The sequence below is a fragment of the Yeosuana marina genome (genome assembly GCF_011762485.1).
In the GTDB taxonomy this organism is placed as follows: domain Bacteria; phylum Bacteroidota; class Bacteroidia; order Flavobacteriales; family Flavobacteriaceae; genus Yeosuana; species Yeosuana marina.
On record NZ_JAAKGI010000005.1, the window covers coordinates 173,015 to 230,685 of the forward strand.

Sequence of the window (57,671 nt, forward strand, 5' to 3'; positions counted from 1 at the left end):
GTTATAGGATTAAAATTTAATTTTGGAGATTTACTAACCTGACATGCTATATCTATTGAAGGACAACCCGTATTAAAAACATAGTTATTATCCTCGCCCATTTTAATAACTCTAACTTTTGCGTCTTCCGAAGCTACCAAGTGGATATCTGCTAATTTTGTATTTGCATGACGTACTTTTTCATCAATATTCCCTGTAACTTCTCCCCCTTGAATATGAATTAGAGGGATATTTTGATAAGAAGCAGCAATAGAGGTAGCCAAAGTTTCAAAACGATCCGCAATGGTTACTACTGCGTCAGGTTTTAAATTATAGAATGTATTTGCTAATTCCATTACACCTAAACCTGTAGTTTTAGCCATAGAGGTTTTATTTTCGCCTTCTAAAACCATGAATACTTTTGCGTCTATTTTAAAACCATCATTCTCTATATAATCAACAGCATTCCCATATCTGTCCAACAAGGCAGAACCAGCCACAACCAGTTGCAGTTCCAATTTAGGATGGTTTTTTATTGCCGTTAAAGCCGTTTTTATCCTACTGTATGATGGTCTTGCTGTAATAACAACACATATTTTTCTTGAATTCATTTAATATCATCTATGTTTAAAAAATCCCACTGTTTCATGTTTTTTATAATTTGTTTACCAATAATAGTTTCGAAATGAGATGCAGGGATTCCTTTATTTGCTGGTTTTTTTGCTTCTAAATCGGAAAACTGGATAATATGTCCTGATTGTAAATCTTTATTGATTGCTAAAGATTTTTCAAAAATTGATTTAAGTTGAGCAAATTTTGAATTATCAGATTTATCAACTGGATGTCTTTGGGCTTTTTCGATATTTCGAACTGCCTCTGAAAGTATTTTAATGTCTTCAATGGTTAATGATGACGTAACATCTGGTCCGAAATCATTTCTACTAAAAACAGCATGAAACTCCAAAATCTCAGCACCTAATACTACTGCAGCAATTAAGGTTTCTATTTTTGCAGAATGATCTGAAAACCCAACTGAAACATGGTATCTTGATTTTAATTCCTGAATGACGTTTAAACCATATTGCTCTGGTTTAGTAGGATATGATGTAGTACACTGTAATATTGTAAATTCTAAATGTTTAGATTTTAGAAATTCTATCGTTTTATCCAACTCTTCAAAAGAACTCATCCCTGAAGATAAAATAATAGGTTTACCCGTTTGCGCTATTTTCTCTAATAATAAAAAGTTATTCACTTCTCCAGAACCTATTTTATAAGTCTTTATTCCTACTTGTTCTAACAAATCTACAGCCGCATTACTAAAAGGAGAGCTCAGAAACTCTAACCCTACATCATCACAATGTTGTTTTAAATCTATCCACTGTTCTAAAGAAAACTCCATACGTTTCCAATAATGAAAACGGGTTTTATCTTGTTTAGAGAATTTAATTCTGAAAGGTTCGTAAATACTACTTTCAGCTTCAGCGATATGGGTTTGAAATTTTATAGCGTCAATTCCAGTAGTAGCTAGCGCATCAATATAGCGATGGGCAGTAGCTAAACTTCCATTATGTGCTTGTGCAATTTCAGCTATTAGTTTAACGCTCATTATTTTATTTTTCTTGCAACGATACCGTAACTCATCCCTTTTGCTAATGGATTTCTATATTCAATATACGATTCTATTTTAGACTTAAACCAATCTTTCAAAGACCTGTTTTTTTTGTTTTTATATTGGGTATCTACAATAGCATATTCTAAAATCTCAAAATCACTTCGTTTTAAAAATTCGTAAACCACATGTTTCCAAGGTGTAAAAACGTGATTTTCTTGAATGTGCTTTTCTTGAAACGCATAAAGTGAACCTCTTAAAAACAAACTTAACGTATTTTTACTAGATTGTGGGTTAGGCGTCGTAAGAATTATAATTCCATTTTTATCTAAATGTTTTGTAATATTTTGAAGTCCTAATAAAGGGTTGTCTAAATGTTCTAAAACTTCTAAAAAAATAACTATTCCAGCATTTTCCACACCGCTTGGAGCTTCATCATTTAAATTCCATATGATAGTTTCATCTAATTTTTTAACATAATCAAATGGTTGCCATTTTCTACCTAAGGATTCAATTTTATCCTTCATATGCCCAAAACCGGCTCCAATATCACTCACAACTAAATTCGGAGATTTAGCATAATATCTATCTAGCATGGTGTTTGCGAAAATAGCACGGTTTCTATATGTTTCTATACTTTCCATTCAATCTATTTACTGACCTTTTATATAATTTTAATAATTCCATTTTATAATAAAAAAGTGGATCTTTAAGTATCTTAATATTAGAATCAATTTTTGTTGAATTAATATCAACATTCATATTATCCAATACGCTATTCATTCTATTTGTATGCTTTTCATTAACATTGTAACTTCTTGCATACCAAGTATGATAAGCAAATGGTTCACCATCATATAAAATAGTATTAGATATGTTATCATTAAGCATTTGTGCTTCTAAATATAAAAACTTGTTGCCTTTTCTTATAAGCCAAAGAAAAAAACAATAATACGGTTCATACAAACTTTTAACATCAAAAGGTTCTTTAAATATATTTTTATCAACTTGAAATTCATTTGGTAAAATATATTGATTTTTTTTTACCTCGCTTTTATTCCATTCTGATGATATTTCTTTGAAATTAATTATTGTAAAAAAAGTATTTACTACAATTGGATTATAATTTCGATGACTAATAATGCCTCCATCTCTAACGCCACAAACACTTATGTTCTCTTCTTCCATTTTATTAATAATAGAATAAACAACATTGGCGTTATTGAAAACAACATCTTCATCTGCTAAAATTAACCAATCAATGTCTTTATTAGAAAGTTTTTTAAAAATGTAATAAATACTATGAATACCATGCATTCCATTTCTTCCATCAATTGCATATTTTCTTATCCCAGCAGGAAAAAGATTTGAGGTTATAGCATATAGTTCAAAATTGATAACAGTAGTTAATATTGCTACATTAGCTTTATTCATTAGGTTTTTTATTTTTTACAATATAATTAGAAACCTCATTATTGTCACCCTTATAAATAAATATCATATTGTGATAAAAATGCATAGAGATAATATGTTTATCATAATATGTTTTTTGGTAATTATCAATAATAAATTCTTCATTGTTTAAAGAATCAATCAGCGATTTGAAAAACCCATAAATTGTAGTTTTATCATCAAAATTTGTAGAGTTGCCACCATAATCTTTCCAATATGATGTTTGCGTATCTTCGATTACATATATTCCTCCTTTTTTTAACCTTGGGAATAGATACTCAAACGTTTCTATTACATGTTTATTTATATGACTGCCATCGTCTATAATCAGGTCTACTTCTCCAATTTCTTTAATAACGTCATCTAAAAACTTAAAATCAACCTGACTTCCTTTAAAAATTTTAATTCTTTTTTCTTGAAGAAAAGATTTATCATGAATATCTAAAGAATATATTTTTGAAAATGGAAAATAAGATTTCCACATTCTTAACGAATTTCCTCCTGTATATGGGTCTTCGTATCCTCCAACTCCTATTTCTAAAATGTTGTTGTTTTTAAATTTAAAATTTTTAAAATGACTTTGATAATGGGGTGTATAGAAATGTTTCCCATATTTATCAGTTTTATGAATTAAGGCCATTCTAGATAAATTAAAGGGAAACCACATTGCTCTAAAATGTCTTAATTTATACTTTAATTTAAGTCGCTTTTGATAAGATAATTTATCTTTAAATACGTCTATAAAACTCATATTTAGTTTTCATTTGAAGGTTCCCAATATATAACCGTATCTGGCAAGTCTTTAAACTCCTTATATTGTAATTCGGTTAACGGTTTTCTTTTAAAAATTAATTTTGGAAGGTTTAGTATCAAATTAAAAGTCGCACCTATAATTGCAAAAAGCGCTTTATAATCGCCTTTAAATACTTTCAATTTTAGTTGCATCCAGAACGTATAGGCTAATTTTTTTGGAATTTCGCTTATTGGAAAAAACATGAAATACAAATACCACCCAGATCGCAAAGACCTTCTAAGCCGAATAGTATAATCATTATTATTTTTTCTATTTTTCACTTCAACTCTATGCTGTATTAGCACATTTGGCAAAAACCATACTTGCCAATTTTTTTGGAATAGGTGATAACTTGCAAACGCCTCTTCACCATAAAACACAAACCATTCTGGATAGTTTGGCATTTCTTTCCAAGCTTCCATTCTCCAAACATGTCCGCAACCGACGAAACTTTTAACTCGGTGTGGTTTTAAATCATGTACAGTATTTCGTAATTCATTTTTACCCCAAAATATTCTAAAAGAAATCACAGCACATTTTTTATTGGATTCAAAAAATGTTTCAATTATTTCAAATGGGTTTTGGGACAGTATATGAGCGTCATCATCCAAAGTAATAGCATAAGTTGCTTTTGTTAAGTTAAGCAATTCATTTCTACTTGCTATTAATCCTTTAGATTTTTGATGTTGTATTAAAATAATATTTGGGTAGTTATCCCTTAAAAATTTAGAAGTTCCATCACTAGAGCCATCATCACAAATAATACATTCGATATTATTTTTTTCAATAAAACATGCAAGTTTATTTAATGTTGTTTTTAAATCATTAAGCCTATTTTTTGTAGTGATTAATATAGAAAACTTAGTCATTATCAAAAACCTTTTCGAGTTGTTCTTTTAAATACTCTTTTCCTAAATAGTAATCTAAATCTGGTCTATTTAAACGTGACGTTTTGGCCTTATTTAACCATACGATATAAAGTTTTTCTAACAATCCAGAAATCGCTTTCACATTATCAATTTCTGCCCAATATTCATATTTCTCACCGAGTAAACGCTTCGTTTCACTATGATCTGGACCTAAATGTAATATTGGTTTATCTGCTGATATACAATGAGGAAACTTACCTGGTAAAAATGGACTAATCTCTGATTTTGCTTCTAAAATAACATTTACCGCCACATGTTTTTGCAACCAATAAACTTCTTTAAATGGAACATTCGTAAGTTTAATAAATAGCTCAGGTAAACTAACCGCATGTTTAATAATAGACTCTTTATGATAATCTGCATTACCTAATAACAAAAGCTGAGAGTCTTCTTTAGCTTCTGGTTTATTTTTAAGAAACAGTTCAAAGCCTTTTATTAGACCTTCTGGATTACGTTGTTTCATTAAGTTTCCTGCGTGTAAGATATTAAACTTAGCACTATCATAATAGTTTGGTTTTTCAAAGCTTATTAATTCTTCTTCAAAACTTTGATGTGGTATTATTATACCAGTTTTAAGAAAAACAGGAAAGTAAGTACCCATCCAATCTTTTAATAACTTGCTTGGAAATGCAGTGCATCTCGCATTCTTTGAAAGATTTTCAAAAAAAAGTTGTTTTTGCTTATGCCCTGGCTCGTTCCAATTATATGGTGGCGGATAACAACACATTGGGAAAGGATCATGTATATATGCCATCCATTTTTCATATAAAACCGGCAGTTTATTTACGGCATAATGAGGTCTGAAACTAGCTCCCTTACTTAATGTTAATACTAAATCAAATTTTAAAACATCTAGTTTTTTTAATTCTACCAAAATACTATTTACATCATTAAAGAAGGTGAAAGAAAACCCGAAAACAGGCTCTAAATAGGTTGCTAAATTTATTTTGAAATTACGTTGAATAACACGCTGCGTTCTACTTAAAAAATACAATATATTATACTTTCTTTCTTTTATTGAAATACACTCAACACCCTCAAATTGAATATTTTCTTGCGTAAAATGCAATACCGTAATGACATAACCAACAGCTGCTAAATTTTTAATTAATGCTACATTGGCTTTAGATCCGCTACTATCATTTACATTAATGGAATCAACAACTATTAGAATTTGTTTAGTCATTTATCAAAATATTATTTTGGATGAAATCAACTATTTTAATAGCTGCGATTCCATCACCATAAGGATTGGTCATTTTATCATTTACTTTATCCGCAGTTAATATTCTATTTGCTTCATGGATAATTTTATTGACGTTGATACCAACTAAAATCGAGCATCCAGATGTTACACCTTCTTCCCGTTCAGTAGTTTCTCGGGTAACTAAAACAGGTATATTTAAAGATGGTGCTTCCTCTTGAATCCCTCCTGAATCTGATATTATTAAAACAGCTTTATTCATTAACCAAATAAACGAAGGGTAATCTAATGGAGTTATTAAGTGAATATTATCTTTACCTGCTAACCTTTTATAAACTACGTTTTGGACATTTGGATTTAAATGAACTGGATAAACAATTTCAACATCATGTTTTTTTGAAATCTCTAGAATAGCCTCACATACGTTTTTAAAACCTGATCCAAAACTTTCTCTTCGGTGGCCCGTTACCAAAATAACTCTTTTATTAAAATTGATTGTTTCGTTTAAATTTTCAATAAAGGCATTCGAATATCCATTTTCAATTTTATTTATAGTAATATGTAGTGCGTCTATAACAGTATTACCAGTAACAATCACACTACTTTCATTTACACTTTCTTTTAAAAGATTATTTTTTGCTTTTTGAGTAGGAGCAAAATGAAAATCTGATATTCGCGCTGTTAGTTGTCTATTTAATTCTTCTGGAAAAGGTGATTGCTTATTGTAGGTTCTCAAACCTGCTTCTATATGAGCTACTTTGCAATGTCTATGAAAAGCAGCTAAAGCTACTAGTGTTGATGTTGTTGTGTCTCCATGTACCAATACCAAATCGAAATGTTCTTTTTCAAAAACCTTGTCCATTTCAACTAAAATCCTTGAACTTAAAGTATTCAAGCTTTGATTTGGCAACATAACATTTAAATCATAATCTGGTATTAAATCAAAAAAGTCTAAAACCTGTTGCAACATTTCTTTATGTTGTCCTGTTACACACAGTTTAAAAGGAATTTTCCTTTTATTTAACTCCATGCAAATAGGCGCCATTTTTATAGCTTCGGGTCGAGTTCCAAAACAAATAAGCAGATTCAAGGTTTGTGTTTTATAATTTTCATGTAAAATAACCAAATTGGATATAAATAATATTTTAGTTTGTAAAACAATTTCAATCTTGTGTTTGGGTTTGTTAAAATAAGAATGTTTTTTACTAATATATAATCTCTAAACGATATGGCTAAATTTACTAAGTATTTAAATAAATAAGGTGTTAACAGATTTTTATTATATAAATTCCTAACAACTAATTCTATAGCCTTTTTTTTTGAATTTACCCGTAATGGTGCATTTCTCCAGAATTCATCGGTGTTAGAATTTGGGTGTTTCCTATTAAAATACAGCACTTTATCTATTATGACACCTTTAAATTTGTCACTTAGAATGCGCTGGTAACATTCCCACTCCTCGGCGTACATCAAATCTTCATTAAACATATGGTCCTTAAAGCATTCCTTTTTCCACAAAACAGTACATGATGCAAAAGGAATTTTTTGTGTTATAACGTTTTCTAATAAATCGTCTTTGGCTTCTTCTAAATTACATTCGTTGCAACTATCTATTGAGTCATAATTAAAATTTCCTGAGAAAGCTTCTTTTTTAAAATTACAAAAAGATGAATTTTGAATGTATTTAAAAGCAGATAAACTAACTTCTAAACATAATGGATGTACCACATCGTCATCATCAAAAAAAATAATATAATCACCTATTGCTAAATCTAAACCATAATTTCTGCTGCCTGGCAAACCCTTTTTATAGTTTGGTAGTCGCTTGCAATATCTAAATCGATTATCTTCTTTTAAAATAGGCTCTAAAACTTCTTCAGTAGCATCGGTACTTTCATCGTCAATAATTAAACACTCCCAATGAATATAGGTTTGCGCTTGTATTGATTTTAAGGCTTCAACAATAAAATGTGCTCTATTGCAGGTTGCCATGATGATACTAACTATTGGTCTATCTTGGTTCATTTTAAAGGAAAACACTTTTTAAAATATAATTTATAGTTGTTTTTTTACTAAAAGAAGAATGGAACAACAATTGCCTTTCTTTTTTTAAAACCTCGATTAAACTTTTAAAATCACAATTATTTGTCATTAATTGATTTCTCAGCAGTAGTTGCAATCCAAAAATAACTTTAGTATCATCAAAACCTTTGGAATTAAATTTTAAAAGATCCTTTTTGATAACTTTTTTCTCATTTAAATATTTTGAAATATCTATTTTTTCACCTAAGAAACTATCTAATAATAGGTTAAGAGTATTGTTATTCCAAGAAAACTCATCTGCATTTTTTTTAAACATTGTAATAACTCCCTGTCTATGCTTTATTTTTTCTTCTCCATTATACTGAATATTAGAAGTCAAGCTATCTGTATGCAATCTATATTGGTATAAATTTTCTTCTAAATGATGAAAATTAAATTTAATACTTGCTCTTAACCAAAAATCATAATCTTCCAATAAAAAAAGCGATTCATCATAACCATTTAATTCTTGAAATACTTCTTTTTTGTATAAGAATGATGCGCCAATTTTATTTCCATACAAAATATGCTCTATTGGTCCTGTGGTATGTATTCGTTTTAAACTACCTTTTTCGTTTATAACATCATAATTAGAGTAAACAACATCAACTTGATTTTTAAGTAGTGAATCTATTAGTTTCTCTAAAAAATTAGGTTTTAAAATATTATCATCTGATGTCCATGTAATGAATTCTCCTTTAGCTTGTTTATGTCCAATATTTAGTGAAGAAGGTAATTTTTTGTTATCATTATTTGAAACAATAATTATTCTATCATCCTTTTTAGCAAATTTTTCTGCTATACTTAACGAGTTGTCATTAGAACAATCATTTACAATTATCAACTCAAAATTTGAATAAGATTGACTAAAAATACTAGCAATAACATCTTCTAAAAAAGCTTGTCCATTATGAACCGGTAAGATTATGGATATTAGATTACTATCTTTCAAAGCACTCAAAATTTAATTTTGTTTAGTATCCAATTTAAGAAACTTCTTTCTTTTATCTGTGCTTTGAAGAAATCAGTATGTAATTTTTTTAGTTCTGGAAATGAATTTTCAATATTTAAAAACAATGGTTTCTTTAAATGTTCAATATAAAAAATAGATTCTTTATTAAATCTTATTTTCAAATATGCATCTATTAATTTATAACTATTGATTACATTATTAACTTTTTCTTTATTATTAAAATTGCTGAGATTATTGTTCAAATCAGTCCATCTATAATAAGCTATTGCCTGAGGTGCAAAATAAATTTTATCTGTATTGGCAATTACTCTCATCATAAATTCGCAATCATCATTTATGGATAAGTACTCATTCCATAAACCACCGTTTTTTATTAAATCTGTTTTTATTAAATAGGCATTTATTGGGAAATAGCCTTTTGAAACAGCCAGGGCATCTAAAAAAAGTAAAGGGTTGTCAAAAAAATTATACACGGCTAAATTTTCAAAAACACTAGAGTCTTTTGAATTATATTTAAATCTTCCCCATTTACAAGTGGCAATTACATTTCCTTTGCAATTTTCTATTAAATTAATTTGTTCTGAGATTTTGTTAGACGAAATAATATCATCAGAGTCCAAAAATTGAATAAAATCCCCTGTGGCATTTTTTAAACCTATATTTCTACATGAACTTGCTCCTTTTATCTTATTTTCTGGTCTAATAATTAAATTAAATCGACTATCAACTTTTATAAAATCATTAATAACTTCAACGGAATTATCGGTAGAACAATCGTCAATAATAAAACATTCCCAATTTGCATAGTTTTGAGTTAAGATATTATTAAGAGTATCTTTAATTAAATGGGCACGGTTAAATGTTGGTATTATGATAGAAACTAAACTTTTCATTTCAATATCAAATTTTACATAAAAACATATCTCCCCTGTTAAATATTGTATAACTAAAGATAGATATAAAACAAAAAAACTTACTTTCAATAGTTATGTCCTTATTTAACAAAATAAATAAATTAAAATATTTTATAGATTCATTAAGTTTTTTATCTCTAACGAAATTTTTAAAATTATTTACAAAATAATCTTTCAAATAATTTAATGATTTCCCATCTAATAACTTTCTGTTATTTTCATATATTTTTTTTCTAGCAAGAATATAATTCCAAATTCTATTTTTTTCATCACTATTATATGTTATACTATTTTTGTGCTGCCTAATATAAACCAAGACTTCATCAGCTACATGATAATCTTTACAAGATAGTAAAACTCTGCAATGAAATTCCCATTCTTGAGCAGCTTGTAAATCTTCATCAAATAAATAACTTAGCGTTTTTAAAAAGCTTCTTTTCCAAAGTGGACTTTGTGTTAACCAAACAATCTTTTGAGTTAAATAATCGTAAAAAATAGTGTTAGAAAAAATTATATCACACCTTAATCCAATAATATTTTCAATAGTTTTTTCAAAAATAATAGTCTGACAGACAGAAAAATTAAAGTTACTTATTTCTAAAGCCTTTACTTGTACTAACAACTTATTTGAATGCATCAAATCATCACTATCAAACCAATTCACATACTTTCCTTTACTCTTCTCAAACCCATAATTCCTGCAAGCATTACCTCCTTTTGGCCTATCTTTTGGTCTGTGATGATACTGAAATCGTTTGTCTTTTTTACAATAGCATTGAATTATATCCTGGGTATTATCCATAGACCCATCGTCTACAATAATACACTCCCAATTTGTATAGGTTTGATTCATAATACTATCTAAAGTTTCACCAATCAAATGAGCACGATTATAGGTTGGTATAATGATGGACACCAAAGGGTTTTTGGTCATAATTTACATACTATTATACTGCTAATATAAGCAATTTGAATAAGATGTAAATAGCTATTTTTTAAATCTGATGGAAATGTTTTATGCTTAATACATGTCCATAAACAAATCAAAAACTAACTCGCCTTTTTACTATTTAAAAATTTCCAGACATCTTCTCTGTCCTGTCTAAAATAATCACAATATGCTTTAATACTAATATAGCGAGTTACAGGTAAGTTATATTCCTCCCTAATCTCTTTCATGATCTTTAGGGCAACTTTATCGCTCACCTCGTTCAATTGTTCTATATGTTCTCTATATAAATATAACCGCATAGCTTAATATCAGCGACTTACAAAGATAGCTCTAAATGTAACTGTTAAAAAACAGACTTATTAACATTTAAAAAAAGCTTTAAACAATTTTAAAACGCCTTTTCTTGTTCTAAATCAAATGTAAACAACCTTAGTTTTATACAAAAGGACACAACTTTTCCTAAATATTTTTAATAAAATAATCTATTTAAAATAGTCTTAGAGCCTCCTAAAATCCATAATACAAATTGTATTTGCCAAGCGAATCATCAATATAGATACCCTACACTTACCCTATAGATACTCTATACGAATCCTATTTCCACTAAACCCTCAACAAATCTACGGCATTAAAAAACATAAATACTTAAAAATTAATCGTTTACAGCTAAACCACAGAACTAAACGGAAAAAACAGACACCGAAAACCCTATTAAGATAAAAAAACATAACTATCAGGAAATCAATCCCTAAATCTGGAAGTCATCAAAAAAATAGCAAAAAATCATGACTAGTATTGTAGTGTTAATAAGAAGTGAAATTGATTCAGAGTAGAAACCTAATATTAAATCAGGGACCTACAAATCAATTGAACCTTAAAAATTTAAGTTTAACCAGTATGGCTAAAAACTAAAAGCCATACACAACACACAATTAAAATGGCCAAATACAAGTCATTATTTAACGTAGAAGGTACACTAGGTGAAGTGACCTTTTACAAAGGAGAAAACGGATATTTTATCCGTAGTAAAGGCGGCGTAAGCAAAAACCGCATTTTAAAAGACCCTGCATTTGCAAGAACCCGCGAAAATCTTTCTGAATTTGGAAGTACAGCAACCAGCGGAAAACAATTAAGAAAGGCTATTCACGGTATTTTGGCAGATGCCAAAGACAGTCGAACATCATCACGCTTAACGCAAGTTCTAAGCAAGGTAATAAACGAAGATCTTACCTCTGTACGTGGCCAACGTAATGTCGCTATTGGGCTAGCAACTGCTCAAGAAAAAAGCTTACTCAAAGGATTTAATTTTAATAAAAGAGCGAATCTTAATTCCGTATTAAAAGCCAGCTACACACTTGACACCGCAACAGGAGAAGTGAGTATTTCAAATTTCATTCCAAATCAACAGCTTGCCATACCAGAGAGTGCCACACATGTTAGCATGAGTTGTGCTTTTTTAAATTTAGATTTATCGAGTGATATGGCAGATTTACAAGTAAGCCCGGTAACAAACCTGCTGTTAAATAGTATTTCATCTACCATTAACTTAACGCCTCAAGAACCAGCTACAGGAACCGGACAAAGTTTTTATTTTTTAAAAGTGACATTTTTTCAAGATATTAACGAGATTCAATATCCACTCAATAACGGGGCATATAATGCTTTGCAACTGATTGAAATTCTTTAGAGCCATCTTTAAAAAGAGAAAACGGAGGCAATAGCTTCCGTTTTTTTGTTTTTGACTAAAAACCGAAATTTGTTATACTAACCTAAAATTTGTTGACATGAACTAGCTTCAGGGTCTAAAACAGTCTGTAAAGCACTGATATGCCTATCTAAAGTAAAATAGGTTTGAATACGATCCTTTCCTGATCGCCCTAAACGTTTTGCCATTTCTAAATCCTCCAAAACCTTTAACATGTTATTAGACATTTCATGAACATCATGTTCATCACACAATAAACCAGTTTCGTTATGAACAATCACATCAGGAATTCCGGCATGATTGGTTGATATTACCGGAAGCCCAGCAGCACTCGCTTCTAAAATAGACAAGGGAGTCCCTTCCATATCCCCGTCTTCCGCAGTGATTGAGTGTTGAACGAAAGTTAAAGATTCTTTTAATAAATCACAATAAACTTCCGGAGTAATTACGCCTAAAAACTTGACATACTCGCTAAGATTATAATGTTTAACCAAGTTTTTACAAGTACTCAACAAAGGCCCATCACCCGCCATTAATAAACGAGCCTCTGGATAAATTTTTACAACCTCTTTAAATGCGAGTATGGTATAATAAGGTGCTTTTTTATTAGTAAAACGTCCAACGGCTAAAAATTGCTTTTTTGAGAATTGAGGAATAATAGTTTCAAATATTTTTTGTGGGCCGTAAACGTTATAAACTAATTTGTCTTTGGGACAGCCTAAACCTATTAATGCAGTTTCCATAACTCTGGAAACTGCAATTATTTTATTTGCATACTCAAAAACCCCTTTATAAAAGTTGCATGATTTGATAACACTTTTAATACTCGCGTCATAACCATGAAAATGAACTGCCACTGGCAAGCCTGAATCGATCAAAACTTGCTTTAAATGATAAGCATGGGTTCCGTATTCAACTAAAATAGTGTCAATGCTATTAACTTTTAAACTATATAGCACTTGTTCTTGCCATAAATAGGAGCTTGGTTTCCCAAATAATTTAGCGAACACCCTTAAAATTTTATAGCGTAATAATGGCATCAATCGAGCATGATCTTCAAGTTGAATCTGGCTACCACTTCCAAAATAATAAAATACGTTCCCTTTTAAATAATTTTTATGCGCCTGAATAAAGGTTTCTGAATATGGGTTTTTGCTTGGAGAAAAGATGGCTATATTCATTTTTTATAATTCATTTTTTGGCAGTTCCATATAGTCCTGTAATCATTTGTCCTTCTTTGAAAGAAACTTGACTACTTTTGTCCTTTTTCATTAAATAATTAATAATAGGCTTTAACGCTACTGATAAATATTTTCGTTTCTTCTTAGACATTGGGCTTCGCCTTGCCCATAAACCCAACATTTGTGCCATAGAAGCATGCCAACCGCCAGTAGCTTTTATTTCAATTTCATTAAATCCAGCATTTTTTAAATGACGCTCCAAAGAAAAAGGCGTATATCGATATTCATCGTTTGGGACTTCATGTAAATTCCATAAAAAAGGCACTGTAAAAAAGAAAATACCTTCAGGTTTTAAAACTCTATAAACCTCCTTTAAAATAATTGCTGGTTCTGGACAATGCTCCAATACCTCGGTGCCAAGAGCACAATCAAAACTTTCATTTTCGAAAGGCATAGTTTCACCATCCCAAGTAAAATCAGGCTTTACAGATGCATCATATTCTAAGGCCATTTCTATATCAAGTCCAACATAGCTTTTAACCTTCGAGTGCTTTAATACATAATCTCTATACGGCATTTTTCCGCAGCCTATATCTAAAAGATCTCCTGTAAATCTATAAATGTTCTCCGTTATTGAATTCAAAATAGCTTTACGAATAACATATATATCTAAATTATTCCTTTTTAACTTAATATCTGTGAAATTATTCATTTGTGACTTATTGAATTTTCACTCCTATTCTACAGGTGTAATCTATTCTTTGCAAAAACAATTCTATTTTGTTTTCAGACAAATACTCATCAACTGCTTGTTTACAACCTTGCCAGTGTCCATAGTCATCAATTATAATGATACCCCCTTTAACAAGTCTTGGAAATAAATGTTCCATTTCATGCTTGGTAGATTCATACCAATCAGTATCTAATCTAAGTATTGCTATTCTTTCAGGGATTTTAACATTTGGAATGGTATCTTCAACTTTTCCTTTAATAAAATGGATTTTTTCGTTTGGATAGTTAATTTTTGAAATATTATTTTCAACTTCATTTAAAGTAGAAAAACATTCAATTCTGTTCCAAATTTCATCTTTATTAAAAAAAGCTTTTGTTGCAGATTCGCCTCTTACCGATTTATCTACTTCTGTAGGTTCACTCATGCCCTCAAAAGTATCATATAGATATATATCTCGTGTAAAATTTTTCAAGGATTCAAGTGATTTCAAAGCAGCCATCACACTTCCTCCTTTCCAAACACCACATTCAACAATATCACCTTCAATCCCATACTTTTCAATATGCTTTACGGCTCTAATCAAGCTAACTATTCGCTCAGGATTAGTCAACGTAAATTCAGCTACTTCATCTATAATCCGTTTCTCATCGATCTGTATATCCGAATAATTGATTACAGCACTGGACACCGGTTTTTTTTTATATTCTTTAAAAAATCTATTATAAATTATTTTTCTAATTTTTTTTATCATCTCTAAATTTCTTTCAAAACAGTCCAACTACTTTCTTCAATATATTTACAAGTCCCTTTATGCCAGTTATAGTCTTGTCGTTCTGTTTTCATCATTTGAATTTTAAAATTACATACTGAGTCTAAATAGTCAAATCTTTCTTTTGTTTTCGATTCAGATAAATAAGCACGAATGGTATAGTTACCCATGTATAATTTAGGGTCTTCAATTTTACATTTAAAAATATATTTACCAACGTCTCTTTTAATATTATTTTCTGAATCTATTATCCATAAATGAGTTATAGGAATGTCTGATTCGTCTAAAATTTGAAAAGATAATGCAAGATTTTCAACATCAAAAGGTAATTGAACATTAAAAACAAATTTAATTTCTTTACCAAACTCATGTATATTTCCTGGAAGACTTGTGTTTATTTCTATTTTAGTAATTTTCGGCTTATCAATCTCACCTTTATATTGATAATATGAACCTATAACATCAGTTTTTAAATATTCTTTAATACCTAGTTCTGGAGAACCTTCAAAGCTAATTTTTCCATTATTTAGAACAATAAGTCTTGTGGTTAAAGTGGCAATTGCATCCATATTATGACTCACAAACAAAACCGTTCGCCCCTCACCTCTGCTAATATCCTGCATCTTCCCAATGGCTTTTTTTTGAAACTCGGCATCTCCAACCGCCAATACCTCATCAATCACTAAAATTTCGGGTTCTAAAAAAGCTGCTACTGCAAAGGCTAATCGCACCGTCATCCCTGAACTATAACGCTTAACGGGGGTGTCTATATACCGTTCGCAACCCGAAAACTCTATAATCTCATCTATTTTAGACCTGATTTCTCTTTTGGTCATTCCTAAAATAGCGCCATTTAAATAGATGTTTTCACGCCCTGTCATTTCACCATGAAAACCGGTTCCTACCTCCAATAACGAAGCAATACGCCCTTTTGTTTTAATTTCACCTGTCGTTGGACTAGTAACTTTCGATAGTATTTTGAGCAACGTAGATTTTCCTGCGCCATTTTTACCAATTATACCCAACACTTCACCGCGTTGCACTTCAAAATTTATATCGCGTAAGGCCCAAACATAATCGGAGGTTCCTTTGGTACTTCGGTCGTTGGCTTCCCCAATTTTTAAATAGGGGTCTTCTTTTCCTCGCACGCGATACCACCAACGATTTAAATCATGACTGATCGTACCCGTTCCTACCAATCCTAGTCGATATTGCTTTGAAATATTTTCAACTTTTAGTATTGTATCGCTCATATTAAACGGTATCTATAAACGTTTTTTCCGTTTTATTAAAAACTATCAGACCTAATAAAAAAACCATAATACTAACTAGTGTAGCATATACTAATTTAGAAACTGAAAACGTACCAACACCCAACGTTATATGTCTAAATAATTCTATAATAGTCGTCATAGGATTGTATTCTATAAATGCCCCCACCCAATCAGGCAGTTTACCTTGACTTACTTTGTCCTGTATTAATGACAACGGATACATCACGGCAGACCCATACATCAATAATTGCACACCAAAACCTACTAAAAAGGTTAAATCGCGGTATTTAGTGGTCATGGAAGATATCATCATACCAAAACCCAAACCTAAAAATGCCATAATGAATACCACCAACGGTAACCATATTATACCAACTGTTGGAAACGTATTAAATGCGACATCCGTAAAAAACACAAAATAGATATAAAAACAGATGAAGACCAAAAACTGAATTCCAAACTTGATTAAGTTAGATAACACAGTCGACATAGGCATAATGACCCTGGGAAAATAGACTTTTCCAAAAATACCCTGGTTTTGCTTAAAGGTATCACTCGTGCCATTCAAACAGGCACTAAAATAATTCCAGGCGGTGATACCTGCCAGATTGAATAAAAAAGACGGTACGCCATTACCTGTTTTAATATCAGCTATATTATTAAAAACTAAGGTGAAAATAACCGATGTAAATAAGGGTTGAATAAAATACCATAAGGGTCCTAATATAGTTTGTTTATAAAGCGTAATAACATCGCGTTTAACAAACAGCAATAACAAATCTCGGTAGTACCAAATCTCCTTAAAATTAAGATTGATAACACTTTTTTTGGGTGAAATTGTATAAAGCCAATTAGAATCTTCTGACGGTGTATTCAATGTACTTAGTTGTCTATAAAAATTACCTATACAAATAAACACATTTTTCTACAGTTTTCAATGATTAGAGGTGTTTAATGAGGTATAACCCACTCGACTTTTTAATTAAAAAGAAAATAACCAATAGAAAAAAAAGACTGCCACGTCGTACCTCCTCGCAGTGACGTTATGTTGCGTCAACATTGCTATTTTTTGAGCATCATTATGAATACTAAACCGCACCTCTCACCTCTCACCTCTCACTTCTAACTTCTCATATCTACAAGTATAGATACTCCGTAGATACAGTATGGATACTGTATGGATAAAGTATGAGACTGTTAAATATACAGATAGTGTAAAAAGTAACAAATACTACAAAAAACGACAAAAACAACAGAAATAACCTGGTATGCAATCACCCATTATGGAATACTCATTGATGAACACAAAAAAATAAATAAAAAAACAATTATTTAAATCGAGCCGAACGGAGACCTAAAATGGATTTTACACGTTTGAAAAAACTTTTGTTTTTACGATCATCTTCATGGTACCCATTGGCATAGTTTCCATACCCATAGCCATACCCATAGCCGTATCCGTATCCATAACCATATTTAGCTTTTTGATCATAGCCATTATAGACTAAACTGATATTTTTAATCTGCTTGGTTTTATACTTTTCGTTAATAAAATTAAGCATGCCTTTTTTGGTATAATCTTGTCTAACGACATATAAAGAGACATCCACATAATCTAAAAGTTCTAAGGCGTCAGCAACCAATCCTATAGGAGGTGTGTCTAAAATAATATAATCATACTGTGTTTTTAAAACACGAATCAGTTCACCAAGTCGTTCATTAATCAATAATTCAGAAGGATTTGGTGGTACTGGTCCAGATGTAATCACGTCTAAATGGTCAATATCTGTTTTTTGAATAATGGCCTCTAACGATTCTTGGCCAATTAAATAATTAACAACTCCAATATCATTTTTAATCTGAAAATCTCCAAAAATTTTAGGCTTTCTTAAATCTAAACCTAACAAAATAGTTTTTTTTCCACTTAAGGCAAATACGGTGGCTACGTTTATAGAACAAAATGTTTTTCCTTCTCCACTAACGGACGAGGTGACTAGCAAGGTTTTAGCGCCTTCTAAATCATGTGATCGATAGTAATATTGTAAATTAGACCGAATAGCCCGAAACGCTTCTGCAACAGCCGATTTTGGTTTTCTATGAACGACTAAATTATCATCTAAATTATTTTTACCTATAACGCCTAACAACGGAATCGATGATAATTGTTCGATATCAACAGGACTATGAATGCTGTTATCTAAAAAGGTTAAAACAAAAGCTATCAATAACGGAATTAACAGGGCTGCAAAAAGCGCAAATACATAACGTACATTTAAATTTCTACCTAAAACGGTGGCTCCTGTATTTTTTGCTGGGTCAATAATAAGGATATCAGATACATTGGATGCCTTTATAATTTCAGCCTCTCCGCGTTTAGCTAAAAACACGTTATAGGTTTGTTCACTTAAAGAATATTGTCGCTCTATAGTAATGAGTTTTTGCTGGTCTTCAGGTAATTTACTGAATTGACTTTCAACGTTGCTCAAGGCATTATTGACCGTTTGTAATTCGCGCCTCAACCCATTACTAGCAGCACTAATGTTTTCCTGCAACACATTTTTTAAACCTTCTATTTGTCGGTTTAAATCATTAAAAACAGAGGCATCACTTCGCACCGAATACTGCAATTTTGATTTCTGTACAGACAATTCATTAATTTTGGATACATTATTCAAAATATTACCATCATCAATACCTGCTATAGAGGGCGCTGGAATCTCTGTAAAGGTACTACTGGTTAATAAATAGTTTTTAAGGCTAGAGTAGTAACTGAGTTGTCGGTTAATAGATTCTTTTTCAGCATCTAATTTGGTTAGCTTGTCATTGAGTGTTTCGCTTTCACTATCTAAACTGTAAATTTTTGTCTTTTTTCTGTAATCATTAAGAGCTTCTGCATTATCAGATAATTCATTTTTAACTCTGGCAATTTGCTCATCAATAAAAGTAATGGCGTTGGTAGCGTATTGATTTTTTCTATTAAGCTGATCTTCACTTAAAATAGTCACCATCGTATTTAAATAATCAACTATTTTTTCTGTGTTTTTATCGATAAGCGTAATATCCAAAATGGGAGAACTACTGGTATTGGTAACACTGGTTCGTCCTTGATAGCTAGATACGACACTATCAAAATCGCTAAACTGAATAAAATATTCCTCACCTGGAACTGCCTTTCTATGGTCTGCCAGCTTCAAAACGCCTTTTAAAAAAGGAAGGTTTATAGAATCTCCTAATTTAAACTGCTTTTTAAAAATACCCATCGGGACATCAATACTCGAGACGTCTTTGGTCATATAATTTTGAGCCTTTGCAGTGGAGCTTAGAAAGTCTACGTCTAATTCATACGAATCGGCATCTAAAAACGTAATCTTTATGGGAATATTAATCAATTGCGGAAACTCATAATCATGATCAAACCTAAAAGGTGCTGCCTTATAAATGTCTTGCTTTCTAAAGCGCCCTTGTTTTAAATAACTTTTGTAAAACTCTAATCTATCAACTACCTTTTCATGATGCGTACGCGACTTAAGCGTTACAATCATAGTTTGAACTTTTGCGGTAACGCCTCCCCAGTTAAAGGTTAAACTTTGTGTTGAAGTGAATAATGGATTACTATCATCTTCAACAGAAATTTTGGTTCCTAACCGATACGAAAACTCTTCACGAATGTTTTTTTGGTATACCAAGAAAATACCAATGGCTAATAATACCAAAAACCATTTCCAGTAACTCAACGCTCTGAATAAAAACTTTTTAATATCAAAACTAGAGGATGACGACTCGGAAACTTCAAATTCTTCAATCATAGCTTCGGTATTTAAAGATTTCGAGTTAAAAAATAAGTAGAGACCAGTACAGAAAATATAGACGCTATAGTTGTTAAGGTTTGGGTCGCTGTTTCTCCTGCTCCAAGCGCTTTACGCTTTAATGGTTTTACCAAAATCATATCATTAGGTTGAATGTAATAAAACGGCGATTGCATCGCAGCCTTATCCGTTAAATCTATATGATGAATTTTTTGCCCTTGTGGATATTGTCGTATCACCAACACATCAGTTCTATCTCCCGTATTTTTAATATCGCCAGCATTTGCCAAGGCCTCAATAATATTAACGCGGTCTTGATACAAGGTTAAAACCCCTGAAGACTTAACTTCACCTGTAACTGTATAACGCAATCCTGCTAATTTAACCGTTACAAAAAGCTCTGCTGTTTGTTTAAAATATTGCTTTAATAATTCACTTTTTACTTTATCTTCAATTTGCTCAATAGTAAAACCTAACACATTGATATCTCCTAAAATGGGGAATTTAATATTACCATGTAAATCTACCGTAAACCCATTAAAATAAAGTTGTGCTTGACCTTGCTGAGCAACATTCGTCCCGTTAGTTTCTACAGGATTAAAAATAGCAGTCAGTTCTTCATCCAATGCTTTCACCTTAATACTTAAGATATCATTAACCTGCACCCGATATGGCTTGGAAGTTTCACTCAAAATTAGCGAATCATTAACCACAGTCCCTTTATCTTGAAGATAGACCAAATCTTTATTTGTAATACACGAAGAAAAGAAGATAGAAATTGCTATACAAATAAAAAAAATCAATCGTTTCATGCTGGGTACACTGTTTAAAGACAAATATAGCTTTTCACTAGGAATATAAAAACTAATCGCATAAATTTTGGTAATTTGCACGTTCTTTGCAAAAAAAATTATCTTGAACTATTTAACTGTTGAAAATATATCGAAATCTTACGGAGAGCTATCGCTTTTTGAAAATATTTCGTTTAGCGTCCATAAAGACCAAAAAATAGCCTTTGTAGCTAAAAATGGTACAGGAAAAACCTCTATCCTCAATATTATTTCTGGTGATGATGAACCTGATTCTGGTACGGTTACCTATCGAAAAGGAATTGCTGTTTCATTTTTACCACAAGATCCCAAACTGGATCCCGCATTAACAGTTGAAGAAACTATTTTTGCTAGTGATAATCCCATTTTAAAAGTCATTTTAAATTATGAAAAATCACTTTTAAACCCAGAAGACACAGACGCGTATCAAAAAGCGTTTGAAGCCATGGAACGTCATCAGGCTTGGGATTTTGAAACCTTGTACAAACAAATTCTGTTTAAATTAAAACTTGAGAATTTAGATCAAAAAGTGAATACCCTTTCTGGCGGACAAAAAAAACGCTTATCGCTTGCCAATGCGCTAATTAACAAACCAGATTTATTGATTCTAGATGAACCTACTAATCATTTGGATTTAGAAATGATTGAATGGTTGGAAGCTTTTTTTGCAAAAGAAAACATTACGCTGTTTATGGTAACACACGACCGATATTTTTTAGAACGTGTGTGTAATGAAATTATTGAATTGGATGAAGGTGAATTGTATAGCTATAAAGGAAATTATTCATATTACCTAGAAAAACGAGAAGCCCGCATTGAACAAGAGTCTGTAGAAACAGGCAAAGCCAAACAGCTCTTCAAAAAAGAGTTGGAATGGATGCGCAGACAACCTAAGGCCAGAACCACCAAATCGAAGTCCAGAATAGACGATTTTCAAGATATCAAGCATCGTGCTGGCCAACGCAGAAACGATCATGAGGTACAACTGGAATTGAATATGGAGCGTCTGGGAACTAAAATCATTGAACTTCATAACGTATCCAAAGCATTTAAAGACAAAGTGATTCTAGATGGTTTTAATTATATGTTCCAAAAAGGAGAACGAACCGGAATTATTGGCAAAAACGGTACTGGAAAAACAACCTTTCTTAATTTGCTAACCCAAACAATCAAACCAGATTCTGGAAAAGTTGTTTTGGGCGAAACGGTTAAATTTGGTTATTATACCCAAGACGGTATCAAAATAAAACCTGAACAAAAAGTAATTGATGTGATTCGTGAGTTCGGGGATTATATTCCCCTTAAAAAAGGACGTCAAATTAGTGCGCAACAACTTTTAGAGCGCTTTTTATTTAGCAGAAAAAAACAATATGACTTTGTTGAAAAACTAAGTGGCGGTGAACGTAAACGTCTGTATTTATGCACAGTGCTTATTCAGAATCCTAATTTTTTAATTCTAGATGAACCTACCAACGATTTAGACATTGTCACCCTAAACGTGCTCGAAAGCTTTTTAATGGATTTTCCTGGTTGCGTTATTGTAGTATCTCATGATCGGTATTTCATGGATAAAGTGGTCGATCATTTATTTGTATTTAGAGGAGATGGTATAGTTGAGGATTTCCCTGGAAACTATACAGATTTTAGAGTGTACGAAGATAGTCAGCCCATTATTTCTATTGCTTCAGAAGACAAAAAAGAAAAAAACACCTGGAAAAAAACAGATACTAATAAGCTATCTTATAATGAGGAAAAGGAACTCAAAAACATTGAAAGCAAATTAAAGTCGCTTGCTTTTGATAAAAAGGAGTTGGAAAGCAAGTTTAATAATCCAGATTTACCACAAGATAAAATTTTAAAACTTTCTGAAGAGCTTCAAAAAATCATTGATGAGATAGATGCCAAAGAAGAACGCTGGTTTGAACTCTCATCGAAATTGGAAGAGTGATTAGTTTTGCAGTATTCAATTAAAAAGAAGCAGTTTAGTCCCCTCGAGCGCAGTCGAGAGGTTTGTTTAAACAGTAATCATAACTCAAGGTCTCGACTGCGCTAGACCTGACATTGAACTTATGTTGTATCAAATTATTCAATATATTAAGTTCTTTTTAAAGTCTACCAACCAACATGGTGTTCATTCCCCTTTTGTGTATAATTTAGTAACAAAATGCTTTTACGATAACACAAGTTACACAGAATACAAAAACATTATAGCCTATAGAAGAAGCCTCTTAAAAAACAAATCGACTATTGCTGTAACTGATTTGGGTGTTGGTTCTAGCAAAATAAAATCAACTGCGCGCGCTGTTTCTAAAATGGCAAAACATGCAGGGACACCCTTGCAAAGAGCCAAACTATTATTTAGATTGGTGCATTATTTTAACAGTAAACATATTTTAGAACTAGGAACGTCTTTGGGTATCGCATCTCAGGCCATGCGCTTAGGAAATCCTAAAGCAACCATTATAAGTATTGAAGGTTGCCCTAATTTAGCAGCGTTTACAAAAGCTAATTTTTTAAACAATATAATGAAACCCATTAATTTTATGACGGGTGATTTTAAAGATGCGCTTAGTAATTTGACTAACAACTCATTTGATTTCATTTTCTTTGACGGCAATCACACTAAGACAGCAACTTTAAATTATTTTAACACACTTTTACCAACCATTCATAATGATTCTGTCTTTATTTTTGACGATATTTACTGGTCAAAAGAAATGACTGAAGCTTGGGAAGTCATTAAAGAACATCCTCAAGTAACTGTAACTATTGATACATTTTATTGGGGTTTTGTATTTTTTAGAAAAGAGCAACACAAAGAACATTTTAAAATAAGAGTGTAACAACTTTGCAGTAACAGCGTCAGATAATACAGAAAAGTAACTATGAGTAACGTTATAAAAATTAGAAATATTATTCGCGACTTTAAATTGGGTCAGGAAACAGTTCACGTATTAAAAGGCATCGATTTAGATATTGAGCGAGGCGAATATGTCGCTATTATGGGGCCTTCTGGTTCTGGAAAATCCACCCTTATGAATCTTATTGGTTGTTTAGATACACCCACCGCTGGTACTTATGTGTTAAACGGTAAAGATGTTAGTAAAATGTCTGATGATGAATTGGCAGATATAAGAAATACCGAAATCGGATTTGTATTTCAAACCTTTAACTTATTACCGCGTACTACAGCGCTTGATAATGTAGCCTTGCCTATGGTGTACGCAGGTGTTTCAAAAAGCGAACGTGACAAACGTGCAACTGAAGTATTAAAGGATGTAGGACTGTCGGATCGTATGGATCACAAACCTAATCAATTGTCTGGAGGACAACGCCAGCGTGTAGCTGTTGGTCGTGCTTTAGTTAACAAACCATCTATCATTTTAGCTGATGAGCCTACAGGTAATTTAGATTCGAAAACCTCTTTGGAAATTCTGAATCTATTTGATGATATTCATAAAGCAGGTAACACGGTTATTATGGTCACTCATGAAGAGGATGTCGCTGAACATGCAGAAAGAATCATCAGATTAATTGACGGTATGATTAGTAGTGATACAAAAAATAACTAGCTAGGAGGTATAAAACTACCTTCAAAACTTTTACCTTTTACTTTTTACTTTTACCTTTGGCGCATGAAAATCTACACAAAGACAGGAGATCAAGGAACCACTGCTCTATTTGGAGGCACGCGCGTACCGAAACATCATATACGTATTGAAAGTTATGGAACCGTTGATGAGTTAAATTCATACTTAGGATTAATTCGCGATCAAGAAATTAATCAACATTATAAAGAGTTACTCATCCATATTCAAGATAGATTATTTACTGTTGGTGCAATTTTGGCAACAGATCCTGAGAAAAGTATCTTAAAAAATGGCAAAGAACGTTTAAACATCCCCAAAATTTCTTCAAACGATATTGAGCGCCTAGAGCATGAAATGGATACGATGAATGATGCCTTACCACCAATGACACATTTTGTATTACCTGGCGGTCACCAAACGGTGTCATTCTGTCACATTGCGCGCTGTGTATGTAGACGTGCGGAACGTTTAGTGTCAGAACTCAATGCCATCTCTCCTATTGACCCGAATACTTTAATGTACTTAAACCGTCTTTCTGACTACCTTTTTGTGTTGGCACGAAAGTTGTCCAATGACTTGCAAGCAAATGAAATTAAATGGATTCCTGAGAAGCAGTAGGCTTTGAAGAGATAGTTTCGTTTCGAGAAGGAATAAAAATGATTCCTTTGAAGAAATAGTTTAGTTTCGAAACATTAATTGAAATACGTCATTACGAGGACGAAGGACGAAGTAATCTTTTTAATTGGAGTTTATAACAAAAGGATTACCACATCAAAAAGTTTCTCGTACTAACAATTGATGTATAGAAAACGTTATTTGCGTTAGGGATTGCAGTGAAAATCCTTTTTAAAACATTGGTAAATAAGTCGTCATTACGAGGAGGTACGACGAAGTAATCTCATCAAATTGAAGAGATTGCCACAGGAAATTATAAATTACCTTCGCAATGACATTTTAAAAAGATTGTAACGTAAAGCCCGACCCTTGTGGTAACGCTAAAAAAAACAAACACCTGAATTTCAATTGCTTACATTTTTAAAAAATACGTTCTTAAAAATAATAATTAAATAATTCATTTTTTCCTTGTCTGTTTAAACTAAAAATTTATTTTTGCAAAAAATTAAAACGAATATACAATGTATTGGACATTAGAATTAGCATCTTATTTGAGCGATGCGCCTTGGCCTGCAACTAAAGACGAGTTAATAGATTACGCCATCAGAACTGGTGCACCTTTAGAAGTTGTTGAAAATTTACAATCAATTGAAGATGAAGGAGACTCTTACGATTCAATTGAAGAAATTTGGTCTGACTATCCTACTGATGATGATTATCTTTGGAATGAAGATGAATATTAATAAAGCATAAAGAAAAGTTAAAAAGTCTCGATAAGAGACTTTTTTTGTGCCCTATATTTATATAACATAATAACAAAATGTATATTTGAACGCTTTTTTAAATAAGTACATTACTAATAAAAAATAATTCACACTAAGCTTAGTCTGAGTGTTAACATAACATATTTTACTCATGAGTTTTTTAAATTCAGTACTAAAAGTATTTGTCGGTGACAAATCAAAACAAGATGTTAAGGCTATTATGCCTATTGTAGAACAAATTAAAACATTTGAAAAAGCTTTAGAAGCTTTATCGCACGATGAGCTAAGAGCTAAAACTTTAGAGTTTAAAGCCACTATTGCAGAAGCCAACAAACCCATAGACGAAAAAATTGAATCTCTACTTGTTGAGGCAGAAGCAACAGAAGATATTGATAAGCGTGAAGATATTTATCAAGAGATTGACAAATTAAAAGATGAAGCGTATACGGTAACTGAAGATGTGTTAAACACGATTTTACCTGAAGCTTTTGCCGTAGTAAAAGAAACTACAAAACGGTTTGTAAACAATACCGAAATTAAGGTTTCTGCTAGCACTTACGACAGAGAATTATCTGGAACAAAGGACTACGTAACACTTGATGGAGAGCATGCTATATGGGCCAATTCCTGGGATGCTGCTGGAAAACCAATTACCTGGGATATGGTTCACTACGACGTGCAACTTATTGGAGGTATTGCTATGCACCAGGGCAAAATTGCTGAGATGCAAACAGGTGAAGGTAAAACATTGGTTGCAACCCTACCTGTGTATTTAAATGCACTTTCTGGAAAAGGGGTTCATTTAGTAACAGTGAATGATTACTTAGCAAAACGTGATAGTGCTTGGATGGCTCCTATTTTTCAATTTCACGGCTTAACCATAGATTGTATAGACCATCACCAACCAAATTCTGATGCTCGTAAAAAAGCATATAATGCTGATATTACTTACGGTACAAACAATGAATTTGGTTTTGATTATTTACGTGATAACATGGCACATTCGCCTGATGATTTAGTACAACGTCCGCACCATTACGCCATTGTAGATGAGGTAGATTCTGTATTAGTTGATGATGCGCGTACACCATTAATTATTTCTGGGCCAATTCCGCAAGGAGAACGTCATGAATTTAATGAGTTAAAACCTAAAGTAGATGATATTGCCAGTGTGCAACGTAAATATTTAACAGGTGTTTTAGCAGAAGCCAAAAAATTAATTTCTGAAGGAGACACCAAAGAAGGTGGTTTAAAATTACTTCGTGTGTATCGTGGTATTCCTAAAAACAAAGCTTTAATCAAGTTTTTAAGTGAAGAAGGAGTTAAAATGCTTCTTCAAAAAACTGAAAATTATTACATGCAAGATAACAACCGCGAAATGCCAAAGGTTGATGCCGAATTGTACTATGTAATTGATGAAAAAAATAATCAAGTTGAATTAACTGATAAAGGTGTTGAATATCTTTCTGGTAAAGATGATCCTAACTTTTTCGTGATGCCTGAAATAGGTTTGGAGATTGCTAAAATTGAAAAACAAAAACTTCCGCTTGAAGAAGAAGCTAAATTAAAAGAAGAATTATATAAAGATTTTGGTATAAAATCTGAACGAATACATACCCTTAACCAATTATTAAAAGCCTATGCGCTTTTTGAAAAAGATACGCAGTATGTTGTTATCGACAATAAAGTTATGATTGTTGATGAGCAAACAGGACGTATTATGGATGGTAGACGGTATAGCGATGGGTTACATCAAGCCATTGAAGCTAAAGAAAATGTAAAAATTGAAGATGCAACACAAACCTTTGCAACAGTAACTCTTCAAAATTATTTTAGAATGTACCGTAAACTATCTGGTATGACTGGTACTGCGGTTACAGAAGCTGGAGAGTTTTGGGAAATTTACAAATTGGATGTTGTCGAAATTCCTACTAACAGACCTATTGCTCGTGATGATAGAGAAGACTTGGTTTATAAAACAAAACGTGAAAAATATAATGCGGTTATTGATGATGTAACCAAACTAGCTGAAGCAGGTCGCCCCGTTTTAATTGGTACAACATCGGTTGAAATTAGTGAGCTTTTAGGAAAAATGTTGAGCATTAGAAAATTATCACACAATGTATTAAACGCCAAACAACATAAAAAAGAAGCTGAAATTGTAGCCGAAGCAGGTAATTCAGGTCAGATAACTATTGCTACCAATATGGCGGGTCGTGGTACCGACATTAAGCTTTCAGACGAAGTAAAAAAAGCTGGTGGTTTAGCGATTGTAGGTACAGAACGTCATGATTCTCGTCGTGTTGACAGACAGTTACGTGGTCGTGCTGGTCGTCAAGGAGATCCGGGAAGCTCTCAATTTTACGTGTCACTTGAAGACAACTTAATGCGTTTATTTGGTAGTGAGCGTATCGCTAAAATGATGGATAGAATGGGATTACAAGAAGGTGAAGTAATTCAACATTCCATGATTTCAAAATCTATTGAACGTGCTCAGAAAAAAGTAGAAGAAAACAACTTTGGTGTTCGTAAACGTTTATTGGAGTATGATGATGTTATGAATGCACAACGTGAGGTTGTTTATAAACGTCGTCACCATGCCTTATTTGGTGAACGTCTTCGTGTCGATTTAGCCAATATGATTTACGATACTTCTGAAATTATTTGTGAGTCTAATAAAGGTGCCAATGATTTTAAAAACTTTGAGTATGAATTAATTAGATATTTTTCTATGCCGTCTCCTATTTCTGAGGCTGACTTTGGAAAACTATCTGCTCAAGAAATTACCTCTAAAATTTATGTAGCTGCCTTTGATCATTATAAAGATAAGATGCTTCGTAATGCAGACATGGCGTTTCCTGTTATTAAAAACGTCTACGAAACGCAACGAGATAAATTTAAACGTATTGTCGTTCCGTTTACAGATGGTAATAAAACATTACAAGTGGTTACCGATCTTGAAAAAGCTTACGAAACACAAGGTAAACAATTAATTACAGATTTTGAAAAGAACATAACACTTGCCATTATAGATGATGCTTGGAAAACGCATTTACGAAAAATGGATGAGTTGAAACAATCAGTTCAATTGGCAGTTCATGAGCAAAAAGACCCTTTGTTAATTTACAAGTTTGAAGCTTTTGAATTGTTCAAAGACATGATTGACCAAGTAAATAAAGATGTGATTTCGTTCTTATTTAAAGGTGAATTGCCAACTGAAACACAAAATACGATTCAAGAAGCCAGACAGGTTAGAAAAAATGAGAAGTTAAAAACTCAAAAAGATGAAATTCCTAATCTCGATGAGCGTTCTGCTCAAAGTAGAGCGGCTGGTAATACGCAACGTCAACAAGAAGTTGTTGAAACTATTGTGAGAGATCACCCAAAAATTGGTAGAAATGATAAGGTGACCATCAAACATGTAATGAGTGGTGAAAGCAAAACCGTAAAATACAAACAAGCAGAGCCCTTAATCAATAAAGGGGAATGGGTGTTGGTTGAAGATTGATGAATATAAACTGTCATTTCGAGGAGTAAACGACGACGTAATCTTTTAAATTAGAACTGTTCACTCGTACCCTTAAAAACAGATTATAATAGCAAGTATTAATTTGCTTCTCAATAAACAAAACAAAAGACCTGATAGTTCATTCTATCGGGTTTTTTATGTTTAAAATTACCATAAAAGCACAATTTATTAAAAAATTTATTTAACTTAATTCAATAATTGATATAAGTCTTTCAAACAAACATATAATATAAAAGTTACAAAACATTTTACCACTATCTCTTTTTTATAAAGTAAATACTATGTCACTTTTATTACACTTCAGCTTTTTATTATTGTATAATTTAGCAATCCATCATACAGCTTAAAAATCTTATATTTTAAGAAAAACCAAACTGGATAAAAAAATCTCAAAAACTATATAGCTAGGAGTATTCATAAGATTCATTAACATAAATAAAGGTAAGTATGCTCAAAATTTGAGTGATTTTAAAAAAACATTACATATCAAAAAAAAAACATAATAAAAATTATAGAATGAAACATGTATTAATAATACTCATAACACTTTCAAACTTTTGCTCTATTGCTTCAAATAAAAAAAGTTTTTTAGCTGATACTACAAAAGTAACAGAAGCAAACGTTTTATACAAAACAGTACGAGACGACAATTATATGTATCTAAACATTAGTACTACAGATAAAAAAACCGCAATGGCGATAATTAAAAATGGTCTTACAGTGTATTATGACATTCAAGGAAAACAAAAAAAAGATGTTTATGTAAAGTACCCATATACCTCAAATACAACAAAACCTCAACAAATCTCTAATCTTAGTAAATACGCAGATGAAACAAGTACTGTAGACTTAAAAGCCAGTATAGAACAGCTATCCAAAGAAGGCGAATATGCTTATTTTGATGCCATAGAACAATTTCACAAAGACCTAAATACTTTGGATATTACATTGACTTACAAATACATAACTTCGAAACAATTGCTTGAATTCTCAATTAGAATTCCGATGGACAAAATAACTTCTAAAAAACATACTGATTTATCCAAATTAAAAATAGGCGTTTTTACAAATACAATTGAAAAACGTCTTGACAAAGGAGCACAACAAAGTCAGAATCAAGGAATGAAAAGTGGTGGTGGTCGCAGAGGAAATGGAATGGGACAAGGTGCGAAAAGTAGAGAAAATGGTCAGAAACCAAATACAACGACTAAAAAAGTGTCCATTGATTATTGGTTTAACACTAATTTAGACAAGAATTAAAAAACATTTTAGAACACGTTATATAAATAATTATGGCACAAACCGAATTATAAAAGAACACACGGTTCTCTATTTGGTTTGTGTCTAGTTGAATTAGTTGTGAAAACGAACGCAACTAGCTATAAACAGACAGTCAAACAAAACTTCCTCAAAAATCATAACTTCAACAACAAATTAGGATCTGGACAATTCTCTAAATAAAATTCTAAATCAGTTTTACTACAAACACCTGGATAATCACCTTTGTAATCTTGAATATCTTTGATGATTTGAAAATGCAAGTGTGGCGGATAATCACCATTTACTGTAGCATCCCCTAAAGTACCTATCACCTCACCTTGTCTAAACATTTTACCAACTTCCAAACTCGCTATAGACTCCAAACTTAAATGCCCATAAAGCGTATAAAAGATAACGTCATTTATTTGATGCTTTAAAATAATGGTTGGTCCATAATCTCCATAATTGGTATTGTTTTTAAAACTATGCACTGTTCCGTTTAATGGAGCCAAAACAGAGGTGCCTGCTGAAGTCCATAAATCAATCCCTAAATGAATATTTCTATTATTTTGATTTTCTGATTTGGTAAAATGCGTACTTCGTTGATAAATAGCTCGGGTTTCATTATAACCACCAAAACCAACCAATGTATTTTGTCTTGATAATTGTTCATTAATGAATGTCTCTAAGGATAATAATAAGGACACATCAACGGTTTGAAGTAATTTATTGTTCGCAGATAAATCTATCGGAACGTATTTTGAAAGCGGAATACTCTTATCTATTACAAAAAAACCATTAGAACTTATTCCTGCTAAAAATGTTTCAAATGAATTCATAAAATCATTTAAGTAAATTGTTTAAAGCAGGCTTTAAATGATGAAACTTAAATTGAAAACCAGCATCTTCTATTTTCTTAGAGCTTACACGCTGACTTAAAAATAATAAGGTATGCATTTGCCCTAAGACTAGACTCATGAACCATTTGGGAATATTTGGTAAAAATACTGGTTTATTTAACACTTGACCGCAAGACTTTGTGAATTCTTGATTTGTAACAGGATTCGGTGAAACCGCATTAAATACGCCACTTAAATTATTTTTTAGAACGTATACAAACAATCTTGATAAATCCATAATGTGTATCCAGGATTGCCAATGCTCACCAGAACCAAACGCTGCTCCTAGTCCAAACTTCATGGGCTTAATTATTTCTGGTAACGCTCCTCCCTGCTTTGAAAGCACCAATCCTATTCTAATTTTTGTAACTGGAATATTGAGTACTGAAAAACCATCAACAGCTTGTTCCCACTGTTTCACAACCTGACTTAAAAACGTATCATCTCCTTCAGAATATTCTTCTTCATAATAATTAGATAAGGAATCGGGATAAATACCAATAGCACTAGCAGAAATAACATGTTTTATTTTATAATCACTCTTAATCAGAGAATTAATTAAAAATTGGGTCGGTTTAATTCTGCTCGATTCTATTTCTTTTTTATAACTTGATGTCCAACGCTTTGAAATAGTTGCGCCTGCTAAATGAATAATGGCATCAACATCTTTAAAACATGCCAAATCAATATCATTAGTTTTAGGATTCCAATAAAATCCTTGGTAGATATCACTATCAGAGATTTTAGATTTGCTTGTTGTTAAAAAACTAACTTTTATATTTTTTGTATGACATAGCTTTACAATCTCCTTTCCTATCAATCCTGTGGCACCCGTAATTAAAACACGCATTTTATTTTTTACATAAAATTACAAAATGAGTTATGAATGCAGTTTACAATTAAGGTAGGTTTAACAAAATATACCTTTAAAATTGTATTTTATAGTGTAGATTAAATCTTTTACTACAGTAAATATTTAATTACGCTTCTTTAAAAGCGCGTAACATTTCTCGTTTGCCTGGTGGGCCGGGTAATTTTTCCACCTTAAATCCAACAGCTTGCATAGCTCTTCTTACGCTTCCTTTGGCCGAATAGGTTACTAAAACACCATTAATTTTTAAGGCATCGAACATCTTTTTAAAAATATCTTCGGTCCATAATTCTGGTTGAACACGGGCTCCAAACGCATCAAAATAAATGATATCATATGAGTCTTTATCTTCTATGTCTTTAAACTCTTTTTGCTGTTTGATTAATTTAAATATATCTGTAATATCTTGTTGTATTTCCCAAGAACTATCGTGTAGTTTTGAAAATAATTCAGCATTAGCCTTTAGTTCCTTAACATAATTAAGTTGACTAATTTCTTCCTCTTTAACAGGAAAGGCTTCAACACCGGTGTAGTGAATTTGAGTTTTAGTTTCACCAGATTTTAAAAGTGTTAAAAACGTATTAAGACCCGTGCCAAAACCTATTTCAAGAATATGAATAGGTCCACGATTTTGAAAGTTTTCAATAAAAAAAAGCAAGCCGTGTTTTATAAACACATGATTAGCTTCTTGTATTGCACCATGAATAGAGTGATATCGTTCATTCCAATCTTCAATTTGAATGGTTTTTGAACAATCTCCTGTAGTTATTATTCTGCGCTTCAATGCTTTTTTGGAGTTTAATTTAGTAACGTCCTAATACCATAATACCTGCTTTTAGTCATCTACTTCTCAATTAACAAAACGCCATCAGCTAAAAGTGAAAGCGTCTTTTTGGGTTCTATTATGGCTGCAATTTCATCAGGCGACGCTCCAGCATCTTCAGCAAAATGTCTTTGCTCATCAACAGAAACTTCTTCTACAAAAGCTTTTCCGTTAATTATCACTTCTTCGCCAGCAATGTTTTTAGGCATAAAAAATCCGTAGTCTTTAAATTTTACCATGACCTGCTCGTCATTTCCCAAATTCACTTTCATCCAACAACCTTTAGCCTGACAAACCTCATCTACTTTGGCAATTATTTTTGTATTAATACTATCTCCTAGAGCCATTGTTTTATAATGTTCTGCCATTGATTTTGCTGCAATAGCATCATCAGGAATTATAGATTTTCCAAACGATTTGTACTGGATTTCTGCAACAGGCGCTACAGTATTCTCTTTAGATTTATTTTCATTTTTACAAGAAAACAGAACAATTACAAACAAAATTAAACAGTAAAAAGGCTTCATAATATAATGTCTATTTATTAAAATTTTAATGATTTTAAAGATACCTTTTTTTGCTAAATAATCGTTTTTTTATAACCTCTTATTTGCTTAAATTTGTAGCAATTAAGAACCTGCCTTACATATTGGTATTTCTTTATAAAATCAAATGCAATGAATACAGCCGTAACAGATATAGAAGTCATAAAAGCGAAAACATCAAAAATACACGATGTAGATTTTGAACATTTAAGTTTTGGAAGTGTGTTTTCAGACCACATGCTAGAATGTAATTATAAAGACGGAAAGTGGCAAACACCTAAAGTTGTACCTTATCAACCCATTACTTTAGATCCTTCAGCTAAAATTTTTCATTATGGTCAATCTATTTTTGAAGGTATGAAAGCCTACAAAGATGCTAAAGATGATGTTTACTTATTTAGACCTTTAGATAATTGTAAACGTTTAAATATCTCGGCTAAACGATTGGCAATTCCTGAAGTACCCGAAAGTTATTTTATGGAAGGTTTAAAAACTTTATTAAAAGTTGATAGCGATTGGATTCCTAAACAAGAAGGAAGTTCACTATACATAAGACCTTTTATTTTTGCCTCAGGAAATGGATTTCATGCCTCTCCAGCTAATGAGTATAAGTTTATTATTGCAACGGCACCTTCTGGTTCTTATTTTGCAGGAAAAGTAAAAGTTTTAATTGAAGAAAAATACTCTCGTTCTGCTAATGGTGGCGTTGGTTTTGCTAAAGCTGGTGGAAATTATGCTGGACAATTTTACCCAACCCAATTAGCTATTGAAAAAGGATATCAGCAAGTTATTTGGACTGATGACAATACGCATGAATATATTGAGGAAGCTGGAGCTATGAACATATTCATTCGAATAAATGACACCTTAATTACAGGACCAACAAGTGATCGTATATTAGATGGGATTACTCGTAAAAGTATTATAGAAATTGCTAAGTCTGAAGGTATTCCTGTTGAAGTTAGAAAAATTACTGTGCACGAAGTAGTCGCTGCCGCTAAAGAAGGCTCGCTTAAAGAAATGTTTGGAGCTGGTACAGCTGCCGTTATTTCTCCTATTTCTGGTTTTGGATATCACGGTGAAGATTTTGATATTCCAGAATTAGAAAGTACTTATGCTAGTTTGTTGAAAAAACGGATTACAGATATTCAAACTAATAAAAGTGAAGATCCGTTTGGATGGCGATTTAAAGTTGAATAATAATATATTGATAATAAAAGAGCAGCCTTTAGCTGCTCTTTTTTATTTATCTAAAATGTTTGCAATATTGGGTTTGAAATAGTTAGGACCCTTTAAAACTTTTCCGTCTTCGCGATAAATAGGTTCTCCGTCCTCTCCTAGTTTACTCATGTTACTACGCTGAATTTCTTCAAATACTTCTTCAATTTTATGCTGCATACCATGCTCTATAATCGTTCCGCATAAAATATAAAGCATATCGCCCAAAGCATCAGCTACTTCAACCAAATCATCACGATTTGCTGCTTCAAAATATTCTTCATTTTCTTCTTTCATTAAATTAAAGCGCAACAAGTTTTTTTCTTTTCCTAAATCTGCTTTTGGTGTTTCTCTATGTCCTAATTTAAATGCTGTATGAAATGCTTTAACAGCTTCAATTTTATTTTTCATGAATCAATAATTTAAGTTCTTTTAAGTAAATTTGCATAAAAATAGAGATATGTTCAGTAAGGGTCAAATCATTTTTGCAGTTATTTTTATAATTGTATTTTCTATAGTTCTTGCATATACTTACAGAAAAGATTTAAAACTTCATAAGCGTTTTTATGCAGGTAGTATATGGGTACTTGTTGCCTTCATTTGTTTTATCTTATTTATTTCTGCAATTAAATATTTTTTTGAATAAGATTTAGAGTAATTCTTCTTTTTAATTTCCTAATAGTCCAACTAATACTTTTAAGTGGTAGGAAAAATTACAATTAACCTGTTATATAAATAGTGAAATTTTATACGCAACCTTTTTATTAATTGCGCATCTGATAATTGAACAAATCAAATAACTATGAATATTTTTATAATTATAGCAGTTCTTATAGCTGTTAATTTATTACTACTAACATTTAGTGTAAATAAAAAAACAGAACCTTAAAGATTCTGTTTTTTTATTGAATTGACTTTCTAATGTTTTAGTTGGTCTCTGGTAAAAAATTATATTTTTTACTATAATTTAACATCTGCTCCTCAAACGTTTTTGACTGGGTTACTTTGATAGCCACTATCTCTCCTGCTTCATTGGTTTCTGGAACCAACACTGGGTTTACAAATCCTGAATATGGTGGTGACGTAAATTGTTTATTTCTTTCTAGAACTTCGGCATGTAATTTTTGATCAACTTTAACACCGTAGGTTTCAACTAATTTTTCAACTGCTGCATAATCTCCTTCAGATTTTATACGTTGTGTTTCGCGTAATAATTGCCCGAATAAATCATGAAGTTTTGCATAATCGGTGATATTAAAATAGGTTTTACCATCACGTACAATTTTTTCAATCACATTATCTGCTTTGCCTTTATCAAATACCCAAGCAGACACCCATTGTCTGTTACGCATATGCGCTTCTTCTACATCATCACCTAAATTTAATCTAATTAATTGTGTTAGTAATCCATTTCGTATATAACCGTCATAGGCCGCCATACCCACTTTTTTCCAATCGTCTACCAAACCAAGTTCTTGAAGTTTAGGATCGTATAAATAGTATAAAGCCACTAAATCTGCACGCCCTTCTTCTAAGGTTGATGCATAGTTTTTTAAGGTTTCCTTAGTTTCTCCTACACCGGGATTTAATTGTCCAGACGCATGCCCAATCACTTCATGTAACGCTGTATGCAGTTTATCTGCTAATTGTCCATATTTTTCTTCAGTTTCAAATTCTTCTTTATCATTAACAAATTCCTTTAATCTGCCTGTGCTTCCTGCATTATCATAAGCGTCAATAATATTTCCTAAAGACACCGATTTACTTCCAACAGCAGTTCTAATCCAATTGGCATTTGGTAAATTCACACCGATTGGGGTGCTTGGTGAGGCATCACCAGCTTCACCAGCAACATTAACAACTTTATAAGTAACACCAACGACATTCTTCTTTTTATGTTCATCCATAAGCGGTGAGTTATCTTCAAACCATTGCGCATTATCTGACACCACTTTCATTTTTTCTGACATGTCAAAATCATTAATTTGAACAATACTTTCATAAGAGCCCGTATATCCTAATGGGTCGTTATATACTTCAATAAAACTATTAATATAATCTATATTTCCTGAGGTAGCTTGACTCCAAGCCACGTTATAATCGTCCCATGTTTGTAAATCACCTGTTTTATAATAATCAATTAGTAATCCCAGTGCATGAGCCTGAGAGTCATTTTCGGCAACTCCTTTTGCTAGTTCTAACCATTTAATAATTTCATCGATGGCAGAACCATATAATCCGCCTGATTTATAAACGCGTTCTTTTAAAGTGCCATTTTCCTTAACTAACTGAGAATTTAAACCAAATGATAACGGTTTTTCTGGATTTGGTGATTTTTTAGCTTTATAAAAATCAATCACATCTTTATTAGTCACATTTGGGCCGTACATATTAACTGCAGAAAGTCCAACATTATCAACTCCTTTGGCTTGATTTACTTTTTTATCATCAACATCATTAAATATCACATCAAAAGCATCTCCTTCTAATGTTGTATTTGTTTCTGCTAACAACTGCTTTAAATAGTCTGCAGAAAATCCTGGTTTAATCTTATCGTTTGAATAATGATGATGTATGCCACTGCTAAACCATACGCGTTTTAAATAGGTATCAAAAGCCTTCCAATCATCTGTAGTTTTATCACCTTGATAACTTGTATAAACAGATTCTAGTGCTTTTCTAATAGTTAAGTTATAACGGTAATTTTGATCCCAGATAATATCCCTTCCAGACAAACCAGCTTGCGTAAGATAGTAAGCTAATTTTTGTTCTTTTAAAGAAAGTTTTTCCCATCCAGGAATTTGATAACGCAATATTTTAATATCTGCAAATTGCTCGACATTATAATTAAATGCGGTCGTATCCTTCGCTACAAGATTTTCTGCTTTTTTTTCAGAGGTTGCTTTCCCACAGGATGTTATAATTAACGCAATTATAAACAGCCTTAATAGTGATTTTAGTGTCATTAAATAATTATTAATTTGTTTGAATTATATTGTTTAAAATAAAAATTAATAACGGTTGATTTATTGAATAATTCAAATAGTATCATTTTTGTTATTAATTATGTATTTTTAATATAACAAATATAAGAATTTATTAATCAATGAATATAAATGATTACCTTTGATTTATAGTGTTTTAGACAAAAATAGCTCATGAAAATATTTAAATATCTTCTTTTTTTATTACTCATTGTAATAATTGGATTTTGCATTTATACAGCCGTTCAACCTAACTCATTCAAAGTCAGTAAAACACGTACTATAAATGCTCCGGCATCTGTGATTTACAATAATGTTATTGACTTTAAAAATTGGAAGGCTTGGTCCTCCTGGGCTGAAGATGATTCTAACATGAAAGTTTATCTTTCTGAACAAACAAAAGGTATTAATGGGTCTTTTTCTTGGGAAAATGCCGATGGCGTTGGCTTTATGAAAACCATTCAAGCGATCCCCTACACGACTATTGAGCAAGATATGGAAGTTGCAGATTTTCCTACCGCTAGTATTCATTGGCATTTTGACCAAAAAAAGAATGGTTCTACACAACTAACCTACGATATTTCTGGAGATAATTTATCTTTCGGATTTAAGGTGTTTTCTATTTTAACAGGTGGTATTGAAAAACGCGTTAATTCTCATTACCAGCTAAATCTTGAAAAACTAGATAGCGCTGTTGTTGCGAATATGGCAAAATACAGTATTACCGTTAATGGAATTACCGAACATAGCGGAGGCTTCTATATTTTTAATTCAACCTCATCTAAAATAACAGATGTTAACCATAAAGTATTTGAATTACTTCCAAAACTTGAAAGCTACATTGATAAATATTCAATCTCTATGGCGGGTTCTCCTTTTGTAAAATATCATTATTTAGACGAAGAAAACAATGCTGCTATGTTTTCCTGTTGTATCCCTACAACATCTAGAGTTATAACTACAGAGAATGACATATTAACCGGACAGTTAGAGCCTTTTAGAGCGCTTAAAACTACCTTATTAGGAAATTATTCGAACTTACAAGAAGCCTGGCAGAATACAATGACCTATATTACAAAGCATGATTTAGTGATTGATGAAACAGGTCCTAAACTTGAAACTTTTATAAAAGACTCATTAGATTCTCCTAACCCAGCAGATTGGAAAACTGAAATTTATATTGCTTTAAAAGAATAACTAAGTATCTGTATCTGATTTTTATGCTATTTTTGAACTCCAGAAACACATAAACAGATTCAAATGAAAAATCTACTTCTTGTTTTTTTAGGTGGTGGCTTTGGTAGTGTATTGCGCTATATAATAAGTAAATATTTAAACAATCCAGTTACAGGCATACCTTATGGCACGTTTGCAGCCAATATTTTGGGAAGTATGCTTATAGGTATCATTTTAGGATTGGCGGCCAAAAATAATACACTGTCTCAAAATCAGACATTACTTTTAGCTACTGGGTTTTGCGGTGGTTTTACAACCTTCTCAACCTTTGCTTATGAAAACCATGTGTTTTTAAAATCTGGTGATTTTACAAGTTTTGCTATCTACACTGCAGCTAGCTTTATAGTTGGTTTTCTTGCAGTATTTTTAGGTATGTTTTTAGTGAAGTAACTAATGTCGGTTTTTTCGAAATCTTCAATATTAAATTATTCTGTCTCATAACACAAAAGAATAATTAAATTTTATATTTTTCACATAAAAAAATTAAAGAGAAAAAGGAATGAACTATCTTGATTTAATGTATCTCCATTTAGCAACTGTTCTGCCTTGCTTTATCATAGGAACTGTATTATTAGTAATAAAAAAAGGTACAACGATTCATGTAAATTTTGGAAGAGTATACATGATTTTAATGTTGTTTACAGCTATGGTTACTCTTTTTATGCCTGCCCATGTTGGTCCAAAAATCTTCAATCATTTTGGATGGATTCACAGTTTTAGCTTTTTAACCATTTACACCATTCCAACAGCTTATTGGGCTATAAAAAAGGGCAATGTAAAAGCGCATAAAAGAAAAATGATATTGCTTTATTTTGGGGCTATAATAATTGCAGGTGCATTTACATTTTCTCCTGGAAGATATTTACATGACCTGTTTTTCTAAAGTTTAGTTTAATGCTTTTTAAAAGCTTTAACTCCTGCTTCTATTCTTGTTTTTAAATAATTTTCTCTTGGCACAATTGGGCAAGAATATTTGTGATTATAAGCACAATATGGGTTGTATGCCGAATTAAAATCTATAATAATTTTGTCGGTTTTTGGTATTCTTAAATCAATATAACGTCCGCCACCATAGCTTTCAATGCCATTGGTTTCATCAGAAAAAGGTAAAAACAAATAATCTTCATAACCATCTTCTTTCATTAAATCCTGATTTTGATAAACGTTTAAATGAAATATTTCATCCTTCAAAAAAAACTCTAAAACACCATATTTTACATATTCAGGACGTCTATCTGTGGTGGTTTTCATTTTAAATGATTTTTCATTAGGTGTCTTTGTAAATAATGCTTCAACCACATAAGTTGAATCGTATTTAAAAAAATCTAAACCTTCAAAATCTTTTATATCTTCATCAGTTAACGGAGAGGTTGTGGCATCTTTATATTCAGCATTAAGCTCTCTTTGAAAAGGGGTTTCTCCTTGTAGCGATTTCTTACCCTCGTTACAACTTATTAAACTAATAGAAAGCACAAAAAGTGTGATAATCAATTTCATTTTAAAAAATTTATAGGTCAAAAATACAACTTCCAACTATTTTATATACATTTGAAAAATTAAAAAATATAAAAATGCGTAATAGCGTCACAATTTGTAAGCAATACTGGACCTCTAGAAATAGATGTTGGACTTGTTGTATATTGTGGTGATATTATTTAAAATATAACACTGTATATGAAAGTCCAACTGAAAAGTTGGACTTTTTTTTATCAATCAAACCAAAAACATCGACAGATGAAAACACTTTTTAATAATTACATTAACACCTTTAAAGGTCTCTCCAGAGAAGTATGGTGGCTTGCGTTAATTACACTAATAAACCGGGCAGGCACGATGGTGATTCCTTTTTTATCGCTATATCTCACTACCAGTTTAGAATTTACATTTAACGATGTAGGATGGATTATGACTGCTTTTGGTTTAGGTTCTGTTGTTGGATCTTGGCTTGGCGGAAAATTAACTGATAAAATAGGCTTTTATAAAGTTATGGTTTTTAGTTTATTAACTACTGGCCTATTCTTCATCTTACTACAATTTTTAACCACATTTGTATCATTTTGGATAGGTATATTTTTAGTCATGCTTATTGCCGATATGTTTAGGCCTGCTATGTTTGTCGCTCTAAGTTCTTACAGCAAACCGGAAAACAAAACACGTTCAGTTACACTGATTAGACTTGCTATTAATCTTGGGTTTTCTGCTGGTCCTGCTATTGGTGGTATTATCATAACCACACTTAGTTACGGTGGCTTATTTTGGGTAGATGGCATTACCTGTATGATAGCAACATTAGTTTTAATTAAAGTGCTTCATCCAAAAAAATCTAAAACATTAGATGATATTAAAGTACAAAATCCGCAATCTGCTTATCATGATCGTGTCTTTTTTATCTTTTTAGGAGCTATGGTATTGTTTGGTATTGTATTCCTGCAATACTTTTCTACTATGCCATTATACTACAAAGATATTCATCATTTAAGCGAACTTCAAATTGGTATTTTGTTAGGAATGAATGGCTTTTTAATCTTTGCTTTTGAAATGCCTCTAATAAAATGGTTAGAAAATTCCAGATTTTCACATTCTGGTTTGATGCTCTTTGGCGCTGTTCTTACTGGTTTAAGTTTTCTTATTTTAAACTTAACCTCATGGGCAGGTGTGCTTATCATTGGGATGTTATTGATGACTTTTGGAGAAATGATTGCATTCCCGTTTTCAAATGCTTTTGCAATGAGCAGAGCAAAAAAAGGCAATCAAGGAGAGTATATGGCACTTTACAGTATTTCTTTTTCAATTGCCCATATTTTTGGTCATAATGCTGGATTGCATATGGTTGCTGGTTTTGGTTTTGATAAAACTTGGTATTTCACTACTATACTTGCTGTCTTATGTGTATTTTTACTCTTCATTTTAAAACAAAAAATGACAATTAAATTAGTTTAATACAGTTATGATTATAGAAAAAGACGTCCTAATTATTGGTGGAGGACCTATTGGTATAGCCTGTGCGTTAGAATGTAAAAAGAAAGGTTGGAATTATGTGGTTATAGAAAAAGGAGCTCTTACAAACTCGTTGTACAATTACCCAAAAAACATGACTTTTTTTTCAACCTCAGAAAAATTGGAGATTGATGAAATTCCTTTTATAAGTAAAAATCCAAAACCAAACAGAGATGAGGCTTTGGAATATTATAGACGTGTGGCAACATCTAATAATTTAGAAATCAACTTATATGAATCGGTTTTAAATATTAATAAAATCGATTCTATGTTTCAAATTAAAACCTCAAAACAAACGTATTCATCAAAGAAAGTTATTCTTTCTACTGGTTTTTATGACATTCCTAATTTATTAAATGTTCCTGGTGAAAACTTACCAAAGGTGATGCATTATTATAAAGAAGCTCACCCTTTTACGATGCAAAACGTCATTGTTGTGGGGGCCAGCAACTCATCTGTTGATGCCGCATTGGAAATATGGCGCAAAGGCGGACATGTTACAATGGTAATACGAGGCGAAAGTATTGGTGAACGGGTGAAATATTGGGTACGACCAGATATTGTTAATAGAATTGAAGAAGGAAGTATCAAAGCCTATTTTAATTCAGAAATCATTGAAATTACTGAAAATGAGGTCGGTATAAAAACACCAAAAGACACTAAAACAATTAAAAATGATTACGTGGTTGCTCTTACAGGTTATCAACCAGATTTTAAACTTCTAAAAGAGATTGGCGTAAAAATTTCAAAAAATGATAAGAAATTGCCAAACTATAATCCAGAAACCATGGAAACCAATGTTAAAGGATTGTATTTAGCTGGTGTTATTTGTGGTGGCATGGAAACCCATAAATGGTTTATCGAAAATTCTAGAATTCATGCTAAAATAATTGCAAAACATATAGATTCTGCATTTAATTAAAGTCTTGTAATGAACTTAAATCAAGTAACCATACCGTCTTTAGATGTTGAAAAATCTGTTGAGTTTTATAAAAAACTTGGTTTAAAACTTATTGTAAAATCGTTTCCGAAATATGCTAGATTTGAAAGTCCAGATGGAGATGCTACGTTTTCAATTCATAAAGTTGAAGATTTACCCAAGGGCACAGGCATCAGTGTTTATTTTGAAGATGATAATTTAGATGCTCTTGTTAAAAACCTTCAGAATAAAGGTGTTGAATTTATTGAACTACCAGAAGACAAACCTTGGCTTTGGAGAGAAGCGCATTTACTTGATCCGGATGGAAATCATATTATCTTGTTCCATGCAGGCATAAACAGAAAAAATCCTCCTTGGAGAATTAATGATGACAATAAATAGTCTATTTTAAAGGCTTTACTTCATTATATTTTACAACGTGTGATAATACAATTTGGGTTTTAGTTTCTCCATAAACAATCAATTGATCAATAAAATTTTCAAGATGCTTTTGGTTTTTAAAAACAACTTCCATAACAATGTTTTCATTACCCGTAATTCTGTAACAATTTAAAACTTCATCATAGTTCTTGACTTTTTCTAAAAACGGCTTTAACATGCCCATAAAAGCACGAAGTGTGATTAATGCTTTAAGCTGATAACCAACATCTAATGGGGAAACCGATGTTTTATAGCCTTGAATAACACCTGCATCTTCCATTTTTTTAATACGCTCTGAAACAGCCGGAGAACTTATCCCAACTCGTTTTCCAATAGCTACATTAGATTGTCTCGCATTTTCTTGCAAACACTTCAAAATCTTCCAGTTTAAAGAATCTAATACCATTTAAATAAAACAACCTATTAATACTTAATAATTAAAGTAAATATACAATTTTAGTTTAATTATAATAGTAATATTTATATTCTTGTCATTAATTTTGATAAAATTGCCCAAGAAAATATGCTGCCAAATATTCCATCACACCTATCAGATTTGCCTATTTATAAAAAGGCAATGGAGATTTATATCTTATCTCGAAGTATTTCATCTTATATTCAATATGATTTATCTGATTTAAAATCTGATGGTACAGAAGATTCAGATATTTACTTTTCTGGCGACATTATACAACAATCTGTATCTTTAGCTCCTGAAATAGTCAATGCAGAATTAGAATCTTGCTCAGACAGAAAATACGAGCATATTGCCTCACTTCAAAGACTCACAAATTTACTTTATAAAAGTTCTTATAGATTAGAACGTTCTAACAGCAACGGTAAAGATTTTTTACCAATTTTAAGAAGTGAATTAAAAAAATTCAAAATTCTTCAACGTCATTGGATGTTGTCGTTATAATAGAATATTAAATTACCTTAAATTATTTTTTTTTTCAATAAAAAAACACACATAAAATGTGTGTTTTTTGGGTAGACAACAGTAAAAAACTGCTTCTACATAACTTTTATTAATAACAGCAATTATTCGAATTCAAGTAAGCAAATCTTGAATTTTAATAGTTCGAAAATACGGACAATAAATCTTTTCAACCTAAAAAAACTATGAGCGGAATTGACATATATCAATTTCACCTATTTTTTTTATTTTTTATATTTTTTCCAGTCTAGATAAGGTTTCCGGACGCATATTAAGAAGTGAGGCTAAATACTTCTTAGGCAGCCTCTTAATGGTTTCAGGATTATAGATTTTGGTAAAATACGTATAACGATCTTTTGCTGCCGGTATTCTGGCTAAAAAAGAGCGATACTCAGCAGATATATAATAAGTCTCCATTAAAATACGATTTAATCTGGCCATCTCTACATAATTTTTTATCGCAAAATCCATATCCTGAAAACTTAAACTTTCTGTATAGGTATCTTCCAAACATTGAATAAACTCCAAAGAGGGAGCATTTTTAAAAAACCCAGAAATTGAAGTCACAATTTCACTATCAACACTTACCCACGTAGTTATTTCAGAACCGCTATATTCAAAATATCCGCGAACAAGACCTTTTCTAATAATATGTATTCTATCACAAACCTCTCCACTCTTAACAATAAAATCACCTTTCTTGTAATGTGATGATATCATTTTTTGAGATAAAAAAGAATTTAATGATTTTGATAAGGGATAGATAGAATTTAATAATGTAACACTAAAAATATTATTGTGTTTTATGGCGGGCATATAAAAAATTTATCTAAATATATTTGATTAAACTAATACTGAAAAATGATTTAAATCATTTTTCAGTAAATTAGTACATCTTTTAACATTTTAGGGTAAATTCCTTTACATATTTCTTCTATACTGACCGCCTACTTCAAACAAAGCATTCGTTATTTGTCCTAAAGAACAAACTTTACAAACATCCATTAACGCATCAAAAATATTTTCATTATGAATGGCTTTATTTTGCAATTCCCTTAATAAGCTATCTGTTTCATTTGCTTTATGAAGATTTTTTAAGGTTTTAATTTGAAATTTCTTTTCTTCATCGGTTGCACGAATCACCTCTTTTGGTAAAATAGTTGGAGACCCTTTACTGCTTAAAAATGTGTTTACTCCGATAATAGGGAAGTCTCCATTATGTTTTAAGGTTTCGTAATACAAACTTTCCTCTTGTATCTTACTTCTTTGATACATGGTTTCCATAGCGCCTAAAACACCACCACGTTCAGTAATTCTATCAAATTCTAAAAGCACAGCTTCTTCAACTAAATCGGTTAATTCCTCAATAACAAAAGATCCTTGTAGAGGATTTTCATTTTTAGCTAAACCTAATTCCTTATTTATAATGAGTTGAATTGCCATGGCACGACGCACAGATTCTTCGGTAGGCGTTGTGATGGCTTCATCATAGGCGTTAGTATGCAACGAATTACAATTATCGTAAATGGCATATAGCGCTTGAAGGGTAGTTCGAATATCGTTAAAATCTATTTCCTGAGCATGTAAACTACGCCCTGAGGTTTGAATGTGATATTTAAGCATTTGAGCACGTTCGTTCGCTCCGTATTTATGTTTCATGGCTTTAGCCCAAATTTTCCGAGCTACCCGACCAATTACAGCATATTCAGGATCAATACCGTTGGAAAAGAAAAACGATAAATTTGGTCCGAATTTATTAATATCCATTCCGCGACTTAAATAATACTCAACATAGGTGAAGCCATTTGATAAGGTTAACGCCAACTGTGTAATAGGGTTTGCTCCTGCTTCAGCTATATGATATCCCGATATGGACACCGAATAAAAATTACGCACATTATTTTCTATGAAGTATTCTTGCACATCTCCCATTAAACGCAGCGCAAACTCCGTTGAAAAAATACAGGTATTTTGTGCTTGGTCTTCTTTTAAAATATCTGCTTGAACCGTTCCTCTTACTTGCGCAATGGTTTTGGTTTTTATATCGTCATAAATATCTTTTGGAAGTACTTGATCACCAGTAACACCGAGTAGCATTAATCCTAGCCCATCATTGGTTTTTGGTAAATCACCATGATATTTGGGTCGTTCTTTCCCTTTATAAAGCTTTTCTATAATCGCTTCAACCTTGTCTTCTAATCCGTTTTCTTTGATGTAAATTTCACATTGCTGATCGATAGCCGCATTCATAAAAAAGCCTAAAAGCATTGGTGCTGGCCCATTAATAGTCATACTAACCGACGTCATCACATCTGCTAAATTAAAACCAGAATATAGTTTTTTAGCATCATCTAAACAACAAATAGACACACCGGCATTGCCGATTTTACCATAAATATCAGGTCTCATATCGGGGTCATTTCCATAAAGTGTTACGCTATCAAACGCGGTTGATAAGCGCTTTGCTGGCAAACCTTCGCTTACATAATGAAAACGCCTGTTGGTGCGCTCAGGCCCACCTTCACCAGCAAACATTCTAGCTGGATCTTCACCTGTTCGTTTAAAGGGATAGAGTCCCGAAGCAAACGGAAATTCGCCAGGAACATTTTCTTGTAAAACCCATCTTAAAATATCACCCCATGCTTGATATTTTGGCAAAGCCACCTTAGGGATTTGAATATGCGATAATGATTCTGTATGCGTTTCTATTTTGATCTCTTTATCACGAACTTTGAAGGAGTAGATAGGGGTTTTGTATGTATTCACTTTGTCTTCCCAACCTGTAATAACCTCCCAATGAAAGGGATTTAAACTGCGTTTTACGCGGTCGAATTCAGCTATAAGCATTTTAACAAAGTCTTTATTCGTATCCTTAGTTTGCTTAATAATCTCATCACTATTCAACCCATGAGTATCTAAAAAGGTTTGCTTAGTTTCGCTCTCAATGACGTTTAAAACAGATTCTAAGGTTTTGTAAATTCCATATAGCTTTTGAGCCACTTCAACTTGTTCTTTGACGCTTTTATCGTAAGCCCGATTATTTTCAGATATCTCAGATAAGTATCGCGTTCTTGAAGGAGGAATGACAAAAATCTTCTCACTCATTTCGTTAGAAACTGTAAAGTTTGATGTTAAATTGGCATCAGTCTTTTCATTAATTTTATCGATAACTGCCTTATAAAGAGTATTCATTCCAGGGTCGTTAAACTGAGAAGCTATGGTGCCAAAAACTGGTAAATTATCTTGAGAGATATCCCAAAGATTGTGATTACGCATATATTGTTTTTTCACATCTCTTAGGGCATCTAACGAACCGCGTTTGTCAAACTTATTGATAGCTACCAAATCGGCGAAATCGAGCATATCAATTTTTTCCAACTGTGTGGCTGCGCCAAACTCCGGAGTCATAACGTATAAGGATACATCGCTATGTTCAATAATTTCGGTATCTGATTGTCCTATTCCAGACGTTTCCAGGATGATTAAATCATATTCTGCAGCTTTTAAAACTTCAACGGCTTCATTAACATATTTTGATAAAGCTAAATTAGATTGACGCGTTGCCAAACTACGCATATAAACACGTGGATTGTTAATGGCATTCATCCTGATTCTATCGCCTAAAAGGGCGCCTCCCGTTTTACGTTTTGACGGATCTACCGAAACAATACCAACTGTTTTTTTCGGAAAATCACTTAAAAACCTACGAACCAATTCATCAACTAACGATGATTTTCCTGCACCACCTGTTCCGGTGATTCCTAAAACAGGTGTTTTAGAAGTTTTATTTTTAGTATGAATGCTCTCTAATACCTTTTTTGATACATCGGGAAAATTTTCAGCCGATGAAATAACCCGTGCAATGTCTTTCGGATTTTTATTTGAAAGTTTCTGTACATCAACATTCAACGAATCTCCTACGGCAAAATCTGATTTTTCAACCAAATCATTAATCATTCCTTGCAAACCCATTTCACGTCCATCATCTGGTGAATAGATTCGAGTAATACCGTAATCCATCAACTCTTTTATTTCAGAAGGAAGAATAACACCGCCGCCGCCGCCGAAAATCTTAATGTGCTCTGCTCCTTTTTCTTTAAGCAAATCAAACATAAACTTAAAATATTCATTATGCCCACCTTGATAAGAGGTTAAACAAATGGCATTTACATCCTCTTGAATAGCCGTATTAACAACTTCCTCAACGCTTCTGTCATGACCCAAATGAATCACTTCAACACCGGTTGCTTGAATAATTCTACGCATAATGTTGATAGAAGCATCATGGCCATCAAACAAAGATGCCGCTGTTACTATACGAATTTTATATTTTGGTTTATACGGTACAATTTGTTTCATTAATAAAAATATCAGTTTTTTGTCCTGCAATTTAAGGAATATTCAAAAAAATACATTAATTATCTTTAATTATCTAAAATTAACACAAACATTCTTTCTTCTACTTTTTTAGTTAATTTTAAACTCTCAAATATCTTGCTTCGTTATGAATAAAATCACTTTGTTAATGTATTGTAAAGATCGATCCAATATTATTGCATCGATAACCAATTTTATCGCCAATAATGGTGGAAATATTGTTTATATAGACCAGCATGTTGATAGAGAGCAGGATATATTTTTTATGAGGTTAGAAAGTGAGTTTGAGGACGATTCTTTTTCTATTGAAGACTTTAAAATACTTTTTAAAAACACCTTAGTTGATCAGTTCAAAATAAAATGGCGCATATATGCTTCAGGTATAAAACCAAAAATGGCTTTGTTTGTTTCGAAGTACGACCACTGTTTATATGATATTTTAGGCCGTTATAACTCTGGCGAACTGTTTTTAGAAATTCCGTTTATTTTAAGTAACCATTTAGATTTAAAACCAATAGTAGATAGTTTTAAGATACCATTTTATCATATTCCAGTGACTAAAGACACTAAAAAGGAAGCAGAACAAAAACAATTAGAATTATTAACTAGTCACAATATTGATTTTATTGTTCTTGCCAGATATATGCAAATTGTGTCTGAAACACTCATTGATAAATATCCGAACAAAATTATTAATATACATCACTCCTTTTTACCAGCGTTTGTTGGTGCAAAACCCTATCATTCTGCCTATAAAAGAGGCGTAAAAATTATTGGAGCCACAAGCCATTATGTGACTGAAGAATTGGATGCAGGACCTATTATCGAGCAAGATGTAACCCGTGTATCACACACACATTCTATTGATGATTTAATTTCAAAAGGGCGTGACTTAGAAAAAATTGTGTTAGCTAATGCAATAAAACTGCATACCAACAGAAAAGTAATGGTATACAATAATAAAACGCTTATTTTTTCTTAATCAAGAGAGAAATTCATGCCTTCTTTAGCAAAATGAAATCCTAAATTTTGGATACTATCCTTTAATCGATGTGTTTCTTTAAGTGCAGGATTTGTATGATTTAAATGAATAAAATAAATTTTAGATTTTGTTTCAAGGGGCTCATTTTCAAATAGCTTAGTTGTTTCAACAATAAAGGGATGCGGTATCTCCTTCATTAGTCTTGCTATTTCGCCATCTTTAAAAAATGTTGCGTCAACAAAAGCATAATCAACCTTTTTAACTTCTGCAATAATATCTTTGTTCCATAATTCCCATTTGTTGATATCTGGAATAAACAATGCAGATTTACTTTTACCTTGAATTTTATACCCAACAGTTTCAGAATATTCATCTCGATGTGGCACTAAAAACGGTGTAACCTTCAAATCGGTTCCTAAACTAATAGTTGAATCCTTTTGAATAGCTTTTAATTCGATATTTTTAGTCGACACTAATTGACTCCATGGTCCGTTAGTTTCTAAATAGGTTTTCATTCGTGGCATAGCGTAAACAGGAACTTCCTTCGCTCCCATGGCCTCAAGTCCTAAATACATCAAACCCGTATAATGACCAATATGCGCATGCGTCAAAAAAACGCCATCAATCACGTGACCATTGTCTAAATGATTTGTTTTTAAAATATGCGTTTGTTGCGTGAAATCAGGTGTTGCATCAAATATATATTTTTTGTTATTCTTCAAATCAACCAAGCCTAAACTAACTATGAGTTTTTTTGACTCCTTACCATCATAAAAAGCCTTACAACATTCCTTTTCACAATTAATATGAGGATATCCAGCATCTTGAGCAATTCCCAAAACAGTAATATACTGCCTATCTGGCTTTGATTGATTAGTATCTGGTTTGGAATTGCAACTGATAAAAGTTAAACTTATGACCAAAAAATAAATTAAAGAAACTCTCATTTGTATGTCTTATATTTGTCTAATATATATAAAACTATGGTTATGCTTAGAAAAGTTTTAGCTCTAATTATGATTTTAAATTTAACGGCCTGTGCAGAATTACAACAAGTTGTTAATCAACTACCTCAAGGCAGCGGAAGTGTTTTAAGTAACGCCGATATAGCAGCGGGACTTCGACAAGCTTTGGATTTAGGAATTGAAAAACAAGTAAGTAAACTTACCCAAACAGATGGTTTTTACAAGAATGATTTGGTAAAAATTCTGTTACCAGAAGAATTGCAAAAAGTAGATAAAACGCTACGCGATGTTGGCTTAAGTAGTCTTGCTGATGAAGGATTAAAAGTGCTTAACAGAGCGGCTGAAGATGCTGTTAAAGAAGCGACTCCCATATTTGTAGATGCTGTTAAAAACATCACTTTTGCAGATGCAAAAAACATTTTATTAGGAAATGATGATGCTGCCACACAATATTTAACAAGCAAAACTCAAACAGCATTGTATGCTAAATTTAATCCAGTAATTAAAAAGTCATTCAGCAAAGTTGGAGCTGATCAAATTTGGAATAATCTCATCAATAAATATAATACATTGCCGTTTACAGCAGATGTAAATCCTGATTTAACAGATTATGTTACTAACGAAGCTCTTCAAGGTGTTTATACCATGATTGCTGTTGAAGAAAAAGATATAAGAACCCAGTTTTCTTCTAGAACTACAGATTTATTAAAAAAAGTGTTTGCGTTACAAGACTAAATATAGTTTAATTTTATAACACAAATTATAAAAACTGCATATTGTACTTTAATTCAAAATAAAAATGTATATTTAAGAGTCTGTAAATCAGGGACTCTATGAATAGAATTGACGTTATAAAATCCGATCAAGATAAACTTATTAAGCGCTACAAAGATCTTATAGAGCAAGCTTATAATGTACGTCAAACAGACAGCGCCCTAAGCGATATTTCGGAATATAAAGCTATTAAACTTCTTAATAAACTTCATAGATTAAATTTTCTTTCTAGAAAGTAATGAAACTCTTCGTTAAAAAATTATTATTCTTTTAACTTTTAAATGACATCTAATTCATCTTAGCGCACGTATTTTATATAAAAAAGAACCTATGAGCGCACATAATTGTAGAGTTGGAAAAATAGTTCCTAATTCTGATATAGAATTTAATGAAGATATAATGACTCACTCAAAAAATGGTGAGGATTTAAATGATGACAACCATCTAGAATCCCTAGATTAAGTTATTTATAATATCTTGCATTTGCTGCTGTAATTCTGAAGCTTTTAGAGCAGCTTCAGAAGCAAAATTCGTGTCTTTAGAGGCATAAATAATACCTCTTGAAGAATTAATAAGCAAGCCAACATGTTTATTCATTCCAAACTTACAAACATCCTGTAAATTACCTCCTTGTGCTCCAACACCTGGCACCAATAAAAAACTATCTGGAATAATCTGCCGTATGTCTGCTAAGTATTCAGCTTTGGTCGCTCCAACCACATACATTAAGTTTTCTGAATTCTTCCAGGATTTAGATATTTCTAAAACTGTTTTATAAAGTTCTTTACCTTCAAGATTTTTTGTTTGAAAATCAAAAGCACCTTCATTGGATGTTAAAGCTAGAAGAATAGTATGTTTATTTTCAAAAGATAAAAACGGCTCTACGGAATCTTTCCCCATATATGGCGCTACTGTAACACTATCAAAAGCTAAATCTTCAAAAAAAGCTTTAGCATACATACTACTGGTATTACCAATATCACCTCGCTTCGCATCAGCAATTGTAAAGATGTCAGGATGTTTTTCATTAATATACTTAATGGTTTTCTCTAAAGCTTTCCAACCTTTTAAACCATACGCTTCGTAAAACGCAGTGTTAGGTTTGTAAGCAACACATAAGTGATGTGTGGCATCAATAATCGCTTTATTGAACTCAAAAATAGGATCTTTATTTTCTAAAAGATGCTTTGGGATTTTGTTTAAATCGACATCTAATCCTATACAGAGAAAGGATTTTTTTTTATGAATTTGGTTTATTAATTGTTGAGTTGTCATATTTTAAAAAAGCCTCTATAAAGAGGCTCATTATTTTAAATTACATCATCACTAGCTTTCAATTTTTCTGTATTTTCAGCTAATTGTAATTCATCTATTATTTTTTGAATATCCCCATTTACTATATTAGACAAATCGTAAAGCGTTAAGCCTATTCTATGGTCAGTTACTCGTCCCTGTGGATAATTATACGTTCTAATTTTTGCACTTCTATCACCTGAGGACACCATAGACCCTCTTTTTGCTGCATCTTCTTCATTTTTCTTAGCCAACTCCATTTCGTACAAACGAGAACGCAATACTTTAAAGGCTTTCTCTTTATTTTTATGTTGTGATTTTTGGTCTTGACATTGCGCGACTAAACCTGTTGGAATATGGGTAAGACGAACAGCTGAATACGTGGTGTTTACCGATTGTCCACCAGGACCAGACGAACAGAAAAAGTCAATTCTAACATCTTTAGGATTAATTTCAATATCAAATTCTTCTGCTTCTGGAAAAACCATCACGGTTGCGGCACTTGTATGAACACGTCCTTGAGTTTCTGTTTGTGGAACACGTTGTACACGATGTACACCCGCTTCAAATTTTAAAGTTCCGTAAACATCGTCGCCTGTTACTTCAAACTGAATTTCTTTAAAGCCTCCGTTAGTGCCTTCACTAAAATCTACGGTATCGACTTTCCATCCTTTACTTTCACAGTATTTTGAATACATTCTAAACAAATCACCCGCAAAAATACTCGCTTCATCACCTCCTGTTCCCGCTCGTAATTCTACAACTGCATTTTTAGTATCTTCAGGATCTTTAGGTATTAAAAGGAATTTTATTTCATCTTCCAGTTTAGGAATTCGTTCTTTAGCTTCTTCATATTGCATTTTGGCCATATCAACCATTTCTGGATCACCGCCTTCAGACATAATCGCTTCAGCTTCAGACAAATTATCTAAAAGTGATTGATATTCGTCTCGTTTATCAACAAGTACTTTTAAGTCTTTATATTCCTTATTTAAAGCTATATAACGCTTTTGATCTGTCATTATATCTGGCTGAATGATTAAATCACTCACCTCATCAAAACGTTGTTTAATTATTTGTAATTTCTCTAACATCTACCTTTTAAATTGTTCCCCAAAAATACGATAATTTATGAATTTTCAATATGAATGATATATTTAGAATTGAATTACAAAAAATATCGTCTACTAAGACTTAACATAATAAATAAGTTAAAAAAAAGGAAGCTAGATAGCTTCCTTTTTTTTAATAAATAATGGTTTTTAAGATTAACCACATTTTGAAGACCCACAATCTTTACAGGTTAAGCAGCCTTCTTGATAGATTAAATTTTCAGATTTACAATTATCACAAACATGTCCTTTAGCTTGCGTTCCGTCTTCAACATACCGTTTAAGAGCTCTCACAACACCATTTTTCCAAGTATTGATAGATTCACTATCTAGTTGTAAACTATTAATTAAATCTACAATTTTATCGATAGGCATTCCATGGCGGAGTGTACTTGAAATTAGTTTGGCATAATTCCAGAACTCTGGATTAAATTTATGAGACAGTCCTTCTATCGTTGTTTTGTAACCTCGTTTGTTTTGATATTGAAAATCATAACGCGAACTTCCATCATCATTTCTACTTTTTATAATAAGCCCTTTTGCGACCCATCTCGGAATTAAAATACCATCTTCATCATCGGCTAACCCTGTGAAAATTTCATAAGGTTTATCATCGATCAAACCGATAAATGCAATCCATTTTTCTTTACTATTTTGAAAACGAACCACATCGGCTTCTAAAACTTCTGGTCGCTTGGTAGGAAACACAGTTAATAAATCTTGTGCTTTTTCTTCTTTATCTTCTTCATTTGAGATTAAAACACCTGATCGAGAACCATCACGATACACGGTTACACCTTTACATCCTACTTCCCAAGCTTTTAAATACAAGTCTCCTACCAATTCTTCGGTAGCATCGTTAGGTAAGTTAATGGTAACACTAATAGAATGATCAACCCATTTTTGAATAGCGCCTTGCATACTCACTTTACTCATCCAATCGACATCATTAGATGTGGCTTTGTAATAAGGTGACTTTTTTATTAATTTATCTAATTCTTCTTGCGTAAAATGTTTAGAACTATCAATACCATTAACTTCCATCCATTGTTTAAATCTATGATGGAACACCACGTATTCTTCCCAAGAATCTCCAACTTCATCAACAAAATCAATACGAACATTTTTATCATTGGGGTTTACCTTACGTCTACGTTTGTAAACAGGCATAAAAACAGGCTCTATTCCTGAAGATGTTTGCGTCATTAAACTCGTTGTCCCTGTTGGAGCTATCGTTAACAAAGCTATATTTCGACGACCATATTCCAACATATCATAATACAATTTCTCATCTTCATTTTTTATACGTTGAATAAACGGATTATTTTCTTCACGTTTCGAATCAAAAATCGCAAAAGCACCACGGTCTTTAGCCGCATAAACCGATGCGCGATACGCTTCAATACATAATGTTTTATGAACTTCTAACGAAAACGCATTGCCTTCTTTACTTCCATATTTAATACCTAGAGCTGCTAACATATCACCTTCAGCAGTAATACCAATACCTGTTCTTCGTCCTTCTTCGGCTTTATTTTTAATATTTAACCATAGATTTCTTTCGGTAGCTTTAACCTCATCTAATTCTGGATCTGCATCAATTTTTTCTAAAATAACATCGATTTTTTCAAGTTCTAAATCAATGATATCATCCATAATACGTTGTGCAGCAACGATATGTTTTTTAAACAACTCAAAATTAAAAGAAGCCTCTTTTGTAAATGGTTTTTCTACATATGAAAATAAATTTATCGCTAACAAACGACATGAATCATAAGGACATAAAGGAATTTCTCCGCAAGGGTTTGTAGACACTGTTTTATATCCTAAATCCGCATAACAATCTGGTACAGATTCGTTTATAATGGTATCCCAAAATAAAATTCCTGGCTCGGCCGATTTCCATGCGTTATGTATTATTTTTTTCCAAATACTAGTTGCTTGAACTGACTGAGAATATTTTGGATTTTCACTAAATATTGGATATTTCTGAGTGTAAGTCGTATCTGTTTTTACCGCTTTCATAAAAGCATCATCTATTCGAACAGAAACATTAGCACCCGTCACTTTTCCTTGTTCTAATTTTGCATCAATAAAATCTTCAGAATCAGGATGATTGATTGACACTGATAACATTAAAGCCCCACGACGACCATCTTGCGCAACTTCGCGCGTTGAATTAGAATAACGTTCCATAAAAGGAACAATTCCTGTAGATGTTAACGCTGAATTTTTTACTGGAGATCCTTTTGGTCGAATATGTGATAAATCGTGACCAACACCACCGCGACGTTTCATTAATTGCACTTGCTCTTGGTCTATTTTCATAATACCACCATACGAATCTGATTCTCCCGAATTACCAATAACAAAACAATTTGAGAGAGATGCAGTTTGGTACGGATTTCCAATACCTGCCATTGGACTTCCTTGAGGAACAATATATTTAAAGTCTTTAATTAGGTCAAAAACGGCTTCTTCTGAAAGTGAATTTGGATATCTTGCTTCAATTCTTGCAATTTCTTTTGCAATACGACGATGCATATCGTTAGGTGTTAATTCATATAAATTACCTTGAGAATCTTTTAAGGCATATTTATTTATCCATACACGAGCTGCTAAATCATCGCCTTTAAAATAAATTACTGAAGCTTCAAATGCTTCTTCTTGTGTATAGATTCTTGATTGTTTGAGGGATTTGGTTTCTACAGGCATTGATTTTGGTTTAAGTTTTTTAGTTTTACATTTCAACAAATTACGTAAAAAAGTTACACTAAAAACATAACAAAAATCATAAAGTTTACAGAAAAATATGATAACTAATTAAATGTGAGTTATTTAAAAATTTATCAACATAAAAAAGTTAACAAATTTTTTAATTTAATTTGGTTTTAAAAATTTAGAAATCTACAGCAAATCCGATTCCTAAAAACTGCTTCCATTGAGTCTTAGCTCCAGCCTCATCTAGTTCACCCTCAATGACTGAAGGCTTGGTTGTTTTAACATCATCATCGTATCTAAGATGCGAACCTAATGTTGCTTTCACAAAACTATTCACTTTAAAATCAAAGTTAATTTGCCAATCAACATCAATATTTCCAAAGCTATTAATATAATCTGTATATAAACTTACTAGGTGTTTTACGGTTATGTTTTCAAGGACTTCCATTTCGTAACTGTTAGTCACCAATATTCCTACTTCCTTTTGAATACGTTTTCCTTCTATAATCACATTACCTTCATCATCTAATACCGCAGGATCAACTCCAAATGCTCCCGCATTAGCAAGATCCTGATCTAAAACAAAGGTTGTTTTTAATGTCAAAGGTGAAAAGTAAAAAGACATATCATC

The 57,671-nt window shown here is 32.0% G+C and carries 55 protein-coding genes (2 of these 55 running past the window's edge); 20 read left to right on the plus strand and 35 right to left on the minus strand.

Annotated features, from left to right (window positions below; translation table 11 throughout):
* The 13 genes from neuC to G5V56_RS08060 all read right to left on the minus strand — a co-directional run.
* A protein-coding gene (gene neuC, locus G5V56_RS08000) for a UDP-N-acetylglucosamine 2-epimerase (RefSeq protein ID WP_166963643.1) crosses the window boundary here: on the minus strand, positions 1-590 show its 5' portion. Its footprint begins 571 nt before the window's first position; only the first 590 of its 1,161 coding nucleotides appear in the window; its start codon is at positions 588-590; its stop codon lies off the left edge, out of view.
* The gene (locus G5V56_RS08005) at positions 587-1,588 is read right to left on the minus strand and encodes an N-acetylneuraminate synthase family protein (RefSeq protein WP_166963645.1); all 1,002 of its coding nucleotides are present in this window, start codon (positions 1,586-1,588) and stop codon (positions 587-589) included. Before G5V56_RS08005 ends, neuC begins: the two co-directional genes overlap by 4 nt.
* Positions 1,588-2,235, minus strand: coding sequence for a class I SAM-dependent methyltransferase (locus G5V56_RS08010; RefSeq protein ID WP_166963647.1), 648 nt, complete (start codon positions 2,233-2,235; stop codon positions 1,588-1,590). The genes G5V56_RS08005 and G5V56_RS08010 overlap by 1 nt, the downstream gene beginning before the upstream one ends.
* A complete protein-coding gene (locus tag G5V56_RS08015; protein WP_166963649.1) occupies positions 2,213-3,025 on the minus strand; it encodes a hypothetical protein in 813 nt (270 codons plus the stop codon). The genes G5V56_RS08010 and G5V56_RS08015 overlap by 23 nt, the downstream gene beginning before the upstream one ends.
* The gene (locus G5V56_RS08020; RefSeq protein ID WP_166963651.1) at positions 3,018-3,794 is read right to left on the minus strand and encodes a class I SAM-dependent methyltransferase; all 777 of its coding nucleotides are present in this window, start codon (positions 3,792-3,794) and stop codon (positions 3,018-3,020) included. Before G5V56_RS08020 ends, G5V56_RS08015 begins: the two co-directional genes overlap by 8 nt.
* 2 nt (positions 3,795-3,796) lie before the next feature.
* Complete coding sequence (locus tag G5V56_RS08025; protein WP_166963653.1) at positions 3,797-4,705, minus strand: glycosyltransferase family 2 protein; 909 nt, start codon at positions 4,703-4,705, stop codon at positions 3,797-3,799.
* Positions 4,698-5,951 (minus strand): glycosyltransferase family 4 protein, encoded by a 1,254-nt coding sequence (locus G5V56_RS08030; protein ID WP_166963655.1) that lies wholly within the window; start codon positions 5,949-5,951, stop codon positions 4,698-4,700. The genes G5V56_RS08025 and G5V56_RS08030 overlap by 8 nt, the downstream gene beginning before the upstream one ends.
* On the minus strand, positions 5,944-7,059 hold the full coding sequence (gene wecB / locus G5V56_RS08035) for a non-hydrolyzing UDP-N-acetylglucosamine 2-epimerase (RefSeq protein ID WP_166963657.1): 1,116 nt from the start codon (positions 7,057-7,059) through the stop codon (positions 5,944-5,946). Before wecB ends, G5V56_RS08030 begins: the two co-directional genes overlap by 8 nt.
* Positions 7,056-7,994, minus strand: a complete 939-nt coding sequence (locus tag G5V56_RS08040; RefSeq protein ID WP_166963659.1) for a glycosyltransferase family 2 protein — start codon at positions 7,992-7,994, stop codon at positions 7,056-7,058. The genes wecB and G5V56_RS08040 overlap by 4 nt, the downstream gene beginning before the upstream one ends.
* A 1-nt stretch (position 7,995) precedes the next feature.
* Positions 7,996-9,003, minus strand: a complete 1,008-nt coding sequence (locus G5V56_RS08045) for a glycosyltransferase family 2 protein (protein ID WP_166963661.1) — start codon at positions 9,001-9,003, stop codon at positions 7,996-7,998.
* Between the two features lie 5 nt (positions 9,004-9,008).
* Positions 9,009-9,917 carry a glycosyltransferase family 2 protein gene (locus G5V56_RS08050; protein WP_166963663.1) on the minus strand — a complete coding sequence of 303 codons (909 nt, stop codon included), beginning with the start codon at positions 9,915-9,917 and terminating at the stop codon, positions 9,009-9,011.
* Between the two features lie 7 nt (positions 9,918-9,924).
* Positions 9,925-10,872, minus strand: coding sequence for a glycosyltransferase family 2 protein (locus G5V56_RS08055; protein ID WP_240911251.1), 948 nt, complete (start codon positions 10,870-10,872; stop codon positions 9,925-9,927).
* A 116-nt stretch (positions 10,873-10,988) separates the two neighbouring features.
* Positions 10,989-11,189 carry a hypothetical protein gene (locus G5V56_RS08060; RefSeq protein WP_166963665.1) on the minus strand — a complete coding sequence of 67 codons (201 nt, stop codon included), beginning with the start codon at positions 11,187-11,189 and terminating at the stop codon, positions 10,989-10,991.
* A gap of 638 nt (positions 11,190-11,827) precedes the next feature.
* Between G5V56_RS08060 and G5V56_RS08065 the strand changes: the two genes are divergently transcribed.
* Complete coding sequence (locus tag G5V56_RS08065) at positions 11,828-12,577, plus strand: hypothetical protein (protein ID WP_166963667.1); 750 nt, start codon at positions 11,828-11,830, stop codon at positions 12,575-12,577.
* A 77-nt stretch (positions 12,578-12,654) separates the two neighbouring features.
* Here the strand turns inward: G5V56_RS08065 and G5V56_RS08070 are convergent, their stop codons facing one another.
* The 7 genes from G5V56_RS08070 to G5V56_RS08100 form a co-directional block, all read right to left on the minus strand.
* On the minus strand, positions 12,655-13,776 hold the full coding sequence (locus G5V56_RS08070) for a glycosyltransferase (RefSeq protein ID WP_166963669.1): 1,122 nt from the start codon (positions 13,774-13,776) through the stop codon (positions 12,655-12,657).
* Positions 13,777-13,786: 10 nt separating this feature from the next.
* Positions 13,787-14,488, minus strand: a complete 702-nt coding sequence (locus G5V56_RS08075) for a class I SAM-dependent methyltransferase (protein WP_166963671.1) — start codon at positions 14,486-14,488, stop codon at positions 13,787-13,789.
* A gap of 7 nt (positions 14,489-14,495) precedes the next feature.
* On the minus strand, positions 14,496-15,260 hold the full coding sequence (locus tag G5V56_RS08080) for a TylF/MycF/NovP-related O-methyltransferase (protein WP_166963673.1): 765 nt from the start codon (positions 15,258-15,260) through the stop codon (positions 14,496-14,498).
* A gap of 2 nt (positions 15,261-15,262) precedes the next feature.
* The gene (locus G5V56_RS08085) at positions 15,263-16,531 is read right to left on the minus strand and encodes an ABC transporter ATP-binding protein (RefSeq protein WP_166963675.1); all 1,269 of its coding nucleotides are present in this window, start codon (positions 16,529-16,531) and stop codon (positions 15,263-15,265) included.
* 1 nt (position 16,532) lies between these two features.
* Entirely contained in the window at positions 16,533-17,429 is an 897-nt protein-coding gene (locus G5V56_RS08090) for an ABC transporter permease (RefSeq protein WP_166963677.1), read from the minus strand.
* Between the two features lie 451 nt (positions 17,430-17,880).
* Complete coding sequence (locus G5V56_RS08095; RefSeq protein WP_166963679.1) at positions 17,881-20,358, minus strand: GumC family protein; 2,478 nt, start codon at positions 20,356-20,358, stop codon at positions 17,881-17,883.
* 11 nt (positions 20,359-20,369) lie between these two features.
* Positions 20,370-21,170: a polysaccharide biosynthesis/export family protein gene (locus G5V56_RS08100; protein ID WP_166963681.1), complete on the minus strand. Its 801-nt coding sequence runs from the start codon at positions 21,168-21,170 to the stop codon at positions 20,370-20,372.
* 103 nt (positions 21,171-21,273) lie between these two features.
* On the opposite strand from G5V56_RS08100, the gene G5V56_RS08105 reads away from it, so the two are divergent.
* The 7 genes from G5V56_RS08105 to G5V56_RS08135 all read left to right on the plus strand — a co-directional run bounded on the left by G5V56_RS08105 (position 21,274) and on the right by G5V56_RS08135 (position 30,946).
* On the plus strand, positions 21,274-23,136 hold the full coding sequence (locus G5V56_RS08105) for an ABC-F family ATP-binding cassette domain-containing protein (RefSeq protein WP_166963682.1): 1,863 nt from the start codon (positions 21,274-21,276) through the stop codon (positions 23,134-23,136).
* A 121-nt stretch (positions 23,137-23,257) separates the two neighbouring features.
* Positions 23,258-24,031 carry an O-methyltransferase gene (locus G5V56_RS08110; protein WP_166963684.1) on the plus strand — a complete coding sequence of 258 codons (774 nt, stop codon included), beginning with the start codon at positions 23,258-23,260 and terminating at the stop codon, positions 24,029-24,031.
* Positions 24,032-24,073: 42 nt separating this feature from the next.
* Positions 24,074-24,760, plus strand: coding sequence for an ABC transporter ATP-binding protein (locus G5V56_RS08115; RefSeq protein ID WP_166963686.1), 687 nt, complete (start codon positions 24,074-24,076; stop codon positions 24,758-24,760).
* Positions 24,761-24,823: 63 nt separating this feature from the next.
* Positions 24,824-25,396, plus strand: a complete 573-nt coding sequence (locus G5V56_RS08120; RefSeq protein WP_166963688.1) for a cob(I)yrinic acid a,c-diamide adenosyltransferase — start codon at positions 24,824-24,826, stop codon at positions 25,394-25,396.
* Between the two features lie 518 nt (positions 25,397-25,914).
* Positions 25,915-26,136 carry a DUF2795 domain-containing protein gene (locus tag G5V56_RS08125; RefSeq protein WP_166963690.1) on the plus strand — a complete coding sequence of 74 codons (222 nt, stop codon included), beginning with the start codon at positions 25,915-25,917 and terminating at the stop codon, positions 26,134-26,136.
* 172 nt (positions 26,137-26,308) lie between these two features.
* Positions 26,309-29,665 carry a preprotein translocase subunit SecA gene (gene secA, locus G5V56_RS08130; RefSeq protein WP_166963692.1) on the plus strand — a complete coding sequence of 1,119 codons (3,357 nt, stop codon included), beginning with the start codon at positions 26,309-26,311 and terminating at the stop codon, positions 29,663-29,665.
* Between the two features lie 537 nt (positions 29,666-30,202).
* The gene (locus G5V56_RS08135; RefSeq protein WP_166963694.1) at positions 30,203-30,946 is read left to right on the plus strand and encodes a hypothetical protein; all 744 of its coding nucleotides are present in this window, start codon (positions 30,203-30,205) and stop codon (positions 30,944-30,946) included.
* Positions 30,947-31,101: 155 nt separating this feature from the next.
* Here G5V56_RS08135 and G5V56_RS08140 read toward each other — a convergent pair whose 3' ends face one another.
* The 4 genes from G5V56_RS08140 to G5V56_RS08155 form a co-directional block, all read right to left on the minus strand.
* Positions 31,102-31,785 (minus strand): peptidoglycan DD-metalloendopeptidase family protein, encoded by a 684-nt coding sequence (locus G5V56_RS08140; RefSeq protein ID WP_166963696.1) that lies wholly within the window; start codon positions 31,783-31,785, stop codon positions 31,102-31,104.
* Between the two features lie 4 nt (positions 31,786-31,789).
* Entirely contained in the window at positions 31,790-32,695 is a 906-nt protein-coding gene (locus G5V56_RS08145; protein WP_166963698.1) for a TIGR01777 family oxidoreductase, read from the minus strand.
* A gap of 130 nt (positions 32,696-32,825) precedes the next feature.
* Positions 32,826-33,500 carry a tRNA (5-methylaminomethyl-2-thiouridine)(34)-methyltransferase MnmD gene (gene mnmD / locus G5V56_RS08150; protein WP_166963700.1) on the minus strand — a complete coding sequence of 225 codons (675 nt, stop codon included), beginning with the start codon at positions 33,498-33,500 and terminating at the stop codon, positions 32,826-32,828.
* A 59-nt stretch (positions 33,501-33,559) separates the two neighbouring features.
* On the minus strand, positions 33,560-34,066 hold the full coding sequence (locus G5V56_RS08155) for a DUF4920 domain-containing protein (RefSeq protein ID WP_166963702.1): 507 nt from the start codon (positions 34,064-34,066) through the stop codon (positions 33,560-33,562).
* Between the two features lie 150 nt (positions 34,067-34,216).
* Between G5V56_RS08155 and G5V56_RS08160 the strand changes: the two genes are divergently transcribed.
* Complete coding sequence (locus tag G5V56_RS08160) at positions 34,217-35,284, plus strand: branched-chain amino acid aminotransferase (RefSeq protein WP_166963704.1); 1,068 nt, start codon at positions 34,217-34,219, stop codon at positions 35,282-35,284.
* Between the two features lie 42 nt (positions 35,285-35,326).
* Here the strand turns inward: G5V56_RS08160 and G5V56_RS08165 are convergent, their stop codons facing one another.
* The gene (locus G5V56_RS08165) at positions 35,327-35,713 is read right to left on the minus strand and encodes a pyrophosphohydrolase domain-containing protein (protein WP_166963707.1); all 387 of its coding nucleotides are present in this window, start codon (positions 35,711-35,713) and stop codon (positions 35,327-35,329) included.
* Between the two features lie 515 nt (positions 35,714-36,228).
* Positions 36,229-38,268, minus strand: a complete 2,040-nt coding sequence (locus G5V56_RS08170; RefSeq protein WP_166963709.1) for a dipeptidyl-peptidase 3 family protein — start codon at positions 38,266-38,268, stop codon at positions 36,229-36,231.
* Between the two features lie 192 nt (positions 38,269-38,460).
* Here G5V56_RS08170 and G5V56_RS08175 point away from each other — a divergent pair, with 192 nt between their 5' ends.
* The 3 genes from G5V56_RS08175 to G5V56_RS08185 all read left to right on the plus strand — a co-directional run bounded on the left by G5V56_RS08175 (position 38,461) and on the right by G5V56_RS08185 (position 40,405).
* Positions 38,461-39,483, plus strand: coding sequence for an SRPBCC family protein (locus G5V56_RS08175; protein ID WP_166963711.1), 1,023 nt, complete (start codon positions 38,461-38,463; stop codon positions 39,481-39,483).
* Between the two features lie 63 nt (positions 39,484-39,546).
* The gene (gene crcB / locus G5V56_RS08180) at positions 39,547-39,912 is read left to right on the plus strand and encodes a fluoride efflux transporter CrcB (RefSeq protein ID WP_166963713.1); all 366 of its coding nucleotides are present in this window, start codon (positions 39,547-39,549) and stop codon (positions 39,910-39,912) included.
* Positions 39,913-40,021: 109 nt separating this feature from the next.
* Positions 40,022-40,405, plus strand: a complete 384-nt coding sequence (locus G5V56_RS08185; RefSeq protein ID WP_166963715.1) for a DUF2306 domain-containing protein — start codon at positions 40,022-40,024, stop codon at positions 40,403-40,405.
* A gap of 8 nt (positions 40,406-40,413) precedes the next feature.
* Here the strand turns inward: G5V56_RS08185 and G5V56_RS08190 are convergent, their stop codons facing one another.
* Positions 40,414-41,019, minus strand: coding sequence for a DUF1684 domain-containing protein (locus tag G5V56_RS08190; protein ID WP_166963717.1), 606 nt, complete (start codon positions 41,017-41,019; stop codon positions 40,414-40,416).
* A gap of 237 nt (positions 41,020-41,256) precedes the next feature.
* On the opposite strand from G5V56_RS08190, the gene G5V56_RS08195 reads away from it, so the two are divergent.
* The 3 genes from G5V56_RS08195 to G5V56_RS08205 are packed head-to-tail and all read left to right on the plus strand — an operon-like array spanning position 41,257 to position 43,840.
* The gene (locus G5V56_RS08195) at positions 41,257-42,462 is read left to right on the plus strand and encodes an MDR family MFS transporter (protein ID WP_166963719.1); all 1,206 of its coding nucleotides are present in this window, start codon (positions 41,257-41,259) and stop codon (positions 42,460-42,462) included.
* Positions 42,463-42,469: 7 nt separating this feature from the next.
* Complete coding sequence (locus tag G5V56_RS08200) at positions 42,470-43,441, plus strand: YpdA family putative bacillithiol disulfide reductase (protein WP_166963721.1); 972 nt, start codon at positions 42,470-42,472, stop codon at positions 43,439-43,441.
* A gap of 9 nt (positions 43,442-43,450) precedes the next feature.
* Positions 43,451-43,840 (plus strand): VOC family protein, encoded by a 390-nt coding sequence (locus tag G5V56_RS08205; protein WP_166963723.1) that lies wholly within the window; start codon positions 43,451-43,453, stop codon positions 43,838-43,840.
* Position 43,841: 1 nt separating this feature from the next.
* Here G5V56_RS08205 and G5V56_RS08210 read toward each other — a convergent pair whose 3' ends face one another.
* On the minus strand, positions 43,842-44,285 hold the full coding sequence (locus G5V56_RS08210) for an Lrp/AsnC family transcriptional regulator (RefSeq protein ID WP_166963725.1): 444 nt from the start codon (positions 44,283-44,285) through the stop codon (positions 43,842-43,844).
* Between the two features lie 117 nt (positions 44,286-44,402).
* Here G5V56_RS08210 and G5V56_RS08215 point away from each other — a divergent pair, with 117 nt between their 5' ends.
* Complete coding sequence (locus G5V56_RS08215; protein WP_166963727.1) at positions 44,403-44,798, plus strand: hypothetical protein; 396 nt, start codon at positions 44,403-44,405, stop codon at positions 44,796-44,798.
* A 249-nt stretch (positions 44,799-45,047) separates the two neighbouring features.
* Here the strand turns inward: G5V56_RS08215 and G5V56_RS08220 are convergent, their stop codons facing one another.
* Complete coding sequence (locus G5V56_RS08220; protein WP_166963729.1) at positions 45,048-45,632, minus strand: Crp/Fnr family transcriptional regulator; 585 nt, start codon at positions 45,630-45,632, stop codon at positions 45,048-45,050.
* Positions 45,633-45,737: 105 nt separating this feature from the next.
* Positions 45,738-49,175, minus strand: coding sequence for a methylmalonyl-CoA mutase family protein (locus tag G5V56_RS08225; RefSeq protein WP_166963731.1), 3,438 nt, complete (start codon positions 49,173-49,175; stop codon positions 45,738-45,740).
* Between the two features lie 145 nt (positions 49,176-49,320).
* On the opposite strand from G5V56_RS08225, the gene purU reads away from it, so the two are divergent.
* Positions 49,321-50,175: a formyltetrahydrofolate deformylase gene (gene purU, locus G5V56_RS08230; RefSeq protein WP_166963733.1), complete on the plus strand. Its 855-nt coding sequence runs from the start codon at positions 49,321-49,323 to the stop codon at positions 50,173-50,175.
* On the opposite strand, the gene G5V56_RS08235 is transcribed toward purU, so the two are convergent.
* A complete protein-coding gene (locus tag G5V56_RS08235) occupies positions 50,172-51,122 on the minus strand; it encodes an MBL fold metallo-hydrolase (RefSeq protein WP_166963735.1) in 951 nt (316 codons plus the stop codon). The two genes, purU and G5V56_RS08235, sit on opposite strands and share 4 nt — an antisense overlap.
* A 42-nt stretch (positions 51,123-51,164) precedes the next feature.
* Between G5V56_RS08235 and G5V56_RS08240 the strand changes: the two genes are divergently transcribed.
* The 3 genes from G5V56_RS08240 to G5V56_RS19140 all read left to right on the plus strand — a co-directional run bounded on the left by G5V56_RS08240 (position 51,165) and on the right by G5V56_RS19140 (position 52,376).
* On the plus strand, positions 51,165-51,875 hold the full coding sequence (locus G5V56_RS08240) for a DUF4197 domain-containing protein (RefSeq protein ID WP_166963737.1): 711 nt from the start codon (positions 51,165-51,167) through the stop codon (positions 51,873-51,875).
* 98 nt (positions 51,876-51,973) lie between these two features.
* On the plus strand, positions 51,974-52,153 hold the full coding sequence (locus G5V56_RS08245) for a Lacal_2735 family protein (RefSeq protein WP_166963739.1): 180 nt from the start codon (positions 51,974-51,976) through the stop codon (positions 52,151-52,153).
* 91 nt (positions 52,154-52,244) lie between these two features.
* Positions 52,245-52,376, plus strand: coding sequence for a hypothetical protein (locus tag G5V56_RS19140; protein WP_262886865.1), 132 nt, complete (start codon positions 52,245-52,247; stop codon positions 52,374-52,376).
* On the opposite strand, the gene pyrF is transcribed toward G5V56_RS19140, so the two are convergent.
* From pyrF to G5V56_RS08265, 4 genes are all read right to left on the minus strand, one after another.
* Positions 52,368-53,189, minus strand: a complete 822-nt coding sequence (pyrF, locus tag G5V56_RS08250; RefSeq protein WP_166963741.1) for an orotidine-5'-phosphate decarboxylase — start codon at positions 53,187-53,189, stop codon at positions 52,368-52,370. The genes G5V56_RS19140 and pyrF overlap by 9 nt on opposite strands.
* 35 nt (positions 53,190-53,224) lie before the next feature.
* A complete protein-coding gene (gene prfA, locus G5V56_RS08255; protein ID WP_166963743.1) occupies positions 53,225-54,301 on the minus strand; it encodes a peptide chain release factor 1 in 1,077 nt (358 codons plus the stop codon).
* 174 nt (positions 54,302-54,475) lie between these two features.
* Positions 54,476-57,034, minus strand: coding sequence for an adenosylcobalamin-dependent ribonucleoside-diphosphate reductase (locus tag G5V56_RS08260; RefSeq protein ID WP_166963745.1), 2,559 nt, complete (start codon positions 57,032-57,034; stop codon positions 54,476-54,478).
* Positions 57,035-57,218: 184 nt separating this feature from the next.
* On the minus strand, positions 57,219-57,671 hold the 3' portion of the coding sequence (locus G5V56_RS08265; RefSeq protein WP_240911253.1) for a DUF3078 domain-containing protein. It continues 444 nt past the right edge of the window; 453 of the gene's 897 nt are visible here — the last part of the coding sequence; the start codon falls outside the window, past its right edge — the gene reads right to left on this strand; it ends in the stop codon at positions 57,219-57,221.

Bases quoted from the DNA above. Each gene is read 5' to 3' on its own strand.
- G5V56_RS08005 (WP_166963645.1), bottom strand. From the start codon at position 1,588: ATGAGCGTTAAACTAATAGCTGAAATTGCACAAGCACATAATGGAAGT.
- G5V56_RS08010 (WP_166963647.1), bottom strand. From the start codon at position 2,235: ATGGAAAGTATAGAAACATATAGAAACCGTGCTATTTTCGCAAACACC.
- G5V56_RS08015 (WP_166963649.1), bottom strand. From the start codon at position 3,025: ATGAATAAAGCTAATGTAGCAATATTAACTACTGTTATCAATTTTGAA.
- G5V56_RS08020 (WP_166963651.1), bottom strand. From the start codon at position 3,794: ATGAGTTTTATAGACGTATTTAAAGATAAATTATCTTATCAAAAGCGA.
- G5V56_RS08025 (WP_166963653.1), bottom strand. From the start codon at position 4,705: ATGACTAAGTTTTCTATATTAATCACTACAAAAAATAGGCTTAATGAT.
- G5V56_RS08030 (WP_166963655.1), bottom strand. From the start codon at position 5,951: ATGACTAAACAAATTCTAATAGTTGTTGATTCCATTAATGTAAATGAT.
- G5V56_RS08040 (WP_166963659.1), bottom strand. From the start codon at position 7,994: ATGAACCAAGATAGACCAATAGTTAGTATCATCATGGCAACCTGCAAT.
- G5V56_RS08050 (WP_166963663.1), bottom strand. From the start codon at position 9,917: ATGAAAAGTTTAGTTTCTATCATAATACCAACATTTAACCGTGCCCAT.
- G5V56_RS08055 (WP_240911251.1), bottom strand. From the start codon at position 10,872: ATGACCAAAAACCCTTTGGTGTCCATCATTATACCAACCTATAATCGT.
- G5V56_RS08060 (WP_166963665.1), bottom strand. From the start codon at position 11,189: ATGCGGTTATATTTATATAGAGAACATATAGAACAATTGAACGAGGTG.
- G5V56_RS08065 (WP_166963667.1), top strand. From the start codon at position 11,828: ATGGCCAAATACAAGTCATTATTTAACGTAGAAGGTACACTAGGTGAA.
- G5V56_RS08070 (WP_166963669.1), bottom strand. From the start codon at position 13,776: ATGAATATAGCCATCTTTTCTCCAAGCAAAAACCCATATTCAGAAACC.
- G5V56_RS08075 (WP_166963671.1), bottom strand. From the start codon at position 14,488: ATGAATAATTTCACAGATATTAAGTTAAAAAGGAATAATTTAGATATA.
- G5V56_RS08080 (WP_166963673.1), bottom strand. From the start codon at position 15,260: ATGATAAAAAAAATTAGAAAAATAATTTATAATAGATTTTTTAAAGAA.
- G5V56_RS08085 (WP_166963675.1), bottom strand. From the start codon at position 16,531: ATGAGCGATACAATACTAAAAGTTGAAAATATTTCAAAGCAATATCGA.
- G5V56_RS08095 (WP_166963679.1), bottom strand. From the start codon at position 20,358: ATGATTGAAGAATTTGAAGTTTCCGAGTCGTCATCCTCTAGTTTTGAT.
- G5V56_RS08100 (WP_166963681.1), bottom strand. From the start codon at position 21,170: ATGAAACGATTGATTTTTTTTATTTGTATAGCAATTTCTATCTTCTTT.
- G5V56_RS08110 (WP_166963684.1), top strand. From the start codon at position 23,258: ATGTTGTATCAAATTATTCAATATATTAAGTTCTTTTTAAAGTCTACC.
- G5V56_RS08115 (WP_166963686.1), top strand. From the start codon at position 24,074: ATGAGTAACGTTATAAAAATTAGAAATATTATTCGCGACTTTAAATTG.
- G5V56_RS08120 (WP_166963688.1), top strand. From the start codon at position 24,824: ATGAAAATCTACACAAAGACAGGAGATCAAGGAACCACTGCTCTATTT.
- G5V56_RS08125 (WP_166963690.1), top strand. From the start codon at position 25,915: ATGTATTGGACATTAGAATTAGCATCTTATTTGAGCGATGCGCCTTGG.
- secA (WP_166963692.1), top strand. From the start codon at position 26,309: ATGAGTTTTTTAAATTCAGTACTAAAAGTATTTGTCGGTGACAAATCA.
- G5V56_RS08135 (WP_166963694.1), top strand. From the start codon at position 30,203: ATGAAACATGTATTAATAATACTCATAACACTTTCAAACTTTTGCTCT.
- G5V56_RS08140 (WP_166963696.1), bottom strand. From the start codon at position 31,785: ATGAATTCATTTGAAACATTTTTAGCAGGAATAAGTTCTAATGGTTTT.
- G5V56_RS08145 (WP_166963698.1), bottom strand. From the start codon at position 32,695: ATGCGTGTTTTAATTACGGGTGCCACAGGATTGATAGGAAAGGAGATT.
- G5V56_RS08155 (WP_166963702.1), bottom strand. From the start codon at position 34,066: ATGAAGCCTTTTTACTGTTTAATTTTGTTTGTAATTGTTCTGTTTTCT.
- G5V56_RS08160 (WP_166963704.1), top strand. From the start codon at position 34,217: ATGAATACAGCCGTAACAGATATAGAAGTCATAAAAGCGAAAACATCA.
- G5V56_RS08165 (WP_166963707.1), bottom strand. From the start codon at position 35,713: ATGAAAAATAAAATTGAAGCTGTTAAAGCATTTCATACAGCATTTAAA.
- G5V56_RS08170 (WP_166963709.1), bottom strand. From the start codon at position 38,268: ATGACACTAAAATCACTATTAAGGCTGTTTATAATTGCGTTAATTATA.
- G5V56_RS08175 (WP_166963711.1), top strand. From the start codon at position 38,461: ATGAAAATATTTAAATATCTTCTTTTTTTATTACTCATTGTAATAATT.
- crcB (WP_166963713.1), top strand. From the start codon at position 39,547: ATGAAAAATCTACTTCTTGTTTTTTTAGGTGGTGGCTTTGGTAGTGTA.
- G5V56_RS08185 (WP_166963715.1), top strand. From the start codon at position 40,022: ATGAACTATCTTGATTTAATGTATCTCCATTTAGCAACTGTTCTGCCT.
- G5V56_RS08190 (WP_166963717.1), bottom strand. From the start codon at position 41,019: ATGAAATTGATTATCACACTTTTTGTGCTTTCTATTAGTTTAATAAGT.
- G5V56_RS08195 (WP_166963719.1), top strand. From the start codon at position 41,257: ATGAAAACACTTTTTAATAATTACATTAACACCTTTAAAGGTCTCTCC.
- G5V56_RS08200 (WP_166963721.1), top strand. From the start codon at position 42,470: ATGATTATAGAAAAAGACGTCCTAATTATTGGTGGAGGACCTATTGGT.
- G5V56_RS08205 (WP_166963723.1), top strand. From the start codon at position 43,451: ATGAACTTAAATCAAGTAACCATACCGTCTTTAGATGTTGAAAAATCT.
- G5V56_RS08210 (WP_166963725.1), bottom strand. From the start codon at position 44,285: ATGGTATTAGATTCTTTAAACTGGAAGATTTTGAAGTGTTTGCAAGAA.
- G5V56_RS08215 (WP_166963727.1), top strand. From the start codon at position 44,403: ATGCTGCCAAATATTCCATCACACCTATCAGATTTGCCTATTTATAAA.
- G5V56_RS08220 (WP_166963729.1), bottom strand. From the start codon at position 45,632: ATGCCCGCCATAAAACACAATAATATTTTTAGTGTTACATTATTAAAT.
- G5V56_RS08225 (WP_166963731.1), bottom strand. From the start codon at position 49,175: ATGAAACAAATTGTACCGTATAAACCAAAATATAAAATTCGTATAGTA.
- purU (WP_166963733.1), top strand. From the start codon at position 49,321: ATGAATAAAATCACTTTGTTAATGTATTGTAAAGATCGATCCAATATT.
- G5V56_RS08235 (WP_166963735.1), bottom strand. From the start codon at position 51,122: ATGAGAGTTTCTTTAATTTATTTTTTGGTCATAAGTTTAACTTTTATC.
- G5V56_RS08240 (WP_166963737.1), top strand. From the start codon at position 51,165: ATGCTTAGAAAAGTTTTAGCTCTAATTATGATTTTAAATTTAACGGCC.
- G5V56_RS08245 (WP_166963739.1), top strand. From the start codon at position 51,974: ATGAATAGAATTGACGTTATAAAATCCGATCAAGATAAACTTATTAAG.
- G5V56_RS19140 (WP_262886865.1), top strand. From the start codon at position 52,245: ATGAGCGCACATAATTGTAGAGTTGGAAAAATAGTTCCTAATTCTGAT.
- pyrF (WP_166963741.1), bottom strand. From the start codon at position 53,189: ATGACAACTCAACAATTAATAAACCAAATTCATAAAAAAAAATCCTTT.
- prfA (WP_166963743.1), bottom strand. From the start codon at position 54,301: ATGTTAGAGAAATTACAAATAATTAAACAACGTTTTGATGAGGTGAGT.
- G5V56_RS08260 (WP_166963745.1), bottom strand. From the start codon at position 57,034: ATGCCTGTAGAAACCAAATCCCTCAAACAATCAAGAATCTATACACAA.